The organism is Rahnella sp. ATs2 (assembly GCF_051851855.1).
GTDB classification, from domain to species: Bacteria; Pseudomonadota; Gammaproteobacteria; order Enterobacterales; family Enterobacteriaceae; genus Rahnella; species Rahnella variigena.
In genome coordinates, this window is the sequence record NZ_JBLYPL010000004.1 from 229,337 (window position 1) to 287,007 (window position 57,671).

At 54.3% G+C, this 57,671-nt stretch carries 41 protein-coding genes and 1 pseudogene (2 of these 42 running past the window's edge); 33 read left to right on the top strand and 9 right to left on the bottom strand.

Going from position 1 to position 57,671, the window contains the following annotated elements:
- Window positions 1–1,111, bottom strand: the 5' portion of a protein-coding gene (gene garD / locus ACJY2G_RS05605; protein ID WP_132965795.1) for a galactarate dehydratase. The gene continues 461 nt to the left of window position 1, outside the view; only the first 1,111 of its 1,572 coding nucleotides appear in the window; the start codon lies at window positions 1,109–1,111; its stop codon lies off the left edge, out of view.
- Between the two features lie 563 nt (window positions 1,112–1,674).
- Here garD and ACJY2G_RS05610 point away from each other — a divergent pair.
- The 5 genes and pseudogenes from ACJY2G_RS05610 to ACJY2G_RS05630 all read left to right on the top strand — a co-directional run bounded on the left by ACJY2G_RS05610 (window position 1,675) and on the right by ACJY2G_RS05630 (window position 7,459).
- A complete protein-coding gene (locus ACJY2G_RS05610; protein ID WP_426785483.1) occupies window positions 1,675–3,021 on the top strand; it encodes an MFS transporter in 1,347 nt (448 codons plus the stop codon).
- Window positions 3,022–3,082: 61 nt separating this feature from the next.
- Entirely contained in the window at window positions 3,083–3,853 is a 771-nt protein-coding gene (garL, locus tag ACJY2G_RS05615) for a 2-dehydro-3-deoxyglucarate aldolase (protein ID WP_439291472.1), read from the top strand.
- A 24-nt stretch (window positions 3,854–3,877) separates the two neighbouring features.
- Window positions 3,878–4,774, top strand: a pseudogene (gene garR, locus ACJY2G_RS05620) (2-hydroxy-3-oxopropionate reductase); the annotation flags it as partial.
- A gap of 120 nt (window positions 4,775–4,894) precedes the next feature.
- Window positions 4,895–6,034, top strand: a complete 1,140-nt coding sequence (locus ACJY2G_RS05625; protein WP_120163256.1) for a glycerate kinase — start codon at window positions 4,895–4,897, stop codon at window positions 6,032–6,034.
- A gap of 117 nt (window positions 6,035–6,151) precedes the next feature.
- Entirely contained in the window at window positions 6,152–7,459 is a 1,308-nt protein-coding gene (locus ACJY2G_RS05630) for an amino acid deaminase (protein ID WP_120163255.1), read from the top strand.
- A 54-nt stretch (window positions 7,460–7,513) separates the two neighbouring features.
- On the opposite strand, the gene barA is transcribed toward ACJY2G_RS05630, so the two are convergent.
- A complete protein-coding gene (barA, locus tag ACJY2G_RS05635; protein WP_430319978.1) occupies window positions 7,514–10,264 on the bottom strand; it encodes a two-component sensor histidine kinase BarA in 2,751 nt (916 codons plus the stop codon).
- A gap of 64 nt (window positions 10,265–10,328) precedes the next feature.
- Between barA and rlmD the strand changes: the two genes are divergently transcribed.
- The 5 genes from rlmD (at window position 10,329) to eno (ending at window position 18,194) form a co-directional block, all read left to right on the top strand.
- Window positions 10,329–11,699 (top strand): 23S rRNA (uracil(1939)-C(5))-methyltransferase RlmD, encoded by a 1,371-nt coding sequence (rlmD, locus tag ACJY2G_RS05640; RefSeq protein WP_430319977.1) that lies wholly within the window; start codon window positions 10,329–10,331, stop codon window positions 11,697–11,699.
- Between the two features lie 9 nt (window positions 11,700–11,708).
- Window positions 11,709–13,946, top strand: a complete 2,238-nt coding sequence (gene relA / locus ACJY2G_RS05645; RefSeq protein ID WP_439291475.1) for a GTP diphosphokinase — start codon at window positions 11,709–11,711, stop codon at window positions 13,944–13,946.
- A gap of 78 nt (window positions 13,947–14,024) precedes the next feature.
- Window positions 14,025–14,828 (top strand): nucleoside triphosphate pyrophosphohydrolase, encoded by an 804-nt coding sequence (gene mazG, locus ACJY2G_RS05650; RefSeq protein WP_120163253.1) that lies wholly within the window; start codon window positions 14,025–14,027, stop codon window positions 14,826–14,828.
- Between the two features lie 348 nt (window positions 14,829–15,176).
- Window positions 15,177–16,814, top strand: coding sequence for a glutamine hydrolyzing CTP synthase (pyrG, locus tag ACJY2G_RS05655; RefSeq protein ID WP_013573994.1), 1,638 nt, complete (start codon window positions 15,177–15,179; stop codon window positions 16,812–16,814).
- Between the two features lie 75 nt (window positions 16,815–16,889).
- Entirely contained in the window at window positions 16,890–18,194 is a 1,305-nt protein-coding gene (gene eno, locus ACJY2G_RS05660; protein WP_112287728.1) for a phosphopyruvate hydratase, read from the top strand.
- Between the two features lie 88 nt (window positions 18,195–18,282).
- Here eno and ACJY2G_RS05665 read toward each other — a convergent pair whose 3' ends face one another.
- The gene (locus ACJY2G_RS05665; RefSeq protein ID WP_208644598.1) at window positions 18,283–19,083 is read right to left on the bottom strand and encodes a MurR/RpiR family transcriptional regulator; all 801 of its coding nucleotides are present in this window, start codon (window positions 19,081–19,083) and stop codon (window positions 18,283–18,285) included.
- Between the two features lie 204 nt (window positions 19,084–19,287).
- Between ACJY2G_RS05665 and ACJY2G_RS05670 the strand changes: the two genes are divergently transcribed.
- The 3 genes from ACJY2G_RS05670 to queE all read left to right on the top strand — a co-directional run bounded on the left by ACJY2G_RS05670 (window position 19,288) and on the right by queE (window position 22,315).
- On the top strand, window positions 19,288–20,847 hold the full coding sequence (locus ACJY2G_RS05670; RefSeq protein WP_439291478.1) for a PTS transporter subunit EIIC: 1,560 nt from the start codon (window positions 19,288–19,290) through the stop codon (window positions 20,845–20,847).
- Window positions 20,848–20,855: 8 nt separating this feature from the next.
- Window positions 20,856–21,542: an N-acetylmannosamine-6-phosphate 2-epimerase gene (locus tag ACJY2G_RS05675; protein ID WP_430320079.1), complete on the top strand. Its 687-nt coding sequence runs from the start codon at window positions 20,856–20,858 to the stop codon at window positions 21,540–21,542.
- A 101-nt stretch (window positions 21,543–21,643) separates the two neighbouring features.
- Window positions 21,644–22,315, top strand: a complete 672-nt coding sequence (gene queE, locus ACJY2G_RS05680) for a 7-carboxy-7-deazaguanine synthase QueE (RefSeq protein ID WP_112287755.1) — start codon at window positions 21,644–21,646, stop codon at window positions 22,313–22,315.
- A 130-nt stretch (window positions 22,316–22,445) separates the two neighbouring features.
- Here the strand turns inward: queE and queD are convergent, their stop codons facing one another.
- Complete coding sequence (gene queD / locus ACJY2G_RS05685; protein ID WP_113877448.1) at window positions 22,446–22,805, bottom strand: 6-carboxytetrahydropterin synthase QueD; 360 nt, start codon at window positions 22,803–22,805, stop codon at window positions 22,446–22,448.
- 168 nt (window positions 22,806–22,973) lie between these two features.
- Between queD and ACJY2G_RS05690 the strand changes: the two genes are divergently transcribed.
- The 4 genes from ACJY2G_RS05690 (at window position 22,974) to ACJY2G_RS05705 (ending at window position 28,766) form a co-directional block, all read left to right on the top strand.
- Complete coding sequence (locus tag ACJY2G_RS05690) at window positions 22,974–23,975, top strand: hypothetical protein (RefSeq protein ID WP_439291479.1); 1,002 nt, start codon at window positions 22,974–22,976, stop codon at window positions 23,973–23,975.
- A gap of 344 nt (window positions 23,976–24,319) precedes the next feature.
- Window positions 24,320–26,122: an NADPH-dependent assimilatory sulfite reductase flavoprotein subunit gene (gene cysJ, locus ACJY2G_RS05695; RefSeq protein WP_430320078.1), complete on the top strand. Its 1,803-nt coding sequence runs from the start codon at window positions 24,320–24,322 to the stop codon at window positions 26,120–26,122.
- 145 nt (window positions 26,123–26,267) lie between these two features.
- Window positions 26,268–28,004 (top strand): assimilatory sulfite reductase (NADPH) hemoprotein subunit, encoded by a 1,737-nt coding sequence (cysI, locus tag ACJY2G_RS05700; RefSeq protein ID WP_120163279.1) that lies wholly within the window; start codon window positions 26,268–26,270, stop codon window positions 28,002–28,004.
- Window positions 28,005–28,028: 24 nt separating this feature from the next.
- On the top strand, window positions 28,029–28,766 hold the full coding sequence (locus ACJY2G_RS05705; protein WP_013574005.1) for a phosphoadenylyl-sulfate reductase: 738 nt from the start codon (window positions 28,029–28,031) through the stop codon (window positions 28,764–28,766).
- Between the two features lie 158 nt (window positions 28,767–28,924).
- On the opposite strand, the gene ACJY2G_RS05710 is transcribed toward ACJY2G_RS05705, so the two are convergent.
- Entirely contained in the window at window positions 28,925–29,962 is a 1,038-nt protein-coding gene (locus ACJY2G_RS05710) for an aminopeptidase (protein WP_426785479.1), read from the bottom strand.
- A 251-nt stretch (window positions 29,963–30,213) separates the two neighbouring features.
- Here ACJY2G_RS05710 and cysG point away from each other — a divergent pair, with 251 nt between their 5' ends.
- The 13 genes from cysG to rpoS all read left to right on the top strand — a co-directional run bounded on the left by cysG (window position 30,214) and on the right by rpoS (window position 41,479).
- The gene (gene cysG, locus ACJY2G_RS05715; RefSeq protein WP_430319975.1) at window positions 30,214–31,638 is read left to right on the top strand and encodes a siroheme synthase CysG; all 1,425 of its coding nucleotides are present in this window, start codon (window positions 30,214–30,216) and stop codon (window positions 31,636–31,638) included.
- Between the two features lie 10 nt (window positions 31,639–31,648).
- A complete protein-coding gene (gene cysD, locus ACJY2G_RS05720; RefSeq protein ID WP_112287719.1) occupies window positions 31,649–32,557 on the top strand; it encodes a sulfate adenylyltransferase subunit CysD in 909 nt (302 codons plus the stop codon).
- Between the two features lie 13 nt (window positions 32,558–32,570).
- On the top strand, window positions 32,571–33,998 hold the full coding sequence (gene cysN, locus ACJY2G_RS05725) for a sulfate adenylyltransferase subunit CysN (RefSeq protein WP_439291482.1): 1,428 nt from the start codon (window positions 32,571–32,573) through the stop codon (window positions 33,996–33,998).
- A gap of 1 nt (window position 33,999) precedes the next feature.
- A complete protein-coding gene (gene cysC, locus ACJY2G_RS05730; protein ID WP_112287717.1) occupies window positions 34,000–34,623 on the top strand; it encodes an adenylyl-sulfate kinase in 624 nt (207 codons plus the stop codon).
- A gap of 59 nt (window positions 34,624–34,682) precedes the next feature.
- On the top strand, window positions 34,683–35,063 hold the full coding sequence (locus ACJY2G_RS05735) for a DUF3561 family protein (protein ID WP_430319974.1): 381 nt from the start codon (window positions 34,683–34,685) through the stop codon (window positions 35,061–35,063).
- A gap of 167 nt (window positions 35,064–35,230) precedes the next feature.
- The gene (ftsB, locus tag ACJY2G_RS05740) at window positions 35,231–35,551 is read left to right on the top strand and encodes a cell division protein FtsB (RefSeq protein WP_112287715.1); all 321 of its coding nucleotides are present in this window, start codon (window positions 35,231–35,233) and stop codon (window positions 35,549–35,551) included.
- Window positions 35,552–35,553: 2 nt separating this feature from the next.
- Entirely contained in the window at window positions 35,554–36,273 is a 720-nt protein-coding gene (gene ispD / locus ACJY2G_RS05745; RefSeq protein WP_120163241.1) for a 2-C-methyl-D-erythritol 4-phosphate cytidylyltransferase, read from the top strand.
- Window positions 36,273–36,746 (top strand): 2-C-methyl-D-erythritol 2,4-cyclodiphosphate synthase, encoded by a 474-nt coding sequence (gene ispF, locus ACJY2G_RS05750; protein WP_015695903.1) that lies wholly within the window; start codon window positions 36,273–36,275, stop codon window positions 36,744–36,746. The genes ispD and ispF overlap by 1 nt, the downstream gene beginning before the upstream one ends.
- A gap of 22 nt (window positions 36,747–36,768) precedes the next feature.
- Window positions 36,769–37,815 (top strand): tRNA pseudouridine(13) synthase TruD, encoded by a 1,047-nt coding sequence (truD, locus tag ACJY2G_RS05755; RefSeq protein WP_165353181.1) that lies wholly within the window; start codon window positions 36,769–36,771, stop codon window positions 37,813–37,815.
- Window positions 37,796–38,560: a 5'/3'-nucleotidase SurE gene (gene surE / locus ACJY2G_RS05760; RefSeq protein WP_430319973.1), complete on the top strand. Its 765-nt coding sequence runs from the start codon at window positions 37,796–37,798 to the stop codon at window positions 38,558–38,560. The genes truD and surE overlap by 20 nt, the downstream gene beginning before the upstream one ends.
- On the top strand, window positions 38,550–39,176 hold the full coding sequence (locus tag ACJY2G_RS05765) for a protein-L-isoaspartate(D-aspartate) O-methyltransferase (RefSeq protein ID WP_112287713.1): 627 nt from the start codon (window positions 38,550–38,552) through the stop codon (window positions 39,174–39,176). The genes surE and ACJY2G_RS05765 overlap by 11 nt, the downstream gene beginning before the upstream one ends.
- 242 nt (window positions 39,177–39,418) lie before the next feature.
- Window positions 39,419–40,441: a murein hydrolase activator NlpD gene (nlpD, locus tag ACJY2G_RS05770; RefSeq protein ID WP_314721293.1), complete on the top strand. Its 1,023-nt coding sequence runs from the start codon at window positions 39,419–39,421 to the stop codon at window positions 40,439–40,441.
- Between the two features lie 51 nt (window positions 40,442–40,492).
- Window positions 40,493–41,479 (top strand): RNA polymerase sigma factor RpoS, encoded by a 987-nt coding sequence (gene rpoS / locus ACJY2G_RS05775; protein ID WP_112287711.1) that lies wholly within the window; start codon window positions 40,493–40,495, stop codon window positions 41,477–41,479.
- A gap of 111 nt (window positions 41,480–41,590) precedes the next feature.
- Here rpoS and mutS read toward each other — a convergent pair whose 3' ends face one another.
- A complete protein-coding gene (gene mutS / locus ACJY2G_RS05780) occupies window positions 41,591–44,146 on the bottom strand; it encodes a DNA mismatch repair protein MutS (protein WP_439291486.1) in 2,556 nt (851 codons plus the stop codon).
- Between the two features lie 423 nt (window positions 44,147–44,569).
- On the opposite strand from mutS, the gene ACJY2G_RS05785 reads away from it, so the two are divergent.
- From ACJY2G_RS05785 to ACJY2G_RS05795, 3 genes are all read left to right on the top strand, one after another.
- Window positions 44,570–47,230, top strand: a complete 2,661-nt coding sequence (locus tag ACJY2G_RS05785) for a hypothetical protein (RefSeq protein ID WP_439291488.1) — start codon at window positions 44,570–44,572, stop codon at window positions 47,228–47,230.
- A gap of 486 nt (window positions 47,231–47,716) precedes the next feature.
- Window positions 47,717–48,334: a response regulator gene (locus ACJY2G_RS05790; protein WP_439291489.1), complete on the top strand. Its 618-nt coding sequence runs from the start codon at window positions 47,717–47,719 to the stop codon at window positions 48,332–48,334.
- The gene (locus tag ACJY2G_RS05795) at window positions 48,335–51,949 is read left to right on the top strand and encodes an ATP-binding protein (protein WP_439291491.1); all 3,615 of its coding nucleotides are present in this window, start codon (window positions 48,335–48,337) and stop codon (window positions 51,947–51,949) included.
- Between the two features lie 16 nt (window positions 51,950–51,965).
- On the opposite strand, the gene ACJY2G_RS05800 is transcribed toward ACJY2G_RS05795, so the two are convergent.
- The 3 genes in view from ACJY2G_RS05800 to ACJY2G_RS05810 are tightly spaced (at most 3 nt apart) and all read right to left on the bottom strand, a layout consistent with a single transcriptional unit that may run on beyond the window.
- On the bottom strand, window positions 51,966–54,101 hold the full coding sequence (locus ACJY2G_RS05800) for a virulence factor SrfC family protein (protein WP_439291492.1): 2,136 nt from the start codon (window positions 54,099–54,101) through the stop codon (window positions 51,966–51,968).
- Complete coding sequence (locus tag ACJY2G_RS05805) at window positions 54,098–57,070, bottom strand: virulence factor SrfB (protein ID WP_430319968.1); 2,973 nt, start codon at window positions 57,068–57,070, stop codon at window positions 54,098–54,100. The genes ACJY2G_RS05800 and ACJY2G_RS05805 overlap by 4 nt, the downstream gene beginning before the upstream one ends.
- Before the next feature lie 3 nt (window positions 57,071–57,073).
- A protein-coding gene (locus tag ACJY2G_RS05810) for an SrfA family protein (protein WP_430319967.1) crosses the window boundary here: on the bottom strand, window positions 57,074–57,671 show its final stretch. The gene runs 863 nt beyond the window's last position; the window shows 598 of its 1,461 coding nt (coding positions 864–1,461); its start codon lies beyond the right edge, outside the window; the stop codon is at window positions 57,074–57,076.

Consider the following 57,671-nt stretch of genomic DNA (forward strand, 5'->3'; position numbering starts at 1 on the left):
TACCCGGAGACGGGTTGGCGCTGCGGTCGGTTTGTCCCATCGACAGATAATCATCGTACCAGGCCATTTCTTCCAGCAGGCGTTTACCCACTTCGACATCCGCAGCGCGCGGCGTCAGTAAGTGGATGGCGTCGCGCACTTCAGTCACTTCCGAGAACATCACGGTTGCACCGCAGCGCACCAGCAGGTCTGAGGCATAACCGACTGCCGGGTTAGCCGTCACGCCGGAGAAAGCGTCGCTGCCGCCACATTGCGTACCCACGACCAGATCAGACGCCGGACAGGTTTCGCGCTGACGGCGGTTCAGGCGCTCAAGATGGAATTGTGCAACGGTGAGGATATCGTCCACCATCGACTGGAAGCCGACGTGCTGTTCATCCTGCAAACGGACGATATGCGTGTCGTCGAGGGAAATTGCCTGCACATCCGGCGTGCCTTCCAGCAGGCGCTCGGGTTGCAGCTTTTCACAGCCCAGACCGACCACCATCACTTCGCCGCCAAAGTTCGGGTTCAGCGCCAGATTGTGGATAGTGCGGATCGGCACCACCGCCGCGGGGGCGTTAATCGCCACGCCGCAGCCGTAGAGATGGTTCAGCGCCACGACGCCATCGACGTTAGGGAATTTCGGCAGTAAATCACGCTCGATGATTTTGACCACGTAATCCACCACGCCCGCCACACAATGCACGCTGGTGGTAATACCGAGCAGATTTTTAGTGCCTACGCTGCCGTCGTCGTTGCGATAACCTTCAAAGGTATAGCCTTCCAGCGGCGGTAAGGCTGGGGGAACGCGGGTGGCCAGCGGCAGGCTGTTAAGCTCCGGCGCGACCGGCAGTTCCACCAGGGATTCGTCAATCCAGCCGCCCTGTGCGATGTCACGCACCGCATAGCCGATGACTTCACCATAACGAATAATATCGCCACCCTGGGCAATCGGTTCTAAGGCAACTTTATGACCTTGCGGAATATGCTCAATTAATTCCAGACCATTAGAAAATCGGGTACCGGCTTTTAAACCGTTATCGTTCACAATAATAGCAACGTTATCGCTTTCATGAACCTTAATGAAAAGTGCTTCGGTTGCATGTTCTTTATCTTTATTACGTGACATAACTGTCTCCGCGTTTATTAAACATCCCGGAACAAAAGGCTCCGGTTAATTCTCTGAAGTTGACGCTTAACGACGTTTCTCAAAAACATGCTCTGTAATACAGGGTATGACGCTCATTATAAGACAGACTTCCACGAACCTCATTGTGCAACTGACCAGCTTTTTACCGGTTTAACATCATTCTGTGGGGCAGGTGACAGAATAAATGTGATGGATATCACCCTTTGATTTGAGCGGTTATCAGCGCGAGATAATCTGTGATTCTCCTCCCACACCGATGTGTGGATGCAAAAGAATAGTCACAATTATCTGCTATATTCTTGGGCGAATGCACAGTGTTATTTCGGGGCCTCTTTTTTATACTGTATTAGCCCTCTGAAGGTGACGTTTTAAGTAATACAGGTAAATTTCGTACAAAGATTAATAAAGGATTAATTCGCCAGATCGTATAAATGCTTCTTATAAAGGAACTATAGGGTAAATAACGCCGAGGAATGGCGGGCGTTATTTTAGCAGCGGTGAATTACCTGAATGAATTTTTCAATATTACAACGAAGGTCACCATGAATATTCAATCTCAGTCACGGACAATCGCGCAAACTAAGGTACGAACACATATTCGTTACTACATTTTGCTGATTATCTTTTTAATCACGGCGGTGAACTATGCCGACCGTGCAACGCTTTCCATTGCAGGCACCGAGGTCGCGCGCGAGCTGGGCTTGGATGCTGCGGATATGGGGCAAATCTTTGCGGCATTCGGCTGGGCATATCTGATTATGCAGTTGCCCGGCGGATGGTTGCTGGACAAGTTCGGTTCCAAGAAAGTTTATACCTACAGCCTGTTTTTCTGGTCGCTGTTCACCTTACTGCAAGGCTTTGTTGGCTGGTTCCCGCTGGCGTATGGCGCAATGACGCTGTTTATCCTGCGCTTTATGCTGGGTTTCTCCGAAGCGCCTTCCTTCCCGGCGAACGCCCGCATTGTCGCGGCCTGGTTCCCGACCACCGAGCGCGGCACCGCGTCGGCAATTTTTAACTCCGCACAATATTTCTCGCTGGCGCTGTTCTCTCCGTTACTCGGCTGGCTGACCTACGCCTGGGGCTGGGAACATGTCTTTATCGTGATGGGCGTGATTGGTTTTGTGCTGACGCTGGTGTGGATCAAATTTATTCATAACCCGCCGGAACATCCGCATATTTCCAAAAGCGAGCTGGAGTTTCTGAAAGACGGCGGCGCGGTGGTGGATATCGACCACAAGAAAACCGACAGTGCGAAAAATGGTCCGAAATGGAGCTACGTTCGTCAGATGTTGAGCAGCCGCATGATGCTGGGGATCTTCTTCGGGCAGTATTTCATTAACAGTATTACGTGGTTCTTCCTGACCTGGTTCCCGATTTATCTGGTTCAGGAAAAGGGCATGTCTATTCTTAAAGTGGGGATGATTGCCGCAATTCCGGCATTGTGCGGTTTTGCCGGCGGTGTGCTGGGTGGCGTGTTCTCAGATTTCCTGATTAAACGCGGTTTCTCGCTGACCGTGGCACGTAAAATTCCTATCGTGCTGGGCATGTTGTTAGCCACCAGCATCATCTTGTGTAACTACACCGACAACAACGCGCTGGTTGTCACCCTGATGGCGCTGGCGTTCTTCGGCAAAGGCTTTGGTGCGCTGGGCTGGCCGGTGATTGCCGACACCGCCCCGAAAGAAGTCATTGGCCTGTGCGGCGGCATCTTCAACGTGTTTGGAAACGTAGCCTCCATCGTGACGCCGCTGGTGATCGGCTACATGGTAAAAGGGCTGCACTCTTTCAATATGGCATTAATTTTTGTGGGCTGTTCAGCACTGATGGCGATGCTTTGCTATCTGCTGGTGGTCGGCGAGATCAAACGTCTGGAACTTAAGAAACAGTAAATTTTGATGCGGGCATGCCGGATTTTCCGGCTCTGCCCCTGGATGAGGTCAGATATCAGATATGAGTAATCAAATGATTCCAAATCGCTTTCGCCAGGACTTACTGCAAGGAAAAACGCTGATTGGTTGCTGGTCAGCGCTGTGCAGCCCAATCACCACCGAAGTGCTCGGCGTGGCGGGTTTTGACTGGCTGTTGCTCGATGGCGAACACGCGCCGAATGATGTCACCACATTTGTACCGCAACTGATGGCGCTGAAAGGCAGCCGCAGCGCGCCGGTGGTGCGTCCGCAATTTAATGATCCGGTGGTCATTAAGCGCCTGCTGGATATCGGTTTCTACAATTTCCTGATCCCGTTTGTGGAAACGCAGGAGCAGGCCGAACTGGCGGTGGCATCAACACGTTATCCACCAGCAGGCATCCGTGGCGTATCGGTTTCGCATCGCAGCAACATGTTCGGCACCGTGCCGGATTACTTCACCAGCATCAACGACAACATCGCGGTGATGGTGCAAATCGAAAGCCAGCAGGGCATCGATAATCTGGATGCGATTGCCGCCGTTGACGGCATCGACGGGATTTTCGTCGGCCCGAGCGATCTGGCCGCAGGCATGGGGCATCTCGGCAACGCCGGACACCCTGACGTGCAGGCCGCTATCCGTCACATCTTTGCGCGTGCAAAAGCACACGGCAAACCGAGCGGCATTCTGGCACCGGTTGAAGCAGATGCCCGTCGCTATCTGGAATGGGGCGCGACGTTCGTGGCGGTCGGCAGTGATTTAGGCGTTTTCCGTGCAGGGACTCAGGCGCTGTGTGATCGCTTCACCAAGTGATCCGCTCTCAAACATCAATATAAAGAGGATACCCGAATGAAAATTGGCTTTATTGGTTTAGGCATCATGGGCAAGCCTATGAGCAAAAACCTGCTGAAAGCAGGTTACGAGCTGGTGGTGATGGATCGCAATCAGGATACCGTCGGTGAAATTGTGAAACTCGGCGCAACAGCGGCAGATACCCCAAAAGCAGTGGCGGCGGTTTCTGATGTGATCATCACCATGCTGCCAAACTCGCCGCAGGTGAAAGAGGTGGCGCTGGGCGAAAATGGTCTGATTGAAGGCGCGCGTCCAGGCACTATTTTCATCGACATGAGTTCTATCGCGCCGCTGGCGAGCCGTGAAATCAGTGAAGCGCTGGCCGCTAAGCAAATCACGATGCTCGATGCGCCGGTTTCCGGTGGCGAACCGAAAGCCATCGACGGCACGATGTCTGTCATGGTCGGCGGTGACAAAGCGGTGTTCGATAAATGCTATGAAATCATGAAATCCATGGCGGGTTCTGTGGTGCATACCGGTGATATCGGTGCAGGCAACGTCACCAAACTGGCGAATCAGGTGATTGTGGCGCTGAACATTGCTGCCATGTCTGAAGCGCTGGTGCTGGCGACCAAAGCGGGCGTGGATCCTGATTTAGTTTTCCAGGCTATTCGTGGCGGACTGGCAGGCAGCACCGTGCTGGAAGCAAAAGCGCCGATGGTGATGGATCGCAACTTCAAGCCGGGATTCCGAATTGATTTGCACATCAAAGATTTAGCTAATGCACTGGACACCTCACACGGCGTTGGTGCGCAACTGCCTCTGACCTCGCTGGTCATGGAAATGATGCAGGCACTGAAAGCGGATGGTCACGGACAATCTGACCATAGCGCCATTGCACGCTATTATGAAACCTTAGCGAAGGTTGAAGTTACCCGTTAGTCTGCGGCGGCAACGTGACCCTGAGTTAATGCTCGTTTCGCGTTGCCCTTCAGGCAGGATGCAAAACTGACAGGACGCTTTTCCACATCGGCGCGTGCAGTTTATGAAGGTAATGACTTTATGAAAATAGTGATCGCACCGGATTCATACAAAGAAAGTTTGTCTGCTTTGGATGTGGCAAAAGCCATCGAAAGTGGTTTTCGTGAGATTTTCCCTGAGGCGGAGTACGTCAAACTGCCGGTTGCCGATGGCGGCGAAGGCACGGTTGAGGCGATGGTGGCCGCCACCGGAGGCCGCGTCGTTAAAGTGAATGTCACCGGGCCGCTGGGAAAACCGATCGAGGCGTTCTTCGGGTTATCAGGTGATGAGAAAATCGCTTTCATCGAAATGGCGGCGGCCAGCGGGCTGGAAAGCGTTCCGCCTGCGCAACGTAATCCGCTGAAAACCACCTCTTACGGCACCGGCGAACTGATCCATTCCGCGCTGGACCATGGCGTGAAGCACTGCATCATCGGCATTGGCGGCAGTGCGACCAATGACGGCGGCGCGGGGATGATGCAGGCGCTAGGCGCGAAGCTGCTGACCAGAGAGGGCAAGCCGATTGGTCAGGGCGGCGGTGAGCTGGAAAAACTGCATCACATTGATATCAGCGGTCTGGATCCGCGGATCAAAAAATGTCGCTTTGAGGTGGCGTGTGACGTGACCAATCCGCTGACCGGAAAAGACGGGGCGTCTGCTATTTTCGGTCCGCAAAAAGGCGCGACACCGGAAATGATCGAACAGCTCGACGGCTATCTGCATCATTATGCGCAAGTGATCAAAAAGGATCTGGGCATTGATGTTGAGCACGTTCCCGGTGCTGGTGCTGCGGGCGGTATGGGTGCGGCACTTTACGGATTCTGCCATGCGGAATTACGTCAGGGGATCGAGATAGTCACCGATGCGCTGGGGCTGGATGAACTGGTGAAAGACGCCACGCTGGTGATCACTGGCGAAGGGCGTATCGATAGCCAGAGCATCAACGGTAAAGTGCCGATTGGTGTGGCGCGGGTGGCGAAACGCTATAACAAACCGGTGATTGGGATTGCGGGCAGCCTGACAAAAGATGTGGATGTGGTTTATGACCACGGGCTGGACGCCGTTTTCAGTGTGCTTTACAGCGTTTGTACACTCGATGACGCGCTGAAAAACGCCGCGGACAACCTGCGTAAATCCGCACGAAATATTGCCGCGACCATTAAATTATCGCAAAAACTTTAACTCACAGCAGTCAGGATAAAAAACCGGTGTTCAGGCCCAGCCTGCGCCGGTTTTTGTATTTTATTTGTGGCGGTTTTACGTTAGGTTTTAAAGACATTCGCCAATGAGAAAACACGTATGTCAGAGATTGATTTTTCACAGCAGCCGGTAAACACCCTGACCAAAGGGCTGGGGCCGCTGAGCGCCGGTGCGCGTAAGAGCGATATCCGCGGGCAAGGCTGGAATATTCTGCGTGAAGACGTCAGCCTGCCGGTGGCGGTGCTGCTCGAAGAGAGAGTCGAACATAATCTTTCCTGGATGCGCGAATTCATTCAGCGTTATCAGCTGAAACTGGCACCGCACGGCAAAACTACCATGAGCCCTGAGCTGTATCAGATGCAGCTGGAGTTTGGTGCGTGGGGGATCACGCTGGCGACTGCGCCGCAGGTTAATGCAGCATTCGCGCATGGCGTGCGCAAAGTGATTATGGCCAACCAGCTGGTCGGCAAAGGCAATATGGCGATGATCGCCGGGCTGATGCGTGAAGACCCGGCTTTCGATTTCACCTGCATTGTGGATTCAGCGGACAACGCCGATGCGCTCGGGCATTACTTTGCCAGTCAGCAGCTGACACTGCGCGTGATGTTTGAATACGGCATTGCGGGCGGCCGCACGGGCATCCGTACCGATGAACAGGAAGCTGATGTGCTGGCGGCGGTGAAACGCTGGCCGCAGTCGCTGGCGCTGGTCGGTGTCGAGCTTTACGAAGGTGTCAGTAATGACGAGGCGGTGATCCGCGGTTTTCTGCGCCACGTTATGACCCGCACGCAAGTGCTGGCACAGGCCGGAGAATTTGCCGAACCGCAGGTGATTTTAACCGGTGCCGGTTCCGCCTGGTTCGATGTGGTGGCAGAAGAACTGACCCGCGAAGACACGCATCTTGATGCTGAAAAACGCTATACCCTCGATATCATCCTGCGTTCCGGTTGCTACGTGACACACGACGTCGGTGCGTATCAGGCGGCGCTTGAGCGTATGCAAACCAGCAATCCGGTGGCGCGCGAGATGAACAGCAGTTTACAGCCCGCGTTGCAGGTCTGGGCGGCGGTGCAATCGTTGCCGGAGCCGGGCAGGGCGATTATCGCTTTCGGTAAGCGTGATGCCGGTTATGACGCCGGATACCCGAAAGCCGCCGGGCATTTCCGTCCGCGCAGCGCCACGCAGGCGGGATACACCACGGTGGTGCCTGCGCCGGAAGACTGGAAGGTGTTCGCGATGATGGATCAGCACGCGTTTATGTCGATACCGGAAAACGCTGACCTGAAAGTCGGTGACATGCTGGTCTTTGATATCAGCCACCCTTGCCTGACGTTCGACAAATGGCGGCAGCTGCTGCTGGTCAATGAGCAGTGGGATGTGACCGGTGCGGTGACGACCTGGTTCTGACGAGACGAAAACGCCCGGACGATGCCGGGCGTTACTCTTTTACCGTATTATTTTCTACTTAGGTAAATAGGCCAGCGCGGCGCGCTTCACGTTGTCTATTTCATCAAGCAGTTCAAACCATTCAGGTTCCAGTGTTTCCACGCTGACGCCCTGACGCAACTGTTGTTCAATGTAGAAACACAGCTGTTTCAGACGCGGTACGCCGCTGTAACTGCAACTGCCGTGCAGTTTATGGATCAGCGCCAGAATATCGTCGTCCGGTTCGCCCCGCGTTACCGCCTCCACGCGTTCAGCCACCTGTGGCAGGAATTCCACCAGCATTTGCAGTAAATCCTGCGCCAGCGCCACTTTATTGGCCGACTGACTCAGCGCCAGTTGCCAGTCGAGCGTGCTGATCGGCGCGAGGGATTCTCCGGACTGCAACGGAGAATCCAGCTGCGCCTGATGAGTCTGATGCCGTGACAGCACGTTTTTCAGCATACTTTCATCAATCGGTTTAGACAGATAATCGTCCATGCCCAGCTTCAGCAATTGCTCGCGTTCGCCACTCAGCGAGTGCGCCGTGACCGCCACGACCGGCGTTTTGGCATGGCGCGCCATCTGATGAATGATTTCACTGGCGCGGATACCGTCGATATCCGGCATCTGAATATCCATCAGGATGATGTCGAGGTCCGTATGACGCGCGACTTCAATCGCTTCTTCACCGCTGTGACACAGCACGGTGGTTTCCACTAATTCTTCCAGCAACGCGCCAATCAGTTTGAGGTTGGCCGGATTGTCATCGACCGCCATTGCGGTCAGCGGCAGGCGCGACGTTTTGTTCTCATCACTGTTGATCACCCGCACCGACGCCTGCTGCTCTTTGAGCAATAACGGCAGTAAACGGATGCTCGACATCGGTTTAATCAGACAAGCCTCGACGCCGCGCCGTTTCAGCTCTTCGGCATCCACCTGGAACTGGCTTGGCAGTGCCAGCAACAGATGCTGTGTCATGCTGAACACTCTTTGCAGTTTGCCGTCGTAATCGGACAGCGTCATATCGGGGTTCACCGGAATGCTGCACAGCATAATGTCGTAATGGGTTTCCGGAAGCGCTGCAATTGTCGTGCGGTGCGTGACATCCAGCGGCGTGGCTTGCAGGATTTCCATCGTGGCTTTTGCTGCCGCCGGATTAGCTTCGACATACGCCAGACGTTTACCTTCAAGATGACTCATGGAAACCGGCGTGATGTGGCGGTTTTCATTCAGCTCAAGGGTGACGTGGAACCAGAACGTCGAGCCGCGGTTGATCTGGCTGTAGAAACTGATATCGCCGCCCATTTCTTTAACCAGACGCTGGGTGATGACCAGCCCTAATCCGGTGCCGCCGTGACGGCGTGAAATGCTGGCGTCTGCCTGACGGAAAGCCTGGAACAACTGCGACTGCTGACGCTCGGAAATCCCGATGCCGGTGTCGTGAATTTGCACTTCCAGTTCAACCTGCAAATTGTTCTGAGAACGCAGTTCCACGTTGATATCAATATTGCCGGTTTCGGTGAATTTAATCGCATTTCCAAGCAAGTTAGTTACCACTTGCTGCATCCGCATCGGATCGCCCAGCACGTTTTCCGGCACATTGTTGTGGACGTTGAGCGTCAGTTCCAGCCCTTTATCGTGGGCGGTATGCGCCAGCAAAATCACCACTTCATCGAGCATTTCACGCAGCGAGAAGGGAATATGCTCCAGCACCAGTTTGCCGGCTTCCAGTTTTGAGAAGTCCAGCACGTCATTAATGATGGTCAGCAGATGGTTAGCGGAACGTTCAATGGTTTGCAGATAATCCGCCTGCGTTGGCGACAGCGGGGTTTTCAGCGTCTGACGGGTAAAGCCAATTACGCCGTTGAGCGGCGTACGCAGCTCGTGGGACATATTAGCCAGGAATTCGGATTTGATACGCGCCGCTTCCTGCGCACGCTTTTTCGCCAGATCCAGCTCGACGTTCTGGATTTCCATCTGCTCGAGGGTTTCGCGCAGATCTGACGTCGCCTGATCGATGTTCTGCTGCACTTCTTCGTGATACGCCGTCAGCGACATCGCCATCGAGTTAATGCCGTTTTTCAGCATGCTCAGTTCGCCCGGCATATTGCCTTCCACACGGCTGTCGAGCTGCCCGCGGCGGATACGGTCAACGGTATTCACCATATTGCGGATAGGGCCGGTGACATCGCGCATCAGGCGATAGGCGAACAGGGTGGCGATCCCCAGACATAACAACAGCAACATGGTGGAAACAAACGCTTCCTGATATTGCGCCAGTTTGACTGAGCGTAAATCCAGCTCAATGGCGATGTAACCTAACTGATGATTCGGTGACGCGCTGAAAGAATCATCGTCGGCTTCCGTGTGGTTTTCGGCCTGAATGGGCGTGCGTAAAATCAGCACATCACCGGAGCGTTCTTTGGTGAGTTCGCGGGGAATATCCTCAACGCGTTTGACCTGCAACGGACTGCCGTCGTGCTGCGTTGTGGAACTGGCAAACAGTTTATTGTCGCCATCATACACGCTGATACTGCGCACAATATCCGAATGATTGCGGTGCAGGCGGCTGATCAGGCGCTGAACCGGTTGGCGTTCACGGAACGTCATGCCATATTCGCTCGCGACCGCCAGAGGCTCGATAATACTGGCTCCGGCTTGCGTCAGCTGATTCTGCAATTCGTTGTAGCGATGGACCACAAAGAAGGTGCTGAGCAGCAAACCGATCATTAATGTCGGTGCCAGAATCAGGATCATCATCCTTGCGCGAAGGCTATATTTGGTCATGGGGTTCCAATGTGGGAGAATTAGCTCCAGCTAAGCTTAATAAACCAGCGTGTAATCGACAATAATGGCTCAATTCTACTCTCCGAACCGCCGCGTGACGACCCGGCAAACGATAACTGTGACCGCGACCGACCTTGATGCTTTCGGGCAGGGGGTGGCGCGCCACAACGGCAAAGCCGTGTTTGTCAGTGGTTTACTGCCCGGTGAACAGGCAGAAGTCACTTTAACAGAAGATAAAAGTAAGTACGCCAAAGGGCGGCTGAAACGTTTGCTGACCACCAGCGCCGATCGTGTGAAACCGGTTTGCCCGCACTATTCGGTCTGCGGCGGTTGTCAGCAACAACATGCCAGTGAGGCGCTGCAACAGAACAGCAAATCGGCATCACTGCTGCGCCTGATTTCGCGGGAAACCGGCGTTCAGGCGGATCCTCAGCCGGTGATTGCCGGTCCGCAATACGGTTACCGCCGTCGCGCGCGTCTGGGATTACAAATCGCCGGCGTTAAACCGGGGCGTAAAGCGGGAACGGCGAACGGTCCGCTGGTGATGGGTTTCCGTCAGGAAGGTTCGAACGATCTGGTGGCCATCACTAAATGTCCTGTTCTGCGGCCTGAACTGGAGCAACTGCTGGTGCCGGTGCAGGAATGTCTGTCGTCGTTGTCGGCGGTAAAACGTCTCGGGCATCTGGAACTGGTGCTGGCCGATAACGGCCCGCTGCTGGTGCTGCGCCACCTTGATCCGCTCAGTGAAGCCGATCGTACGCGCCTGACCACCTTTGCCGCGCAACATCAGCTGACGATTTTCCTGGCGCCTGACAGCGATACGCTGGAACGTTTATGCGGTGAAACACCTTATTATCAAATTGACGGCCTGAATCTGAAATTTGGTCCGCGCGATTTTATTCAGGTGAATGACGCGGTTAACCAGCAAATGGTGGCACAGGCCTTGCAATGGCTGGAACTGACGCCCGAAGATCGCGTGCTGGATTTGTTCTGCGGGATGGGGAATTTCACTCTTCCGCTGGCAAAAAGAGCTAAGCAGGTTGTCGGCGTCGAAGGTGTTGCTACACTGGTGGCGAATGGGCAAGATAATGCCCGAAATAATGGCTTAGAAAATGCCTCTTTCTTCCACGAGAATCTGGAAGATGATGTCAGTAAACAACCCTGGGCGGCGCAAGGCTTCAATAAAATCTTGCTGGATCCGGCCCGGGGCGGCGCTGCTGGCGTGATGGCGCATATCGTTAAGCTGGCCCCGGCGCGTGTGGTGTATGTGTCATGCAACCCCACAACATTGGCGCGGGACAGTAAAATTTTGTTGGAGGCGGGCTATCGATTGGCTCAGGTACGTATGCTGGATATGTTCCCGCACACCGGGCACCTTGAATCGATGGCTCTGTTTATCAACCCGTCTGACACAGGCGTTGTGTCAGAAACGTAGGGAGAGGGTATGGTTGCGGTAAGAAGTGCACATCTGAACACAGCTGGCGAGTTCGCACTCGACGACTGGATCAACAGTTTAGGACTGTCCAGCCAGCAATCATGTGAGCGTTTAGCCGAAACCTGGCGCTACTGCGAGCAACAAACGCAGGGCCATCCTGACGCCTCGCTGCTGCTGTGGCGCGGCCTCGAGATGGTTGAAATCCTCTCGACCCTCAGCATGGATAACGACAGTATGCGCGCGGCGCTGCTGTTCCCGCTGGTTGATGACGGCATCATTGATGAAGATACCCTGACCCGACAGTTCGGCAAAGGCATCACCGATCTGGTGCACGGCGTGCGCGATATGGACGCCATCCGCCAGCTGAAAGCCACGCAAAATGACTCCATGGCCTCCGAGCAGGTGGACAACGTCCGCCGTATGCTGCTGGCGATGGTGGAAGATTTCCGCTGCGTGGTGCTGAAACTTGCCGAACGTATCGCCCACCTGCGCGAAGTGAAAGATGCGCCGGAAGAAGAACGCGTTCTGGCGGCGAAAGAATGTACCAATATCTACGCGCCGCTGGCCAACCGTCTGGGTATCGGTCAGCTGAAATGGGAGCTGGAAGATTTCTGCTTCCGTTATCTGCATCCTGACGAATACAAACGCATCGCCAAACTGCTGCACGAACGTCGTATCGACCGTGAGCAGTACATCGACGATTTTGTCTCGACGGTTAAAAATGCGATGGCGGAAGAGGGCATCAAAGTTGATGTCTATGGCCGCCCGAAACATATCTACAGCATCTGGCGCAAGATGCAGAAAAAATCCCTGTCCTTCGACGAACTCTTCGACGTGCGCGCTGTGCGTATCGTGGTGGAACGTTTGCAGGATTGCTACGCCGCCTTAGGGATTGTGCACACCCATTTCCGCCATCTGCCGGATGAGTTTGACGATTACGTCGCCAACCCGAAACCGAACGGTTATCAGTCGATTCACACCGTGGTGTTAGGGCCTCGCGGTAAAACGCTGGAAGTGCAGATCCGTACCCGCCAGATGCATGAAGATGCCGAACTGGGCGTCGCCGCGCACTGGAAATACAAAGAAGGTACTGCCGTGGCCGGTGGCCGCAGCGGTGGCTACGAAGGGCGCATTGCGTGGCTGCGCAAACTTATCGCGTGGCAGGAAGAAATGGCCGATTCGGGCGAAATGCTCGACGAAGTGCGCAGCCAGGTCTTTGACGATCGCGTGTACGTGTTTACGCCAAAAGGCGACGTTATCGATCTGCCGATGGGCTCCACGCCGCTCGACTTCGCGTATCACATTCACAGCGATGTCGGTCACCGGTGTATCGGGGCGAAAATTGGCGGGCGTATCGTGCCGTTTACCTACCAGTTGCAGATGGGCGATCAGATTGAAATCATCACCCAGAAGCACGCGAACCCAAGCCGTGACTGGCTGAACCCGAGTCTCGGTTACGTCACGACCAGCCGCGGGCGTTCGAAAATCCAAAACTGGTTCCGTAAACAGGATCGCGATAAGAACATTATTGCCGGTAAACAAATCCTCGATGACGAGCTGGACAGACTGGATATCAGCATCAAAGATGCCGAGAAACTGCTGCTGCCACGCTACAACGTCAACTCGCTGGATGAAGTGCTGGCGGCCATCGGTAACGGCGATATCCGCATCAATCAGATGGTCAACTTCCTGCAATCTCAGTTGAAAAAGCCGAGTGCGGAAGAACTGGATAAAGAAGCGCTGCGCCAGCTGACGCAGAAAACCACGCCACCGCCAACGCGTACCAAAGACAATGGTCGCGTCGTCGTCGAAGGCGTCGGTAATCTGATGCACCACATTGCGCGTTGCTGCCAGCCGATTCCGGGTGACGAAATCGTCGGTTACATCACTCAGGGTCGCGGGATTTCAATCCACCGTGCCGACTGTGATCAGCTGGAAGATTTACGCTCGAATGCGCCGGAACGCGTGGTCGATGCCGTGTGGGGCGAAAGCTACTCCAGCGGTTATTCGCTGGTAGTGCGCGTGGTGGCCAACGACCGCAGCGGCCTGCTGCGTGATATCACCACCATTCTGGCTAACGAGAAAGTGAACGTGCTTGGCGTTGCCAGCCGCAGCGACACACGTCAGCAACTGGCGACTATCGATATGGATATCGAAATCTACAACCCGCAGGTTCTGGGACGCGTGATCGCCAAACTGAACCAGTTGCCGGATGTGATTGAAGCCAAGCGACTTCACGGCAGCTGATCAAACGCTTATAAGGCCCGCCAGTCGGGCCTTTTCTTTTATGTTTTTGACTCCTCTATTTTAAAACGGACAGATCCCATGACCGATTCTTCTTTGCAACGCCTGCTCACCATTATGAAAACCCTGCGTGATCCGCAAGCCGGTTGCCCGTGGGATAAAGAGCAAACTTTTGACACCATTGCCCCGTACACGCTGGAAGAAACCTACGAAGTGATGGACGCCATCGCCCGCAAAGATTACGACGATGTGCGCGACGAACTGGGTGATCTGCTGTTTCAGGTGGTGTTCTACGCGCAAATGGGCAGCGAGCAGGGTCTGTTTGAGTTTGATGACATCTGCAATGCCATTTCAGACAAATTAGAACGCCGCCATCCGCAAATTTTTGGCACTGAAGCGGCGTGGTCAAAAGACGCCAGCAGCAAAGATGTGCTGGTGAAATGGGAAGCGCGTAAGGCGCAGGAGCGGGCGGAGAAATCCCTGCATTCGGCGCTGGATGACATTCCTTCCGCACTGCCTGCGCTGATGAAAGCGCACAAAATTCAGAAACGCTGTTCGAATGTCGGGTTCGACTGGACCACGCTCGGGCCGGTGCTCGACAAAGTATATGAAGAAATCGACGAAGTGATGTTTGAAGCGCGTCAGGCCGTCATCGACGAAGAAAAGCTCGGTGAGGAAATCGGTGATCTGCTGTTCGCGACGGTGAATCTTTCCCGTCATTTGGGCCATAAAGCCGAAGATGCGCTACAGGCCGCCAACCGCAAGTTTGAGCGTCGTTTCCGGCACGTTGAAGAGATTATCCGCGGGAAAGGCTTAAACATGGAAGAAGCTACACTTGAGCAGATGGAAGACGCCTGGCAGCAGGTGAAAAAATCGGAAGCCTGAGTTAGCTCTCCGACTTTGATCGGAAACAAGATCTGAATCTGCTGAAACGGTTAAGCTCATTGTCATTCAGTGCTTAACCGGCTGATCTGAGAGCAGTAAAGTTCAACAAATTGATATCTAAGATGTTTTAGTGGTTCATGCGAGCAACTCAGCACTTTTCTGAAGTTAACTGATTGTTTTTGAAAGAATGAGAGAAAAGGGCTGGCAGGGTTAACCCTTCTGAACTGACGCTAAGGAAAACGATGATGGACAGCAAAACGTTTATTTGTGGCGCACACAAGGTTCCGGTATACTGTTTTCCCGTCTTGGTTACTCCATCATCTTTAAACCTAACCTCTCAGGTTCAGCATGACAACTAATTATATTTTTGTGACCGGCGGGGTCGTATCCTCTCTGGGTAAAGGCATTGCCGCAGCCTCACTGGCGGCTATTCTCGAAGCCCGTGGCCTCAACGTGACCATCATGAAACTGGACCCGTATATCAACGTGGATCCGGGTACGATGAGCCCAACTCAACACGGCGAAGTCTTCGTTACCGAAGATGGCGCTGAAACCGATCTCGATCTGGGTCACTACGAGCGTTTCATCCGCACCAAGATGACCCGCCGCAACAACTTCACCACGGGCCGTATTTATTCCGACGTGCTGCGCAAAGAGCGCCGTGGCGATTATCTCGGTGCAACCATTCAGGTTATCCCGCACATCACCAACAACATCAAAGAACGCATCATTGAAGGCGGCGAAGGCCACGATGTCGTGCTGGTTGAAATTGGCGGTACTGTCGGTGATATCGAATCCCTGCCGTTCCTGGAAGCAATTCGTCAGATGGCAGTGGAAGTGGGCCGCGAGCACACGTTGTACATGCACCTGACGCTGGTGCCTTACATGGCTGCTGCCGGTGAAGTGAAAACCAAACCGACCCAGCACTCTGTAAAAGAACTGCTGTCTATCGGTATCCAGCCAGACGTGCTGATCTGCCGTTCAGACCGCGCAGTACCAGCCAACGAACGTGCGAAAATTGCACTGTTCTGTAACGTGCCGGAAAAAGCAGTTATTTCTCTTAAAGATGTTGATTCCATTTATAAAATCCCGGCCCTATTGAAATCTCAGGGTCTCGACGACTATATTTGTAAACGTTTCAGCATCAACGCGCCGGAAGCAAACTTGTCCGAATGGGAACAGGTTGTTTACGAAGAAGCCAATCCGGGCGGCGAAGTCACCATCGGTATGGTTGGTAAGTACATTGAGCTGCCAGATGCCTATAAATCTGTGATTGAAGCGCTCAAACACGGCGGCCTGAAAAATCGTCTGACCGTGAACATTAAACTTATCGACTCTCAGGATGTCGAAACCCGTGGTGTCGAAGTGCTGAAAGGCCTGGACGCAATCCTTATCCCGGGCGGCTTCGGCTACCGTGGTGTAGAAGGGAAAGTAGCGACGGCGCGCTATGCACGTGAAAACAACATCCCTTATCTGGGCATTTGTCTGGGTATGCAGGTTGCACTGATTGAGTTCGCCCGTAACGTTGCGGGTATGGAGAACGCCAACTCCACCGAATTTGTGCCAGACTGTAAGTTCCCGGTGGTCGCACTTATCACCGAATGGCGTGATGAAGAAGGTAACGTCGAAGTACGTTCCGAAGACAGTGATTTAGGCGGTACCATGCGTGTAGGCGGGCAGCAATGCCACCTGAACGACGGTAGCCTGGTTCGTGAGATGTACGGCGAGCCGACAATAGTTGAACGCCATCGTCACCGTTACGAAGTGAACAATATGCTGCTCAAACAAATCGAAGCCGCAGGTTTACGCGTAGCCGGTCGCTCTGGCGATAAGCAACTGGTGGAAATCATCGAGCTGCCTAACCATCCGTGGTTTGTGGCTTGCCAGTTCCATCCAGAATTTACGTCAACGCCGCGTGATGGTCATCCGTTGTTTGCAGGCTTTGTGAAGGCTGCCGGTGAGTATCAGAAGCGTCAGGTAAAATAAAATACCGGGGAAGAGATGCGCCATTGGCGCATCTCTTGTCTGAAGCTTTAGTTAACTTGTACTGAGGAAATCTTAATGTCTAAAATCGTTAAAGTTATCGGCCGTGAAATCATCGACTCCCGTGGTAACCCGACCGTAGAAGCTGAAGTTCATCTGGAAGGTGGTTTTGTTGGTCTGGCTGCTGCGCCATCTGGTGCTTCTACCGGTTCCCGCGAAGCGCTGGAACTGCGTGACGGTGACAAATCCCGTTTCCTGGGCAAAGGCGTACTGAAAGCCGTTGCTGCGGTTAACGGTCCTATTGCTCAGGCTGTAACCGGTAAAGACGCGAAAGACCAGGCTAACATCGATAAAATCATGATCGACCTGGACGGTACTGAAAACAAATCTAACTTCGGTGCTAACGCGATTCTGGCTGTTTCCCTGGCTGCTGCTAAAGCGGCTGCTGCTTCTAAAGGTCTGCCACTGTACGCTCACATCGCAGAACTGAACGGCACCCCAGGCAAATACTCTATGCCACTGCCTATGATGAACATCATCAACGGCGGCGAACACGCTGATAACAACGTTGATATTCAAGAGTTCATGATCCAGCCTGTTGGCGCTAAAACGCTGAAAGAAGCCATCCGTATGGGTTCTGAAGTGTTCCACACCCTGGCTAAAGTTCTGAAATCTAAAGGCATGGGTACTGCTGTTGGTGACGAAGGTGGCTACGCGCCAAACCTGGGTTCTAACGCAGAAGCTCTGGCTGTTATCGCTGAAGCGGTTAAAGCTGCTGGCTATGAACTGGGTAAAGACATCACTCTGGCGATGGACTGTGCGGCATCTGAGTTCTACAAAGATGGCAAATACGTTCTGGCTGGCGAAGGCAACAAAGCGTTCACTTCTGAAGAGTTCACTCACTTCCTGGAAGACCTGACTAAACAGTACCCAATCGTTTCTATCGAAGACGGTCTGGACGAGTCTGACTGGACTGGCTTTGCTTACCAGACTAAAGTTCTGGGCGACAAAATCCAGCTGGTAGGTGACGATCTGTTCGTTACCAACACCAAGATCCTGAAAGAAGGTATCGACAAAGGCATCGTTAACTCCATCCTGATCAAATTCAACCAGATCGGTTCTCTGACCGAAACTCTGGCTGCGATCAAAATGGCGAAAGACGCTGGCTACACTGCCGTTATCTCTCACCGTTCAGGCGAAACTGAAGATGCGACCATCGCTGACCTGGCTGTTGGTACTGCTGCTGGCCAGATCAAAACCGGTTCTATGAGCCGTTCTGATCGTGTTGCTAAATACAACCAGCTGATCCGTATCGAAGAAGCGCTGGCGGCTGCGGGTACTCCTGCTCCGTTCAACGGTCTGAAAGAAGTTAAAGGTCAGTAATTACTGCCCCGTAACGCTTTCTTAAAAAACCCGCTCCGGCGGGTTTTTTTATGTCCGCAATTCAGGGAAAGATGCGGATGTCACCGGCTTACAGCAATAAAGAAAGCGTGGCGCTCGCACTGTGCTCGCTGGCCTGCAGATAATCCGGGGAGTGCGTTAGCAGCTGATTGATCAGTAATTCCACCAGTAACATCCCGCCAACTTTTGATGTCAGCAATCCCGCCGTCAGCGGGCCCTCGGGTTTGGCGGCTACCAGTAAAATATCGGCCAGCGAGGAAAGCGGACTGCGCAGCGTATTGCTGATGCCGATAACCGTTGTGCCCTGACGCTTTGCCAGCGCGGCGGCGTGCAATACATCTTTCGTTGAACCTGAGCTGGAAATCACCACCACAATATCCCGGTCGTCCAGACTCACGGCATTCATCGCCGCGCGGTGCATATCGGCGAAACACTGCGACGTTTTGCCCAGACGCAGCAATTTATAGCCCAGATAGTCCGCGACGATCGCGCTGGCCGCGACACCATACACCTGAACGGAGCGCGCGTTATGGATGTGCGATGCCGCGTCCGCCAGCACCTGACGGTCGAGCAGTTTTCCGGTATCACGCAGCGCGGTGATGCTGTCTTCAATCAGCGTCTGAACGTCGTCATTTCCTTCTGCCGCCGGTGACGACGGATTTTGCCGCGTCTCCAGCGCCAGGCCCATCTTAAATTCGGTAAACCCTTTGCAACCCAGCTGGCGACAAAGCCGCGTGACGCTGGCTTCACTGGTATCACTCTCACGCGCCAGCTCAGTGATGGTCAGGTAAAGCACGCGCTGTGGCTGCTCCAGTACATAGCTGCCCAGTTTATGCAGAGTCGGACTGTAATTCTCCAGCCCCTGACGCATTCGCAGTAACAGCGTGCCTGTTTCCTTGGTCTGACTCACTCGGCTCTCCTCAGAATAATTGACCTGACTAGTTTGGCTGATGTGACGCAGTTAACGCCAGAAGAATTCCGTATGGATAACGCCGTGCATTTGATGGTAATTATTATTTTAATTATATAGCGTGGTGAAAATAATTATCACAACAACACAACGCGGAGTCATCTCATGTCGATATTTAATGGTTCAGGGGGCGGGGCATGGTTCGAAAGAGCCCAGAAGTTTGGCAAGTCATTCATGTTGCCCATCGCTATTTTGCCTGCAGCCGGATTGCTGCTGGGAATTGGCGGGGCGCTTTCTAACCCTAATACGCTGGCGGCGTATCCGTTTTTAAATATCCCGGTCTTGCAGGCGATATTCACCGTCATGGCCAGTGCAGGTTCGATCGTCTTTGCCAATCTGGCCGTGCTGTTTGCCGTTGGCGTCGCCGTCGCCGTCGGACTGGCGCGCAGTGATAAAGGAACTGCGGGCTTGTCCGCGTTGCTCGGCTATCTGGTGATGAACGCCACCATCAACGCCATCCTGATCCTCAAAGGGCAGCTTGCCACGACTAATCTCAGTGCCGCAGGACAGGGAATGGCGCTGGGCATCCAGACGCTGGAAACCGGCGTGTTCGGCGGCGTGGTGATTGGGCTCGTGACGTGGTGGCTGCATCAGCGCTATAACAAAATCGAATTACCGCAGTTTCTCGGCTTTTTTGGCGGTTCCCGCTTTGTGCCGATCATCAGCTCCGTCGCGGCTATTGTCGTCGGAGCGGTAATGTTCTTCATCTGGCCACACTTCCAGAAAGTGATTTTTGGCATGGGCGGGCTGGTGGATGCGACGGGATACCTCGGCACCTTCATTTACGGTTTTGTGCTGCGTATGCTTGGCCCGTTCGGCCTGCATCATATTTTTTATCTGCCTTTCTGGACCACCGCACTCGGTGGCACCGAAGTGGTCAACGGACATCTGGTGGAAGGCACGCAGCGGATCTTCTTCGCGCAGCTGGCAGACCCCAATACGCAGCAGTTTTATATCGGCACTTCACGGTTTATGTCCGGGCGCTTCATTACCATGATGTTTGGTCTGGTGGGCGCGTGTCTGGCGATGTATCACACGGCGCGGCCTGAGAATAAAAAGCGCGTCGCCGGGCTGCTGCTGTCGGCGGCACTGACTTCCTTCCTGACCGGGATCACCGAACCCATCGAGTTTTCGTTCCTGTTTGTCGCGCCGATGCTGTATGTCCTGCATGCGGTGTTCGACGGTCTGGCGTTCATGATTGCCCACATTTTGCAGATCACCATCGGACAGACTTTCTCCGGCGGCTTTATCGATTTCATCCTGTTCGGGGTTTTACAGGGCGAAAGCAAAACGCACTGGATGTACGTTCCGCTGGTCGGTGTGCCGTGGTTTGCCCTTTATTACTTCTCTTTCCGTTATCTCATCAGGCGCTTCAACTTCAAAACGCCGGGACGTGATGAGGCTGACGTTCAGCAGGATAGCGTGGTGACCGATCGCGCCGGACTCATTATCGACGCACTCGGCGGGGCGGCAAATATCGCGGAGCTGGATTGCTGTGCAACGCGGTTGCGCATCAGCGTCCATCAGGCCGCCGGAATCGATGAAAACAAGCTGAAATCGAGCGGGGCGCGAGCCGTGCTGATACGCGGAAACGGCATTCAGGTCATTTACGGACCGCACGTGACGATTATTAAAAATGAAATTGAGGAGATGTTGGGAGTATGAACCAGTCAATGTTAACGACCGTCAGGGGACAGTTGATCGTGTCCTGTCAGGCGCTGGATGACGAACCGCTGCACAGCGATTTTATTATGAGCCGCATGGCGCTCGCTGCTTTGCAGGGCGGCGCAGCGGGGATCCGCGCAAACAGTGTTGCTGATGTGAAAGCCATTCGCGCCACCGTTCCGCTGCCGGTTATCGGCATCATCAAGCGGGATTATCCGGCAAGCGATGTCTATATCACCGCGACCCTGAAGGAAGTGCGCGAGCTGATGGCTGTTGCGCCAGAAATGATCGCGATGGATGCCACGTTCCATCAGCGTCCGGGGGAATTGCAACTTGCGGCGCTGGTGCAACACATTCGTAAAGAGTTTCCGTCCCTGCTGCTGATGGCGGATATCTCGACCTTAGAAGAAGCACAAAACGCACAGGCTTTAGGCTTTGATTGTATCGGTACAACATTGCACGGCTATACTCAGGAAACGCAGGGCAGCAAACTCTGGCATGACGATTTCGCCTTCCTGCGACAGGTGCTGGCGCAGTGCACGACGCCGGTCATTGCGGAGGGAAACGTGGATACGCCAGAAATGGCGGCGCGATGTTTAGAGCTCGGGGCGCATGCTGTTGTGGTCGGCGGGGCAATTACCCGCCCGCAGCAGATCACGCAACGCTTTACTGACGCCATCCGCTCTTTGCGCTAATAAACATTTTTGCACACACTCCCGTTGCGGCCTGTATTTGGCGCAGCGGCTGTTGTCTGCGATAATGCGCGCTGATTTTTTTAGAGATGACTGAGAAACCGATGCAGTACCCGATTAATGAGATGTTCGAAACCCTGCAAGGGGAAGGCTATTTTACCGGCGTGCCGGCGATTTTCGTTCGCCTGCAAGGCTGTCCTGTGGGTTGCAGCTGGTGCGATACCAAACATACCTGGGATAAAATTGCCGATCGGGAAGTCGATATGCAGCGCATTCTGGTCAAAACCGAAGAGAGTGATGCCTGGGGCAATGCCACGTCCGAACAACTGCTCGAGGTGATCGCGCAGCAAGGCTACACCGCGCGTCACGTGGTGATCACCGGCGGCGAGCCATGCATTTACGATCTGACTGAACTGACGTCATTGCTGGAAAAGAACGGTTTCAGCTGCCAGATTGAAACCAGCGGCACGCATGAAGTCCGTTGCTCAGTAAATACCTGGGTGACCGTTTCCCCGAAAGTGAATATGCGTGGCGGGTACGACATTTTGCCGCAGGCACTGAAGCGTGCTGATGAAGTGAAGCATCCGGTGGCGCGTCAGCGTGATATCGACGCTCTGGATGCCCTGCTGGAAACCCTGACTGACAGCAAAGCGCGGATTATTGCCCTGCAGCCAATCAGTCAAAAAGAAGAAGCCACCAGACTGTGCATTGCGACCTGCATTGCAAGGAACTGGCGGCTTTCAATGCAGACACATAAGTATCTCAACATTGCATAATACCCTGCATCCTTCGCGCTGCCTCTGCGTTGGCTGCTTTCATTCACCCCAGTCACTGACTATTGTCAGCTCCGGGGGATTCATTCAATTGCCGCCTGGATAAAGCACGAATGATTTTGGGTATTTTGCGTTAACCTTTATATACGCAACCTGCTGTGCAGGTTTCTTTGACGCGCACGGCGCTGAGCAGTGGCAGCTTAGGTTTCATCTCGTTCCAGATCCACGCGGCCAGCACTTCGCTGGTCGGGTTTTCTAAGCCCGGAATGTCGTTCAGATTATAGTGATCGAGACGATCCAGAGTCGGATTAAACGCGGCTTTCAGATCGGCGAAATCCATCACCCAGCCGGTATGCGGATCCACTTCACCGGTGATTTCTAAACGAACGGTGAAAGAGTGGCCATGCAACCGTCCGCATTTATGCCCGGCAGGCACATGCGGTAAATGGTGGGCGGCTTCGAACTGAAAATCTTTAAATAATGTGGTGGTCATGAGGCAGTCTCGTTGCTCGAAAAAACGCGGCATAGTACCGGAATACCGGCTTACGTGCCATGACTTCACTGCGCTTTTCTTCACCAAATCCTGACTTTTACTCTCTTTACTCCGCCCGCATTGCTGGCATACAGTGAGCCGGTAGAAACTAACCTGTTGAGATAGTGAATGATTACTGTGCTTCGTTGCGCTGTTCTGGCGCTGTTGTTCTCTGCCAGCGTGCAGGCTGAAACTACGGCACCCGCTCAGGATGCTGCGCCGGCTCTGGCCAAACCGGCGCCCGCTGTGGCGAAAGCCTCTGTCGCCAAAGCGCCGGCAGGCAAAACCCCTCTGGTTTTCCCGCAGGGGGCGGGCGTGATGCATATTCCTCTGGCGGGCGGTAAAAAGCCGCTGGACGTTTTCACCTATCAGCCGGTCGGTGCCGATGAAACCACGCCGGTCGTTATGGTGATGACGGGCGTGGATCGTAACGCCGCCACCTACCGGAATGACTGGATGACCGTTGCCGATCAGTATCATTTGCGCGTGGTGGTGCCGCATTTCAGCGAGCAGGATTTCCCTGGTGCTGCGGGTTATAACCTCGGTAATCTGACCGACAGCAAAACCCATCATCGTTTGCCGAAATCTCAGTGGGCGTTCAGCATTGTCGACAGCCTGTTTACCACGCTGCAAAAGCAGGGCATCACTCAGCAGAAGCAATATTATCTGTTTGGCAACAGCGCGGGCTGCCAGTTTGTCCATCGTATGCTGACGTTGTTGCCGGAGCCGAATGTCAAAGCGGCGGTCTGTGCGGCGGCAGGCTGGTGGACGCTACCGGATACCGATCAGCGCTGGCCTTACGGTCTGCGTGAAGCGCCGGTCGCGGTCAGTCAGCAGCAACTGAATGATTACTTCGCCAAACCGGTGCTGATTGCCGTGGGTGCAGAAGATGATGATCCGGAAAACCGCCTGCTGCGTAAATCCAAACAGGCGATGGCGCAGGGCACCAACCGTCTGGAGCGCGCCGAAAGCTATTTCACCACGTCGCAGCAACGCGCCGAACAGAACAACACGCCGTTTAACTGGCACTTTATGGACCTGTCAGATGTCGGCCACAGCGGCAGTAAAATGTCGGTGTTTGCCGCAGGGCAGTTTGCCTGGTTTGAGCAGCACAACGCTTTCCATCTCTGAAAACGTCTGTGCGAAAGCCTGCCTGAAAAAAATTCATCACCCCGCTCCGGCGGGGTTTTTCTTTATGCGTCCGCGACTTGGCGATGAACAAATAAACTGATGAGATTTTTTTTAGCGATTTCAGTACGATAAAAATCACCGCTTACCACTTTTTCAGATAGAACTTACCTCTAAATCCTCTTAGTCATTTTGGTTATTTATTATTTCCATCACTTCTTTAATTGTTATTATCCGGCTCGTTAACCTACATCTTCTAAAAGGTCTTTCCCGCGCGTACTCACACCGAATAAGCCGCCGGAGGCCGGATTGATGACTTGCTTCTGCATAAGGGAATTCGTACCGCGATGACGACTCAGGCACCTCCAATTTCACTGCTCCCGCTGACCCCCGAGCAAATGGCCCGCCTTCAATCGGCGATAGGTGATTATTCGCCGACTCAGATGGCCTGGTTGTCCGGCTATTTCTGGGGAATGGTCAATCAGCAACCGGGCGCAGTGGCCGCTCCGGCACCGGTGCAGGTTTCCGCGTCGGTCACCCTGATTTCCGCTTCGCAAACCGGTAACGCCCGTCGTGTCGCGGAACAGTTACGCGATGATCTGACGGCTGCGAAAATTAACGTCAACCTGGTGAATGCCGGTGACTATAAATTCAAACAAATTGGTCAGGAAAAGCTGCTGCTGATCGTGGCCTCCACGCAGGGCGAAGGCGAACAGGCTGAAGAAGCGGTCGCGTTGCATAAATTCCTGCAATCCAAAAAAGCCCCGCAAATGAAAGACACTGCTTTTGCGGTGTTTGCACTGGGCGACACGTCCTACGAATTCTTCTGTCAGGCGGGTAAAGACTTTGATACCCGTCTGGGCGAGCTGGGTGCAGAACGTCTGTTAGATCGCGTTGATGCCGATGTGGAATATAAAGAAGCCGCTGAAAACTGGCGTAAGCGCATTGTCGATGTACTGAAACAGCGCGTTCCGGCTGATGCAGGCGCACAACCCGCGCCGACGCTGGCGGGCAGTGTCAATCAGGTCGACAGCAGCCCTTACACCAAAGAAGCGCCGCTGACGGCCACGCTTTCTGTTAACCAGAAAATTACCGGCCGTGATTCTGACAAAGATGTGCGTCATCTGGAAATCGAACTCGGTGATTCCGGCCTGCGTTACCAGCCGGGCGATGCGCTGGGGATCTGGTTTGAAAACGATCCGCAACTGGTGCAGGAAATCGTCGAGCTGCTGTGGCTGAAAGGCGATGAAATCGTTGAAGTGAACGATAAAAAACTGTCACTTTCAGAGGCGCTGCAACATCACATCGAGCTGACCCAGAACACCACGCCGATTATCGAGAAATACGCCGCGCTTTGCCGTGACGAACATCTGACCGGTCTGCTGGCGGATAAACCTGCGCTGCAGCAATACGCGCAGACCGTGCCGTTTGCCGACATGGTACGCCGTGCGCCGACTGAGCTGGATGCCCAGCAACTGGTGGATTTACTGCGTCCGCTGACGCCGCGTCTGTATTCGATTGCCTCTTCGCAGGCGGAAACCGAATCTGAAGTACACATTACGGTGGGCGTGGTACGTTACGACATCGACGGGCGTGCGCGTACCGGCGGTGCTTCCGGCTATCTGGCCGACCGTCTGGAAGAAGACGGCGAAGTGAAAGTCTTCATCGAACATAACGACAACTTCCGCCTGCCGGCCAGTCCGGAAACACCGGTCATTATGATCGGGCCGGGTACCGGCATTGCGCCATTCCGCGCCTTTATTCAGCAGCGTGATAACGACGGCGCCACCGGCAAAAACTGGCTGTTCTTCGGCAACCCGCACTTTACCGATGATTTCCTGTATCAGGTCGAGTGGCAGCGTTACGTGAAAGACGGCCTGCTGACCCATATCTCTCTGGCATGGTCACGCGATCAGGCAGAAAAAGTGTACGTACAGGACAAACTGCGTGAGCAGGGTGCGGAAGTCTGGCAGTGGTTGCAGGAAGGCGCGCACGTGTATGTCTGCGGCGATGCCAACCGTATGGCGAAAGACGTAGAACAAGCGTTACTGGAAATCATCGCCGAATACGGCGTGATGGATCTGGAAACTGCCGACGAATATCTCAGTGAATTACGTCTTGATCGCCGTTACCAGCGCGACGTCTACTAATGCCCTGCATCCTTCTAATTGCAGGGGCGTTGGCTTCCTTCAGTCACCCGAATCACTGACTTGAGTCAGCTCATCGGGATTCCTTCAGTTGCCGCCTGCCTGCAACTCGAATGATTTTGGGCATAAAGTTATGAGTGAAAAAATTATGAGCAACAAGTTGTGGAGTGAACTCAATCCCGGTCCGGGCCCGCTGATCGTCGATGCCCCGCTGGCTGATGCCGAACGCCTGAAGAAGGAAAGTAATTTCCTGCGCGGCACCATCACTGAGGATTTAAAAGACGGTCTGACCGGTGGCTTCAACGGAGATAACTTCCTGTTGATCCGTTTCCACGGCATGTATCAGCAGGATGACCGTGATATCCGTGCGGAACGCGCTGAGCAGAAGCTGGAGCCGCGTCATGCCATGATGTTGCGTTGCCGTTTGCCGGGCGGCGTGATGACGCCTGCGCAGTGGCTGGGCATCGACAAATTTGCTGAAGACAGCACGCTGTACGGCAGCATCCGTATTACTAACCGTCAGACTTTCCAGTTCCACGGCATTCTGAAACCGAACGTAAAACCGGTGCATCAGTTGCTGAATAAACTCGGTCTGGATGCACTGGCGACCGCCAACGACGTTAACCGTAACGTGTTGTGTACCTCGAATCCGGTGGAGTCTGAACTGCATCAGGAAGCGTATCAGTGGGCGAAGAAAATCTCCGAACACCTGCTGCCGCGCACCCGCGCTTACGCCGAAGTCTGGCTGGATCAGGAAAAAGTCGAAACCACCGACGAAGAACCGATTTTGGGCGCGACCTATCTGCCGCGTAAATTCAAAACGACGGTGGTTATTCCTCCGCAGAATGATGTGGACCTGCACGCCAACGACCTGAACTTTGTGGCGATTGCCGATAACGGCAAACTGGTCGGCTTCAACGTGCTGGTCGGCGGCGGGCTTTCTATCGCGCACGGCGATAAAGCCACTTACGCACGTACTGCCAGCGAGCTGGGCTTTATTCCGCTGGAGAACACGCTGGCCGTCGCCGAAGCCGTGGTCACCACGCAGCGCGACTGGGGTAACCGTACCAACCGTAAAAACGCTAAAACCAAATACACGCTGGAACGCGTCGGCGTGCCGGTATTCAAAGCCGAAGTTGAAAAACGCGCAGGCATTCAGTTTGGCGATGTTCGTCCTTACGAATTTACCGGTCGCGGTGATCGCATCGGCTGGGTGAAAGGTATCGACAAACAATGGCACCTGACGCTGTTTATCGAGAATGGCCGTATTCTTGATTATCCGGGCAAACCGCTGAAAACCGGACTGGCAGAAATTGCTAAGATCCATAAAGGCGATTTCAGGCTTACTGCTAACCAGAACCTGATCGTGGCCGGTGTCGCTGAAAAAGACAAAGACGCGATCGAAACCCTGGCGCGTAATCACGGCCTGATTGACGACGGCGTCACCGAGCAGCGTAAAAACTCGATGGCCTGCGTGTCATATCCGACCTGCCCGCTGGCGATGGCGGAAGCGGAACGTTTCCTGCCTGAGTTTGTGACCAAAGTAGAAGGCATCATGCACGGTCACGGCGTGGGCGATGAACACATTGTTCTGCGTGTGACCGGTTGTCCGAACGGCTGCGGCCGTGCGTTGCTGGCTGAAATTGGTCTGGTGGGTAAAGCGATGAACCGCTACAACCTGCACCTCGGCGGTAACCGCGCCGGAACACGTATTCCGCGCATGTACCGCGAAAACATTTCTGATGCTGAGATCCTGAGCATCATTGACGAACTGGTCGGTCGCTGGTCGAAAGAGCGCGAAACCGGTGAAGGCTTTGGTGACTTCGTGATCCGCGCCGGGATCATTAAGCCGGTGCTGGATCCTGCACGCGACTTTTATGACTAAGCGCGATAACCGACTGGAGGCAATATGAGTTTGCTGAATCTTACTCTGGCTGAACTGAACGAACTGCCGAAGTCCGGACAATCTATGGCGCTGGCGGAAATTAACGTCAGCCTGGAAAAACTGTCCGCGCAGGAGCGTGTGCAATGGGCGCTGGAAAATATGCCCGGCGAATTCGCGCTGTCTTCCAGCTTCGGCATCCAGGCGGCGGTCTGTCTGCACTTAGTCACTCAGCAGAAACCGGACATTCCGGTGATCCTGACCGATACCGGTTATCTGTTCCCGGAAACCTATCAGTTCATCGATACGTTAACCGAACAGCTGAACCTGAATTTGCAGGTATTCCGCGCGGAACATTCTGCGGCGTGGCAGGAAGCGCGTTACGGCAAACTGTGGGAGCAGGGCGTCGAAGGCATCGAGAAGTACAATCACATCAACAAAGTCGAGCCGATGAATCGTGCGATTCAGACGCTCGGCGTGCAGACCTGGTTCGCCGGTCTGCGGCGCGAGCAATCCGGCAGCCGTGCGCATCTGCCGGTGCTGGCGGTGCAACGCGGTGTGTTTAAAATCCTGCCGATCATTGACTGGGACAACCGTCAGATCTTCCGCTATCTGCAAGACAACGGCCTGAGCTATCACCCGCTGTGGGATCAGGGCTACCTTTCCGTCGGTGACACGCACACCACGAAGAAGTGGGAAGAAGGGATGAAAGAAGAAGACACGCGCTTCTTTGGGCTCAAACGCGAGTGCGGCCTGCACGAATAAATCCCCGTCATACTTCGGGTTGCAGATGCGTTGGCTGCCTTCAGTCGCCCGAATCACTGACTCATGTCAGCTCATCGGGACTTCTTCACTTGCCGCCTGCCTGCAAACCGAATTATTTAGGGGATTCCTGATAAGAGTCCCCTAAATTATCCTCTTAATCAGGCGTGTTTCGCCGGTTTCGCCAGATCCTTCAGCAGCGGGAATAACACTTTCACTGTATCGCGTGAGCGTTTTTCGATGCGGCCCGGCAGGGCTTTATCCAGATATTGCAGATTGTCGAACTGGCTCTGATAACGCGTGGTGCCCAGCGGGAAGTGGCTGGTGATCGCGCGTTGTTGCACGCCGTCTTTCTTACCGAGCGCAAAGTTGGTCGCGGTGACATTCAGCAGCGGCAGACGCGCGTCATCCAGTGCTTTGATGCCATCGCAGCAATGTGCGCCTTCATGACTTTCTGCCGGAATGCCCAGACTGTGCGCAATATTCAGCGCCCGCACGCGGGTCAGTTTTGCCACCGCCACGGAAGTGTTCGCACCACTGTTGAAATACAACCGGTCGCCGGTAATAAGCGAACTCAGGTTAATCACCAGCAGGGTATTTTTCTTCTCTTCAGCACTCATCCGGTTCACGAAGTCTTCCGCGCCTTTTGTGCCGGTTTCTTCCGCGCTGAGCGCCACGAAGCGCAGGCTGTAATGCGTCGGGATGGCCTGCATGCGTTCGGCCAGCTCAAGCATCACACCGACGCCTGAGGCGTTGTCATCGACACCCTGCAAGGTCAAACCGCCGAGATTGTGATTGGTATCGCTGTCGCTTTGCGGCACATAAGTATCGAAATGCGCCATCACGATGATTTGCTGTGGGACTTCACCGGCACGTGCGGCAATCACTGACGTGGCGTGAATGTTCCGCCAGTCCTTTTTGCCCGCGCTACTGGTGTAAAGATAACGGGTATCGAATCCGCGTAAATCGCTCTTATACCCTAATTTGGTGAACTGCTGATTCAGATATTCCGCGGCGATAAGTTCAGCCGGGCTGCCGGCCATGCGCCCCGGGAAATAGGTCGCGATATGGCGGATTTGCTGACTGGCGATGAAGCCCATTGCCGGAAGCGGGGCGGAAGCCGCCAGCGCATGACCCAAACCGGCACAGCTCAGGCTCAGCGCCAGCAGTGTCCGCGTCATGCGTGAAAAAGAAAACATAGCCAAAAATCCTTATTTACTGGTCAAAACGACCGGAAGGCAATCAAACAACAGGCCGCGTATGGCGGTCTTTCTGGGGCATACAGTATGCGATTCTCTGGGCGATTAGACAATTTCCCGTTATCCCAAACCGCTCTTTTTGTCGGGCTATATTCCATTTAGTAACTATTCATTCCTTTTCGTCATTTCAGATCAATTATTCCCTGCACGTATAGTTTGTTTATTAATTCTGATAATCATTTAAGGCTTTTGTGGACTATCTACCAATATTTGCCGACCTCAAACAACGCCCTGTGCTGGTTGTGGGTGGTGGCGAAGTCGCTGCTCGCAAAATCGATCTTCTCCTGCGGGCGGGTGCGCAAGTACGGATAGTCGCACAGGCACTTTCTCCCGAGCTGGAACAACGCAGACAGGCCGCTGAAGTCAGCTGGTCAGCCCAGGCGTTTTTGCCGGAACAACTCGATGACGTGTTTCTGGTGATTGCCGCCACTGACGATGCTGCGCTGAATGCTGAAGTGTTTGAGCAGGCCAACCGCCGTCATGTGCTGGCTAACGTGGTTGACGATCAGCCGAAGTGCTCGTTCATTTTCCCTTCGATTGTCGACCGTTCGCCGATTGTCGTGGCGATTTCTTCCAGCGGTAAAGCGCCGGTGCTCGCCAGAATGCTGCGTGAAAAGCTGGAAACGTTGCTGCCGAACAGCCTCGGGCAAATGGCCGATATCGCCGGACGCTGGCGTGAAAACGTGAAAGCGCAGTTCAGTTCGATGCGCGCGCGTCGCCGTTTCTGGGAACACGCGTTCGCCGGACGTTTCGCCAGCCTCGCGTCTGCGGGAAAGCTCGCAGAAGCTGAACAGGCGCTGCAACAACAGTTAGAAAACGCGGAAGACATCTCGCATAACGGCAATGTCACGCTGGTCGGTGCCGGGCCGGGTGATGCAGGATTGCTCACCTTACGCGGGTTGCAGGTGATGCAGCAGGCTGATGTGGTGCTTTACGACTATCTGGTCAGCGAAGAAGTGCTGGATCTGGTGCGTCGTGATGCGGACAAGATTTGTGTCGGTAAACGTGCGGGCAGCCATTCTGTCGCGCAGGAAGAAACTAACCGTCTGCTGGTCGAACTGGCGCAGCAGGGGAAAAAAGTCGTCCGCCTCAAAGGCGGTGACCCGTTTATTTTCGGTCGCGGCGGCGAAGAGTTACAGGCGGTGCAGGCCGCTGGCATTCCTTTCCAGGTGGTGCCGGGCGTGACCGCAGCGGCGGGTGCAACGGCTTACGCCGGGATCCCGCTGACGCACCGCGATTACGCGCAGAGCGTCATATTTGTGACAGGACATTGCCGCCCGGAAAACAACGGCGTGCAGTGGGAGACTCTGGCGAAAGGCCAGCAAACATTGGCGATTTACATGGGCACGCTCAAAGCGGCTGAAATCAGCCAGCAACTGATCGCTCATGGTCGCGCAGCGAATACGCCCGTTGCCGTTATCGGACGGGGAACGCGTTCTGACCAGCAGGTGCTGACCGGAACACTCGATAATCTTGAACATCTGGCTCAACAGGCGCCGGCGCCGGCGTTACTGGTGATTGGTGAAGTGGTTTCGCTTCATCAGCAACTGGCCTGGTTTGGGCATCATCCTGAGACTGACGGCACCCAACGCCCGTCGGTTGTGAATTTGGCTTAAAGGATCTGTTATGGACGAAAAACGACTGACTCATTTGCGGCAACTGGAGGCGGAGAGTATCCATATCATCCGTGAAGTGGCTGCTGAATTCGCCAACCCGGTGATGATGTATTCCATCGGGAAAGACTCCTCGGTGATGCTGCATCTGGCACGCAAAGCCTTCTTCCCGGGCACCTTGCCGTTCCCGCTGCTGCACGTGGATACCGGCTGGAAATTCCGTGAAATGTACGAATTCCGTGACCGCACGGCGAAGAACTACGGTTTCGAGCTGATTGTGCATAAGAACCCGGAAGGCGTGGCGATGGGCATTAACCCGTTCGTTCACGGCAGCGCCAAACACACCGATATCATGAAAACCGAAGGGCTGAAGCAGGCGCTGAGCAAACACGGTTTTGATGCGGCTTTCGGCGGTGCTCGTCGTGACGAAGAAAAATCCCGCGCCAAAGAGCGTATTTATTCCTTCCGCGACCGCTTCCACCGCTGGGATCCAAAAAACCAGCGCCCTGAGCTGTGGCACAACTACAACGGCCAGATCAACAAAGGCGAAAGCATCCGCGTGTTCCCGCTCTCCAACTGGACTGAGCTGGATATCTGGCAGTACATCTATCTGGAAAACATCGAGATCGTTCCGCTGTATCTGGCCGCGCCGCGTCCGGTGCTGGAGCGCGACGGTATGCTGCTGATGGTGGATGACGATCGTATTGATCTGCAACCGGGCGAAGTGATCGAGAAGAAAATGGTGCGTTTCCGCACATTAGGTTGCTGGCCGCTGACCGGTGCCGTTGAATCCGAAGCGCAATCGCTGCCGGAGATCATCGAAGAAATGCTGGTGTCGACCACCAGTGAACGTCAGGGACGCGCGATCGACCGTGATCAGGCCGGTTCGATGGAACTGAAAAAGCGTCAAGGGTACTTCTGAGGAGCCGCAGCTAATGAATAACGCAATTGCACAACAAATCGCGGAGCAGGGCGGCGTCGAAGCTTACCTGCACGCTCAGCAACACAAAAGCCTGCTGCGCTTTCTGACTTGTGGCAGCGTCGATGACGGTAAAAGTACCTTGATCGGACGTCTGCTGCATGACACCCGTCAGATCTACGAAGATCAGCTGTCTTCTTTGCACAACGACAGCAAGCGCCACGGCACGCAGGGCGAGAAACTGGATCTGGCTTTGCTGGTGGACGGCCTGCAGGCTGAACGCGAGCAGGGCATTACTATCGACGTGGCTTACCGTTATTTCTCCACCGAGAAACGTAAGTTTATTATCGCCGACACGCCGGGGCATGAGCAGTACACCCGTAATATGGCGACCGGTGCATCGACCTGTGATCTGGCGATCTTACTGATCGACGCCCGTAAAGGCGTGCTGGATCAAACCCGCCGCCACAGCTTCATTGCGACATTGCTCGGGATCCGCCATCTGGTAGTGGCCGTCAACAAAATGGATCTGGTGGATTACAGCGAAACAGTTTACGAGCAGTTTAAACAGGATTATCTGGATTTCGCTCAGCAACTGCCGACCGATCTGGACATCAAATTTGTGCCGCTTTCTGCGCTGGAAGGCGATAACGTCGCCACACCAGGCGAGAACATGAGCTGGTACACCGGCCCTACGCTGCTCGACGTGCTGGAAACGGTCAACATCATCAACATCCGTGAACAGCAGCCGATGCGTTTCCCGGTGCAGTATGTGAACCGTCCAAACCTCGATTTCCGCGGGTATGCCGGTACGCTGGCGTCCGGTTCCGTGCGTGTCGGTCAGAAAATCAAAGTGCTGCCTTCAGGTGTGGAATCCACCGTGGCGCGCATTGTGACTTTCGATGGCGATTTGCAGGAAGCCTGGGCAGGCGAGGCGATTACGCTGGTGCTGGCCGATGAACGCGATATCAGCCGTGGAGACACGCTGGTGGATGCACAAGAAACCGTTAAGCCGGTGCAAAACGCCAAAGTTGACGTGGTGTGGATGGCGGAACAGCCACTGAGTGTCGGCCAGAGTTACGACATCAAAGTCGGCGGCAAGAAAGCCCGTGCGCGGGTGGAAAACATCGAATACCAGGTGGAAATCAACTCGCTGACGCAGCGTGTGGTGGAAAACCTGCCGCTCAACGGCATCGGCCTGGTCGAACTGGCCTTTGACGAGCCGCTGGTGCTGGATAACTACCAGAGTAATGCGGTCATCGGTGGCATGATCTTTATTGATCGCCTGACTAACGTCACCGTCGGTGCCGGTCTGGTGCGCGAAGCGGTTGAACAGGTTTATCAGGAATCGGATAAATACAGCGCGTTTGAGCTGGAACTGAACAGTCTGGTGCGTCGTCACTTCCCGCACTGGGGCGCGCGCGACCTGCTGGGTGGCAAATAAGATGGCGTCACAAGACAGCACTTTGTTAAAAGATGAGAATGTTGTCTGGCATCCGCACGCGGTTACGCGTGCAGATCGCGAAAAACAGCATGGCCATCGCGGTGCCGTATTGTGGTTCACCGGGCTTTCGGGCTCGGGGAAATCCACCGTCGCTGGCGCGCTGGAGCAGGCGCTGCATGCGCAGGGCGTCAGCACGTATCTGCTCGATGGCGATAACGTCCGCCACGGGTTGTGCCGTGATCTGGGCTTCACTGACGATGACCGTCGTGAAAACATCCGTCGCGTGGGTGAAGTGGCAAAACTGATGGTGGATGCCGGACAGGTCGTGCTGACTGCGTTTATCTCGCCGCACCGCGCCGAGCGTGACATGGTGCGTGATTTGCTGGAAGACGGTCAGTTTATCGAAGTGTTTGTAGATACGCCGCTGGCTATCTGTGAGGCGCGGGATCCGAAAGGTTTGTACAAGAAAGCCCGGGCGGGTGAACTGAAAAACTTTACCGGAATTGACTCCGAATATCAGCCGCCACAGACCCCGGATGTGCATCTTGATGGTGAACAATTGGTAACACATTTGGTCCCTCAATTATTAGATGTGATGCGCCAGCGCGCTATTATCAATCCCTGAATGTTGCCGGCCAAACGCCACAGAGCGTGCCGGTTTACACTGAAATACAGGGATCACCTATGCAGGCTTTACTCAGCAGACTTGTCAGCCGGATCCGCGAAGATCGTACCGGGGAAATCAGCCCCCGGACACGCGTGCTGGTGCCGGTAACCGACAGCTCAGACAACGAAGATCCTTCCTACTCCATGCAGGGCGGATTCATCGGGTTTGTCTTCTACTGGCTGGCGTTTGCGATCCCTTTTCTGGTTTATGGTTCCAACACCCTATTTTTCCTGCTCTACACCTGGCCGTTCTTTCTGGCGCTGATGCCGGTTTCCGTCCTGATAGGCATTGCGTTCAGCACGTTCTTTGGCGGTGGCTGGTTTAAAACCTCTGTGGCCAGCGCGGTCTGCGTTATCGGCATGTTCTGGACAGTCTTCTCTTTCCTGTCTGGCTGGTGACTTTTCCTGGCGGTTTTCCCTGTAAATTCCCTTCACGATGTAACCCATTGTGTCATTCTCACCCGTAATTGCGTGCGTAAGTCTGATTCTCACCGGCATTTACCCTGCCACAGTGGAGTCAGAGGGAAAGTTGTGGGATGATTGTCCGGCTTTTTTAGGGGGCGGGGATGGGCAAACTAACACTGCTTTTACTGATTTTACTTGGCTGGCTACAGTATTCGCTGTGGCTGGGTAAGAATGGTATTCACGATTATGTTCGTGTAAACGATGACGTTCAGGTGCAGCAAGGTAATAACGGCAAACTGAAATCACGTAATGATCAACTTTTCGCAGAAATCGACGATTTAAACGGCGGTCAGGAAGCGATCGAAGAACGCGCACGCAACGAACTGGGCATGATTAAACCCGGCGAGACTTTCTATCGTCTGGTGCCTGACAACAAACGTGCGCCGGGCAGCACCGTTTCGCAAAACAACCTGAATCAATAGCCATGAGTCATACCGCAGTTTCCCTTCCAGAGGTCATTGCCGTGTTACCGGCTGCCGGAATTGGCAGCCGTATGCAGGCAGAATGCCCCAAGCAATACCTTTCTGTTGGCGGTAAAACGCTGATAGAACATTCCATTCGCGCTTTGCTGCAAAGTGGCAGAGTCAGCCTGGTTATCGTGGCGTTAAGCCCGCACGACACGCAGTTCGCCGAACTTCCCATTGCCCGTGATCCGCGGATCCGCGTGGTGGCCGGCGGGGCTGAACGCGCTGAATCGGTCATGGCCGGACTGGACGTCGCCGGTGACCGTGGCTGGGTGCTGGTGCATGACGCCGCACGCCCGTGTTTGCATCCCGATGACCTCAGTAATTTGCTGGCGATTTCCGCCACCAGCAAAGTCGGCGGCATCCTCGCCGCCCCGGTGCGTGACACCATGAAACGCGGCGAACCCGGTGTCGCGGCAATTGCGCATACTGTCGATCGTCAGGATCTCTGGCACGCGCTGACGCCACAATTTTTCCCGCTCGAATTACTGAAAACCTGCCTGCGCCGTGCCCTTAATGAAGGGGCAGTGGTCACAGATGAAGCTTCTGCAATGGAATATTGCGGGTTTCATCCTATGCTGATCCCGGCACGGGCCGATAATATTAAAGTCACCCGGCCCGAAGATCTGGCGCTGGCAGAATTCTATTTAACCCGCTTATCCCAGGAGGAGAACGCATAATGCGTATCGGTCACGGTTTTGATGTACATAAGTTTGGCGGCGAAGGTCCGCTGGTGATCGGTGGTGTGCGTATCCCTTATCCGCAGGGTTTACTGGCGCATTCTGACGGCGATGTCGCGCTGCACGCGGCCACTGACGCACTGCTCGGTGCTGCTGCGCTGGGTGACATCGGCAAATTGTTCCCAGATACCGATCCGGCATTTAAAGGCGCTGACAGCCGTGAACTGCTGCGTGAAGCTTATCGCCGTATCCGTGCGAAGGGCTACAAGCTGGGCAATCTGGATATCACCATCATTGCACAGGCACCGAAAATGGCGCCGCACATCCCGCAGATGCGCGTGTTTCTGGCCGAAGATTTGCAGTGCCATATGGATGACGTCAACGTAAAAGCCACCACCACTGAACAGCTGGGCTTCACCGGTCGCGGCGAAGGTATCGCCTGCGAAGCCGTTGCCCTGCTGATTAAGGAATGATGTTGTGGAAGATTACCGCATGATAGATATGTCACGTCTCACCTGGTTACTGGGCGAACCTGTTGCCACCGGCCAGCTGAAAGCCAATCCGGAAGACTTTATCGTCGAAGAGGATCTGGGCTTTGAGCCGGACGGAGAAGGTGAACATCTGTTGGTGCGGATCCGCAAAAATGGCTGCAACACCCAATTTGTTGCCGAGCAGCTGGCGCGGTTTGCCAAAGTGCATCCGCGCGACGTCAGTTATGCCGGTCTCAAGGACCGTCATGCAGTCACCGAACAATGGTTTTGCCTGCATCTGCCGGGCAAGGCTGATCCAGATTTAAGCCAGTTTGACCTTGAAGGCTGCGAAGTGGTCCGCGCCTCACGTCATCGCAAAAAAATGCGTATCGGCACGCTGAAAGGTAATGCGTTTACGCTGGTGCTGCGCCAGATAAGCGATATCGCGGATGTTGAAGCACGTCTGGAAAAAATCACCCAACAGGGCGTACCGAACTATTTCGGCACCCAGCGGTTTGGTCGTGGCGGCAATAATCTGGTGCAGGCGAAACGCTGGGCAACCAACGAAGCCCGTCCGAAAGAACGCGCTAAACGCAGCTTCTATCTTTCCGCCAGCCGCAGCGCGATGTTCAATATCGTCGCCAGCCAGCGTCTGGCCGATGGCACCGTGCGTCAGCCGATGCTGGGCGATGCCCTGCAACTGAGCGGACGCGGCAGCTGGTTTGTGGCGAAAGCCGAAGAGTTTGAATCGCTGCAACCTCGTGTTGAAAGCGGTGAACTGCTGGTGACGGCACCTTTACCCGGCGACGGCCCGCTGGGCACGCTGGAAGACGCCGAAGCGTTCGAGCAAACCTGTCTCAGCGATCAGACAGATTTGCTGTCACTCCTTAAACGTGAACGGGTGGAACCTGCGCGTCGTGCCATTATGCTGCAACCTTTGCAGATGCAATGGCAGCGCTGGGATGACGTCACTCTGGAACTCAAATTCTGGTTACCGGCCGGCAGTTATGCCACCAGCGTGGTGCGTGAACTGATGAATCTGGATGAAACTGATGCGGATATTACTGAGTAACGACGACGGCGTACTGGCTCCGGGCATTCAGGCGCTGGCGTCCGCGCTGCGTGAGTTTGCCGACGTGAAGCTGGTGGCCCCTGACCGTAACCGCAGCGGCGCATCGAACGCGCTGACGCTGGACGGCCCGTTGCGTATTCAGTCTTACCCCAACGGCGATACTGCCGTGATTAATGGCACGCCGACCGACTGCGTATATCTTGGCGTCAATACGCTGATGCGTCCGAAGCCGGATATCGTGGTCTCCGGCATTAACGCCGGACCGAATCTGGGCGACGACGTAATTTACTCCGGCACCGTTGCTGCCGCCATGGAAGGCCGTCATCTGGGCTTTCCTGCGCTGGCGGTCTCGCTGGACGGTCATCAGCATTACGACACAGCGGCGACCATCACTTGTCGTATTCTCAGGGCGCTGGCGCGTGAGCCTTTGCGTACTGGCAAAATTCTGAATATTAACGTCCCGGATCTGCCGCTTTCGCAGATTAAAGGGATCAAAGTGACGCGTTGCGGTAGCCGTCATCCGGCTGAGCAGGTATTTTGTCAGCAGGATCCGCGTGGTCAGGACTTGTACTGGATTGGTCCGCCGGGCGATAAATTTGATGTCGCACCTGACACTGATTTTGCCGCTGTCGCGCAAGGTTATGTTTCAGTGACGCCACTTCAGGTGGATTTAACTGCCTATGCGGCTCAGGATGTCGTGGTCTCATGGTTGGAAAAGGCCGGGGTGAGCGCGAATGGTGAATAAGCCGATGTATAACCTGTTGGAACAGCTGCGCCAGCAGGGCATTCATGATGAAAAACTGCTGCATGCCATTGAATCCGTGCCGCGAGAGCGGTTCGTCGATGAGGCATTTCAGCATAAAGCCTACGAAAACACTGCGTTGCCGATTGGCTCCGGCCAGACCATTTCTCAGCCCTATACGGTGGCGAGAATGACTGAGCTGCTGCGCCTTGAGCCGTCTTCACGCGTGCTGGAAATTGGCACCGGTTCGGGCTATCAGACCGCGATTCTGGCGCATCTGGTGGAGCATGTTTTCTCGGTCGAGCGCATCAAGGGATTGCAGTGGCAGGCGAAAAGACGCCTCAAGCAACTCGATTTGCATAACGTCTCCACCCGTCATGGTGACGGCTGGCAGGGCTGGCCTTCGCGCGGTCCGTTTGACGCCATTATTGTCACCGCCGCACCCCCTGAAATACCTCAAGATTTACTGCAACAACTCGATGATGGCGGCGTTTTAATTCTGCCCGTGGGCGAAGAAAATCAGACACTGCAACGGGTCACCCGTCGTGGTGATGAGTTTGTCGCCGAAAACATCGAAGCCGTTCGTTTTGTTCCGCTGGTGAAAGGCGAACTTGCCTGAAACCGGCGCTGTGCAGGTGCCTTCAGGACTAACCCCTTAAAATTTAAATACAACTGTTATATGGTGCTGTACTGGCGATGTTGATAGCATCCACTACAGTTTTTTATGGCACAGCGGCATTCGGGCAACGTCCTGAATGCGCATGTTGCCTGCCCGCACCGTGTCAGGTGACACGAAAAGCGCCAGCTGGCGCGGTGTGCGCGGTTAAAGAGATATTCTGAGATTGCCGTAACGGGGGAAATATGAGCACGGGAAGCCCAATAAAAACACTAAGCCGCATTGCAGTGTGTACTTTTATCAGTGCCTGGATGGCGGGATGTTCGAACAATTCAACGACATCTGCACCTATCAGCAGCGTTAATGGCGGCGGAAACAGTGGCAACAGTAGTCAGAATACTCTGAATTCCAATCCGCAAATGGCACCCGCCGTGGGGCCTGGCGGACACATTGTGTACAACCGCAGCTATAACTCCATCCCTAAGGGAAGTTACAGCGGCAGTACCTATCAGGTGAAGCGTGGCGACACCCTGTTCTACATTGCGTGGATCACCGGCAATGACTTCCGTGACCTGGCCGCGCGCAACAATATCCCTGCGCCATACAGCCTCGAAGTCGGGCAGACAGTCCAGATAAATAACGTCTCTTCTGCGGCCAGCACCAGCAGCGCGCCAGTGGTTACCGATGCCACAAATGGCGGTGTTCCGAAAGTACCAACCGGAGGAATGCTTGCAGGTTCTGTGGTTGCATCTCAACCAACTACCACGTATTCTGATTCTTCTGGTAAACAGAATGTAGGTAAGATGTTGCCTTCATCAGGTGCAGTTACTACCACCACAACACCTGTTGCTGTAGCCAGCACTCCCGTCGCCACGACAACAAATAATGGCGGTCCGGTTTCCTCCTGGAAATGGCCGACTGACGGGAAAATTATCGATAATTTCTCAGCTTCTGAAGGGGGAAATAAGGGGATCGATATTGCTGGTTCGCGTGGACAATCTGTCGTAGCAACCGCCTCGGGGCGTGTGGTTTACGCGGGTAATGCTCTTCGCGGTTACGGTAATCTGATCATCATTAAACACAATGATGATTACCTGAGCGCCTATGCACATAACGATACAATGCTGGTCCGGGAACAACAAGAAGTGCAGGCGGGACAAAAAATAGCGACTATGGGTAGCACCGGAACCAGTTCAGTAAGATTGCATTTTGAAATTCGTTACAAGGGGAAATCCGTAAACCCGCTGCGTTATCTTCCGCAGCGATAAATCGGGGCAGAGCATTGATTCTGCCCTCGGGACCACGGGTAGGAGCAGCTTATGAGTCAGAATACGCTGAAAGTTAACGAGTTACATGATGATGTAGATTTCGATGAGAACAGCGCTGAAGCCTTTGACGAGAAAGCATTAGTCGAAGAGACTGCCGACAACGATGCTGAAGAAGAATTGTTGTCGCAGGCTGTAAGCCAGAGAGTGCTGGACGCCACTCAACTGTACCTCGGTGAAATCGGTTATTCCCCTCTGCTTACCGCAGAAGAGGAAGTTTATTTCGCACGACGCGCGCTGCGGGGAGATGTTCCTTCCCGCCGCCGTATGATTGAAAGTAACCTGCGTTTGGTGGTTAAGATTGCCCGCCGCTACAGTAATCGCGGTCTGGCACTGCTGGATTTGATCGAGGAAGGCAACCTGGGTCTGATCCGTGCGGTTGAAAAATTCGACCCTGAGCGCGGTTTCCGTTTCTCTACCTATGCAACATGGTGGATCCGTCAGACAATCGAACGGGCGATCATGAATCAAACCCGTACTATTCGTCTGCCGATTCACATCGTTAAAGAACTGAACGTTTACCTGCGTACTGCACGTGAACTTGCACATAAACTGGACCATGAACCGAGCGCTGAAGAGATTGCTGAGCAACTCGACAAGCCGGTACATGACGTCAGCCGTATGTTACGCCTGAATGAACGCATCACTTCTGTAGACACTCCGTTGGGTGGTGACTCAGAGAAAGCGTTGTTAGATATTCTGGCGGATGAAAAAGACAACGGCCCGGAAGACACCACACAAGACGACGATATGAAACAGAGTATCGTTAAGTGGTTATTCGAGTTGAATGCAAAACAGCGTGAAGTACTGGCGCGTCGTTTCGGCCTGTTGGGCTATGAAGCGGCAACGCTGGAAGATGTGGGCCGCGAAATTGGCCTGACACGTGAACGTGTTCGTCAGATTCAGGTAGAAGGTTTGCGTCGCCTGCGTGAAATCCTGCAGGGGCAAGGCCTGAGCATTGAAGCATTGTTCCGCGAATAAACAACGCGTCAGACAGTGACTGCATCATGCAGTATCTGCAAGAACGAAAAATAAAAACGGTGGGTTAATCCCCACCGTTTTTTTATGCACGCTGATCGGGCCAGCAGACGCTTACACCATATCTTTCAGACGATAGATCCACTCCAGCGCCTGACGTGGCGACAATGAATCCGCATCGAGAGCCTCCAGGGCTTCCACCGCCGGAGACACTTCTTCGGTCAGTAATGCCAGCTGCGGACCATCAACTTTGCTGGCAGCGGCGTTGTTCGACAACGTTTCCAGCTCTTTCAGTTTCTGGCGCGCACGCTTAATCACATCACGCGGAACACCGGCCAGTGCAGCCACAGCCAGACCGTAGCTTTTGCTGGCCGCGCCGTCCTGCACGCTGTGCATAAAGACAATGGTGTCGCCGTGTTCGATAGCATCCAGATGCACGTTGACCGTGCCTTCCATTTTTTCCGGCAGGGTGGTCAGCTCGAAATAATGGGTGGCGAACAACGTCATGGCTTTAATACGACTGGCGAGGTTTTCCGCGCACGCCCAGGCCAGTGACAGACCATCGTAGGTTGACGTCCCGCGTCCGATTTCATCCATCAGCACCAGACTGTTTTCGGTCGCGTTGTGCAGGATATTCGCCGTCTCGGTCATTTCCACCATGAAGGTCGAACGCCCGGAAGCCAGATCGTCCGCTGCACCGACGCGGGTGAAGATGCGATCCACCGGCCCGATGACGGCAGTCTCAGCGGGAACATAGCTGCCGATATGCGCCATCAGAACAATCAGCGCCGCCTGACGCATATAGGTACTTTTACCGCCCATGTTAGGACCGGTGATGATCAGCATCCGTCGCGCCGGAGACATGTTCAGCGGGTTGGAGATAAAGGGTTCGCTCAGCACCTGCTCAACCACCGGATGGCGACCGCCGGTAATATTAATACCCGGCTTTTCACTCATGGTCGGGCAAGCGTAATTGAGCGTGTAAGCACGTTCCGCCAGATTGCTCAGCACATCCAGCTCGGCCAGCGCGCTGGCGCTTTGCTGCAACGCAGACAGATGCGGCATCAGCAGGTCGAACAGCTCTTCATACAGCGCTTTTTCCAGAGACAGCGCCTTGCCTTTGGAGGTCAGTACTTTGTCTTCGTATTCTTTCAGCTCAGGAATGATGTAGCGCTCGGCATTTTTCAGCGTCTGGCGACGGACGTAATGAATCGGCACCAGATGGCTCTGACCGCGGCTGACCTGAATGTAATAACCGTGAACGCCGTTGAAACCGACTTTCAGCGTATCCAGCCCCAGCTTTTCACGTTCGCGGATCTCCAGACGATCGAGATAATCCGTCGCGCCGTCTGCCAGCGCACGCCATTCATCCAGCTCAGCGTTGTAGCCCGGTGCGATTACGCCACCGTCACGCACCAGAACCGGCGGGCTTTCGATCACAGCGCGTTCCAGCAATTCCACCAGTTCGGTAAAGTCACCGGTTTGCTCCACCAGCGTTTTCACATGAGCGGCTTCGGTTCCCTGCAAGATCTCGCGAATTTCCGGCAGTTGCTGCATGGCATGACGCATTCGGGCCAGATCACGCGGACGTGCGCTGCGCAGTGCCAGACGTGCCAGAATACGCTCGAGGTCGCCGACCTGACGCAGCACCGGCTGTAAATCGGCGGTGATATCCTGCAACGCAACAATCGCCTGCTGACGATGCGTCAGCAGTTTGATATCGCGGCTCGGCATGTGGATCCAGCGTTTGAGCATACGGCTGCCCATCGGCGTCACCGCCTGATCAAGCACCGCGGCCAGCGTGTTTTCGACGCCACCGGCCAGATTTTGCGTCAGCTCCAGATTACGGCGGGTGGCCGCATCCATAATAATGCCATCCTGCTGGCGTTCCATGGTGACACCACGGATATGCGGCAGGGCAGTGCGCTGGGTATCTTTCACGTATTGCAGCAGACAACCGGCAGCACGCAGCGCCTGAGCCGCCTGCTCAACGCCAAAGCCGCTTAAATCGCGGGTACCAAATTGCAGATTGAGCTGCTGCTTCGCGGTTTCCAGCTCAAATTCCCACATCGGACGGCGACGCAATCCGCGACGGGAAGAGATAAGCTGCATGGCTTCAAAGCTTTCCGGATACAGCAATTCCGCCGGATTGGTACGCTGCAATTCCGCTGCCATGGTTTCCAGATCGTCGGGCTGAGCCACACGGAAACGGCCGGAGCTGATATCCAGCGTCGCATACCCAAATCCACGGCCGTCCTGCCAGATAGCCGCCAGCAGGTTGTCATGGCGCTCGCTCAGCAACGCTTCATCGCTGACGGTGCCGGGCGTGACAATACGCACGACTTTACGCTCAACCGGCCCTTTACTCAGCGCCGGGTCGCCAATCTGTTCGGCGATCGCGACGGATTCACCGAGCTGCACCAGTTTCGCCAGATAGCCTTCCACCGCATGATAAGGCACGCCCGCCATCGGGATCGGCTCACCGGCAGAAGCACCGCGTTTGGTCAGGGAGATGTCCATCAGCTGCGATGCGCGTTTCGCATCGTCATAAAACAGTTCGTAGAAGTCGCCCATGCGATAGAACAGCAGAACCTCCGGGTTCTCTGCTTTGAGACGCAGATACTGCTGCATCATCGGCGTGTGGGCATCCAGGTTTACATTATTTGTCATAGACTTAATCTTTTTAATCCATTTTTCGACGCGATGGGTTTAAGGATTTTTTCTGTTGCGTATCTTAGCCCAGCGGGCAAGAAGCTGTCACAACTAAAACTGGAAAGCATCGCGCAAAGCTGACATGTAACATGCCCCTCATTTGCAGAGCGTAGCGTTTTGTGAATTTGAGCATGTCGATATGGCGTATTAATACCTTTTTTATTTTTTATGAGAATAATAATAACAGGCATGATAATCATAAAATTGTGCCGTTATATTAATGCGATTGTTGTCAGGTGATATTAATAATAACAACTGCATAAAATGAATTAAGTGTTTCGATGAATGTTTTACTCCTCTGCTAGGGTGATGGCTGTTCCCGGATGACCTTATTAATACGGGATTTTTCACACTGTTTACCTATCTTTGCGGAGAAGTATTATGCAATTGCAATTCAAATTAAATATGACCAACGATGCGTGGTATCCCACTCTCGATTTGAATGAAATTAAATCAACGTCTGGCAGCGCGGTTGATATTAAAGAAAAGTTAGTGATCGTATTTTCAGCACCGGGAAAAATCACTGCCGGTGATATTAACGTCGAAACTAATCCGTGGAAACCACTCGGTATTAAGGTGGAATCAACAGACGTCGGCGGCGGAATTTTCGATGTCAAAGTGATCGTCGAACCGACTGACGGTCAGCCTGTCGGCGACGCTATTCAGAAAATCCATATGGGGCTGAACGTCTCTTCTGCCGATTCGCCTGCCTGGTCTGATTTCCGTGAAACCTTTGCGCTGGCCGCAGACGAAGAGCCGGGTGTGACCGGTGAGCTGTCAGTCAGTTGCCCGCCGTTGCCCGCCGGATTAAAAAATACCGCAGTCGAACTGCGTCTGGTACGCGGCGACAAGACCCTGCGTGTTTTGCCGGGGTTTGGTCACGTGTCTACCTTCTCCGTCAATGCAGGGAATTACACTGTCATTGCGACAGATTTAAGCACGGATGACGGCACGATCCGCGTTCCCGTGAATATCGGTCAGGCAGAAATCACTATTGATAAAGGCCGCACCACGTCGCTGGCCATCACTTTCGGCGCAGTGGATCGCAGCACGACCATTGATGTTGCCCTGAATTTCTCAGGTCTTGCCGGTTTGCGCGATGAAGAACTGACACTGATTTGCAGCGAGAATGGCACGGATAAACTGAGCCTGCCGGTGCGTTCCGGTCAGCAATATCGTCTGGAACATTTGCCTGTTTCTGGCCGTTTTGAAATCCGCCTCGCCGATTTACGCCTGAACAATGTTCATTATCTGTTTGATGATTACGACGGTCAGTTCGACGGTCAGTATCACAGCATTAATTACACGCAGGCACAGGTCAGCCAGCGTGGTGATTCACAGTCCAATGCGGCGAAGCTGACGGTCAGTGTGAAGGCAGATGCTGCGGTCAGTAAATCCCTGACCCTGCGACTGACGGACAATTCCGTTCCGCCACGTCAGTACCGCTTTGATGCGATTGCTGCGCAAAATGGCAACATTGAGCAGGCGGTTCTGGTTGCGCCGGGTTCTTATACCGTGGTTTCCGACACCTTTATTCTCGATGGCGTCGTGCATTACGTGGATGTCAGCCCTCAGCCTTTACTGGTCAGCGCGAATGCACCGGTACAGCTGACTGTGGCGGTAGTGAAAGGGGCGAATCTGCGCGTGAAAGGTTTCCCTGAGTTCCTCACCTTTGGTGCCTGCGCCAATATGGTGCCGACTAACGTGGATGATTTTGCCGCGGCACGTGTCTCTTCAATTTTCAAATATTCCGGTGATGACGGCATGGGCGATGCGGGCGATTATCTGTCACCGTCTAAAGAACCGACGCTGCAAATTATTAAAATGGCGCGGGACGTTTCCGCCAAACTGAATGAACCCGTGCTGCCGCTGATGGTGTCTTATACCTGTAACTTATCCCTGGGCGATGTCACGAATATTATTGCCGATCCGGTACGCCATAAATTCAGCTTCGCCAACTTTATTCAGTCGCTGCAAATGTCGCAGTCCCAGAAGGATGCCGAACATCCGGTGCCAGCCGGGTATATTGTCAATCCGGATTATCTCGGCGAATGCCAGAAATACGGTTTCCTGCCGACGTATGAAATTCCGGTGCGTCAGCCTCTGAGCGAAGCACTGGCCCATCACAACGTGAATGTGCAGGTTCCTGCGGGCATTACCAATACCCTGAAAGGTTATATTCGTGCGGTGAACTGGCTGACGCGCGTGGTTGCGCCAGACGTTGTACTCGGCTGGCAGGTCAATCTGTGGGGCGTGGCGGGTTCGCAGTGGGTTTACAAAGATTTCGTCTATGACGATGTGTTTGATGCCGCTGACCTGCAACATAAAAAAATGACAGTTGATCCGTTCACTGCGGGCAGACTGACGGCGCAATATGCGTTGCTGGTCGGCGTGTTTGATGACATCGAGTATATCCGTGCAGACGGTTCGCCTGATGTGGCGAAGGGCGCTGATTTTATGGCGGCAGACCGTTACGAAGCCGATGACTTCACTATCCGTTCGTATGCCAATGGTTATTGTTATTCTCCATACGAATGGGAACGCACTTTTGATTTCTGCGCTTCATTAAGCCGTCACCTGCGTCAACCGGTTCTGCCATGGCAGGTTCCGGCCAGCCATCTGCCGACGTCTGCTGATGATGTTAATGCCGATTTCAACACCCAGAACTGGGGCAGCGGCGGCAGCTACCTGATGGGGCATTCTGAAATCGGGACCTCGGTGGATGCGATCCATGAACGCCTGCTGGCGCTGAAATTCGATGCGGCTTATGCATCAATGATGGGTAACGACACCCGTGAACTGTTCTCACGTCATTCATGGGATCTGTCCACGCCGAAGTATCTGGATTTCCCGTCACGCGGTATTTTCCATGTCCACTTAGGTGGCGGTGCGACGACCGGTGTGATCAGCGGTGTGGGCGATGCCAGCAGCTGGATGCGCAACAAACTGAAAGCCTATCGTGATAATCCGGTGAAATTTGAGGAAAGCAGTGCGCTGAAGTCAGGCAGCCAGTGGCGTTCCAAAACGCCGACGGTGAAGTAACCACGCAGTACTTTTAACGCGGGCGGGTCCGGTACAGCGGGCCCGCCACTTCCGGTACCGGTGACAGTTTTTAGCTGTTGAACCGGTTTTTTTTTACCACAAGGCGAAGCCTGCGGGCCATCCGCTGTCACCGTTAATCTTTCGGGATATTGCACCGGGTGAAAATGTAACTAAGCCGTTAAGCTACATGAACAGAAATGTACACAGAATCCTCCCGGAAGCGTAAAATGACGCGGCTGCACGGGTTTTTTATCGGATTAAAGGTGTGCATTGGCAGCAGCAACTCTTCAGTGGTTCCCGTTTTCCGTTACGGAATGAAGGGTTGAGATTTGATGAGTTTACAGATATTCCCGCTGTTTTCTTTATCCCCGGATCCGCCTCCTTCCTGACATTAAAAGCCCTGCTAAAATTCAATAAGTAATCTCTCTGATCCTTTGGGATTTTGCCGTGTTGAACATTTTCCAAACCCGTTGGCGAGGCTACCTAGTGCGTAAAGCAATTATTGTTGATGACCATCCTTTCATTCTGGCAACGGTCAGGATGCTGGTCATCAATGCTGGATTTCAGGTTGTCGCTGAGTGTGACAACGGTATTGAGGCCTTACAGCAATGCGAGTCACTGCAACCTGATTTGCTGGTGCTGGATTTAGGCATTCCCGGACTGGGCGGACTGGAGGTGATCCGCCACTTACGCGAGCGTAAAAACGCCTGCAAAATCGTCGTGCTGACCTCCCAAAACAGCGAGCAGTTCACCTTGCCCTGCATCCAGGCGGGAGCGTCCGGTTATGTGTCGAAGAACGATAACCTTTCGATGCTAACGGGCGTCATCAATGCCGTGATGTCGGGTTATTCATTATTTCCGCAAGTCTCTGCCGCCACCGGCGAAACGACGGCAGCGGGGACGGAGAAACTGGCCCGTCTGTCGCACCGTGAAATGCTGGTGATGAAATACCTCATCAATGGCCTGAGTAACAAAGAAATCGCTGAAACATTGTCACTGAGCGAGAAGACCATCAGCACCTATAAAACCCGGTTATACACCAAGTTAAATGTCAGCAATTTACTCGAACTGGCTGACGTCGCCAGCCATTATGAGAATACGTAAATGCGCCTTTTGGGCTGGTTAATCTTAAGCGTATTGCTCTGCACACAGGCAATGGCTGCCGCAGTTTATACCGCCACGCTCCACGGGCAATATAAAGGCCCTGCCCCGGTTGTTTCACTCAGCAGCGCACAGCAGAAGTGGTTGCAGCAGAAAGGGCAGCTCACGATGGGGATTACCGAACCGGGCTACCCGCCTTTCGATATCATCAATTTTGAAAATGATTATATTGGTATCACCGCCGACTATGCTTCACTGATCTCCACCGCGCTGCACATCCCGGTGACGGTGAAAGTTTTTGGCTCACGTCAGGAGGCGATGGCGGCGCTGGCGCGCAATGAACTCGACTTTCTCGGTACATCGAATGGCTTCGATCAGATAGACAAAAACCTCGTGTTATCTGAGGCTTATGCTGAAGACAATCCGGTCTTCGCCAGACGTTCTGACATTCCTGTGCGGCACAGTGAAAATCTGAACGGCGTCTCAGTGGCGATGGTGTACAACTATTTGCCTTCTCAGTGGATACTTGAAGCCTATCCCGACATTAAGCTGAAAATGTATCCCTCCAACTTCAGTGCGATGGGGTCAGTCTCCTTCGGGCAAAACGATCTCTTTCTTGGCGATAACATCAGTGCTGAATTTCTTTCGGGGCGACGAGTGTTCAATAACATCACCATTGAACGCAGGGCCACCCTGCCAAAGACCCAGTTCGCTTTTGCGCTAAACCACGAGAATAAAACTCTTTTATCGCTATTGAATGCGGTCATTCAGGCCGTCACTCCCGAACAGCGGCAGAAGATCCTCAATCACTGGGGGGTTAAGCCGCAGATGATTGATAAAGACAATACGGTTCTTTTCGATGAAAAAGAGCTGGCGTGGCGCGATAACCATCGGGTTTTACGGGTTGCCCTTGAAGATACCAATGAGCCTTACTCATTTTTTGCCGCAGGTGGCGAACCTTACGGGATCAATGCGGATGTACTGAAAGAAGTGGCGAAAATCAGCGGGTTCCGGCTGGTCTGGCATAAGGTCGGGAACGGTGCTCAGGCAAGAGAATTGCTGGAGCACGGTGATGTCGATCTTGCGGTGTCGGTCACCGATAACCTGCAACCGCCGCCGCCGGGCATCCGTTATTCCCCCACTTTTTATCGTGACAGCTACGTGGTTTCCAGCCGCTTAGACAGCAATATCAATATTGACGACATCGGGGATAAACCCTTACGGGTCGCGGTAGTGGACAAAGATCCCATCCTGAAAGTGATTAAAAATGAGTATCCGCAAATGGTGCCGGTGATCAGTGAAGACGCCATAGCCGCTTTTCGTATGCTCAGGGCGAAAAAGGTCGACATCGTGGTAGTTTCACTGGCGGAGTCGGTGTTCATGATTGATAACTTCTACAAAAACCGGTTCAAAATCGACTCCGTGTTTACCAATCAGTCACTGCGCCTGAGCATTGCCATGGCTGATAACAGGCCAGAATTGCTGGCAATTATCACTAAGGCACTGTCCTCTATCCCGCCGGCAAGAATGAGCGAACTGGGCAATCACTGGCGCGGTCAGACGGTCATCGAGCGAAACTTCTGGAATAAAGAACGCCAGCAACTTCTGTACGGACTCCTGTTGCTGGTTGTTTTCCTCATCATCCTGCTGGGTTGGGTTTACTGGCTGCGTAACCTGATAAAGCAGCGGGATAAGGCCGAATCAAAGCTTAACGATCAGCTGACTTTCATGCGGGACCTGATTGATGGAACGCCGCTGCCTATCTATGTGCGTGACTGCAACGGTAAATTGCTCTTGTGCAATACCAGCTACTATCAGCAACTGAATATTCCAGAGAATACCGTGCTGGGTAAAACGGTCTTTGATATGCAGAATGTGCAGGATATGAACGGAGGATGGGCCGAGGAACTCGAAGAAACCTATCTGCAGGTGATAGAAACGGGAGAAAGCATTATCAGTGACCGGATCCTGCGGCTAGCCCAAAATGATTACCGCATTATTCACCACTGGATCATGCCTTACCGGACCGGAAAGGGTGAGATTATCGGCGTCATCGGCGGCTGGTATGACATCAGCGAACGTCACAAAAGTATGGAGCGTTTGCAGACCGATAAAGATCAGGCCGTGCAGGCCAGCGAAGCAAAATCAACCTTCCTGACCACCATGAGCCACGAAATCCGCACGCCGATGAACGTCATTATCGGGATGCTGGAACTGGCGGTGAAAAAAGCCGATGCAGGCATTGTTGATAAATACTCCCTGAATATTGCGTCGGGTGAAGCGCAGGGTTTACTGGCGCTGATTGGGGATATTCTCGATATTGAACGTGCCGAAAGCGGCTACCTTTCGCTGAACCTGCAACCGGAAAATATCGGTCAGCTCATCTCCTCCCTGTGCCGGTTATTCGAAGCGCTGGCGCGACGTAAGGGACTGGAATTCAGTTTAGACATCGCCGGAACGCTGGATTATGGCGTACTGATAGATCCTCTGAGATTTAAACAGATCATCTCCAACCTGCTCAGCAATGCGCTGAAATTCACCGAACAGGGCAAAATCACTGTCAGTGCGGCTGCCCATGTGGAAAGCGCAGAGCGCCTGCGACTGACAATAACGATTACCGATACCGGTATCGGAATTTCAAACGAAGACTGTCAGAAACTTTTCTCCCGCTTCTCACGTGCGTCCAATAATAAACTGTCTTCTCAGCAAAGCTCGGGGCTGGGTCTGCTCATCTGCAAAACGTTAAGCGAAATGATGGGCGGGACGCTGACGCTTAAAAGCCAGCCCGGGCAGGGCACTTCTGCGGTTGTGATATTGCCATTGCAGCGCAGTGCGCTGCCACAATCAGAAAGCCTGCCAGCGACGGTCACAGAGATTCAGGCATCGCGGAGGGTGCTGATTGTCGATGATTACGCGGCTAACCGGGAAGTGCTGACGTTCCAGCTGAACTCACTGGGTCATCATGTGACGGCAGCCGCTGACGGCAGTGAAGGGCTGGCGTCGTGGCGGCGTGGAGATGTCGACTTCGTGATCACTGACTGCAGTATGCCGGTGATGGATGGCTATGAACTGACCCGCCGGATACGTCAGGAAGAAAGGACACAGAATAGATTGCCGGTAAAAATAATCGGCTTAACGGCAAACGCCGTCAATGAAGAACGGCAGAAATGCCTCGATGCCGGTATGGATAAGTGTCTGTTTAAGCCCGTAACCCTGGCAATGCTGGCCGCTCTTTTTGAGACTACACCCGAACCCGAACCCGAACCCGAAGACGCACCGTCTGGTGATGAAAATGAGGTGGATTTAAGCGGGCTGGTCGCGCTGACCAATAACGATCCCGGTAAACTTCATCCTCTTTTACAGACGTTTATTTCGGGTATTCAGCAGGACACACAACAACTTCAGACCGCGTCGGCCTCCGGCGATAGTCAGACGCTGGCGGCCATTGCTCACCGCATCCGCGGTGGCGCTGAGATGATCAACGCGCAGGCCGTCATTGATGCCTGCGATACATTGGAAATTGTGAGTGAGAATGAGGAAAACTGCGACGATGCCGTCAGTGAGTTGCTCGCCGCCCTTGAAACCTTGTCTGCCAGACTGAAAAGGCACATGAGTTAAAACGGCGGCTGCGGATTTATGCCGTCAGCAACCGGCGCAGTGAACTTCTGTGTTTTTCATCCAGCCCGTCAGCCATTTCCCACTGCGTGTTTTCTGCTGCGCGGGTCAGCAGGGCGACCAGCCAGTCGAAAATGTATCGGGCATTACCCTGTATCACGTCATCGCCGAGGCTATCCGGACGCATTCCGGCACTGGCCTGCGCAGCAGGCGCAAAAATCGGTGCGCCCTTATTAATGCGGCTCTGCGGGCGCAGCCCTGCATCCGCCAGGTCGTAACCCAGCCAGCTGACAAAATCATTGACGACATTCCCCGCCTGAGTGACAGCCAGTGCGGCATCGCCATGTTGCTGTGCCAGCGTCGTTTCCAGCGTATCAGCCAGTCCGAGGCGATAAGCCGTGGTGATCAGCGTGTCGCACAGCGTCTGAAGCTGAGTGGCGTCCAGCCCGGCGGCACCGGCAGTGGCCTGATTATGGCCAAGCTGAGTCACATGATTCACCCACAGGGCGAAAACGTCTGCCGCAAAGCTGTCCTGCTGATGTGCTGTATCGGGAGCGGTGTCAGCGTCGTCAAACAAATCGACACTCATCATCAGCGCAGAAGGCTGCCCGGTATTTTTCTGCTGCTGTTGCTGCCAGCACTGATAAAGCGCGTCGCGTGGCAACATCAGCCGGTCAATCAGATCACCTTGTTTTGCCGCCTGAGATTGCAGGGCGCGGATCATCATTTCAGTACGCTGACCCGGTTGTTCATTTTCCGGCGAGATAAAGCGGCGGAACTGCGCGGCAATCCGCTGATGCAGACTCTCCTGCAAGGCGCGAAGCCGGTCCTCTCTCGATACGCCGTTGACTGCCGCCGACAGCCATTCGATCAGACATGCGATATCGCGCTGATCGAGGGCCTGTAATGTACCCCAGCGTTTTCCCGATTGCGTGATGTAACGCTGCACGGCGGCGTCGGTGTGATTGCCACGGGTAAAGCGCAGGTCGAAAGGCGTGATCGCCCAGACCAGACGCGGAAGCGCGCTCTGTGTCTGAGGCTGAGTTTCCTCCACCCAACTTTCCAGCATACGTGCCACCGGGCTCAGACTCTGGCTTTCGGCGACGGCGTTGCAGATAAGCACCGTATCGGGTTGCAGGCATTCCTGATAGCGTGGGAGCTGCCCGGCGGGGATGTCCAGAATATCGACGCCGGTCAGTGAAGAAGGCTGGCTCAGCGTGAAAGTGATTTCGACACACAGGCTGACCAGATCCTGCTGCGGAATGCTCATACGTGTCAGCGTATTTCCATCACGCAGCGGACAGATAATCACGTCGTTATTCAGCTCTGCGGTATTTTCCAATGCGGGAACCAGGAAACCGGGGTTTGGCAGCAGCATATTGTCGACGACCAGACTGAGCGGGGCCAGAACCTGAGTCACTCCGCCTAAATTCTGCAACCTGCGTGCCTGCTGCTGCCACTGCGAACTCAGTGCCGGGTGTTCTCCCCACAGGGTGGAAAGCAATATTGCCCGGTCGGCCAGATCCAGCCAGGGAGCCAGTTCAGCCATCTGCCAGACCAGCGCATCATCCAGATGATACGTGCTTCGAACCGACTGATGATAACAGCGGACGACGGATGAAAATTGTCCGCAGGTCATGCCCGGAATTTCACGCGGCTGGCGGCGCAGTTTCAGTTCAGCCAGTCTGGCAGTGATGGCGCTGCGGGACAGAATGCGCGGCTGGCGGGAAGCCTGATACTGGCGAATCAGCCGCTGTGCCAGTTCACTTTCGCAAAACAGCGTCAGCAGCAGCGGAAAGTTTTCCACTCCGGGTGTCACGACATCGGTGAAACGAATGGCCATCGAAGGCGGGAGATTATCGGGATTAATATGGCGCAGATAATCGAGCGTGTTTTCACCCAGCTGCACATAAACCTCGTCACTCCCTGCGGCGGCAATCATTTTTAGCATGTGGTGTTTACCGGCAACGGAGCTGCCGTAAAACCCCAGCGTCAGCGGTGCATCGTTCAGAGAAACGATCTGTTGCTGGCGCTGCTGTAATTGCATTAACCGCGCCAGCAGGCCGTCCGCTTCCCGATCCAGACGCGGGGAATGCGCGCGGGCATCGTTTACCCATTCAGTGAGTTGATTAAGCATGGCGTCTGACTGGCTCATTTTAGGTATACGTTCCCGCTGTCGATCCAATAGTGATTTTCGCCGTTATAACTGCTGGCGAGCGTGTTCAGTTTCAGGCTTACCGCCCCTTCCGGCAGCGGACTGCCGTCCTGCATTGTGGCGTGCGCCAGAGAGAAGCCGCCGTTTTGCTGATCGTATTGCAGCTGCACCTGCAAAATGCCGTCTCCCGCAATACGTTTCGCCAGCGCCGGCGTGTTGATTTTCAGCTGATACAGCGGCGTCGCCGGCCAGCGTGCATCAGCCAGCTGGCGGAACCCCAGACAAATATCGCCACGCACCGGGAAACTCAGGTTTTCATCCAGCCGGGCTGTCGGGCAGTCAAGATCCACCTGCGCATACCAGACGTTTTCTGCATTCAGGGTCTGATTACCCTCTAACACGCCCAGATAGCGGATGGTGGAATAAGCCTGTATATCGGCGGTTTTAAAGTTGAAACCCGGCAGGCGTAAATCCATCGCCAGACTGCAAAGCATCGCACCCAGCGCCGCGGTGGATTTTGGATTCACCACCCGACCCTGCTGGCCGAAAGGGAAGCGTTCATGGATCTGATAACTGTCCAGCCAGACAATACGGTTGACCGGCACCGGCTGCTGATAACGCAGTAACGCCTGAACACCCGGAAAACAGGAAGGGCGACCGGTAACCAGCAGCACATCACAGCAGTAATGGTTGATCACTTCGCACAACGCCTGAAGCGGCGCCGTCAGGCTGAAGCGTCCGGTGAGCAGGGCTTCTTTGAGCGATGCCAGTTCCACCAGCAGCGGAACGTCCAGCACATCGAAAGGCTGCGCGTCCGCGGGCAGCAGCGGCTGGATGGTCTGATGGATATAATTGATCACATTCTGCGTCGGCTGCCGGGGGATCAGCTCACCGAAACGGCCTTCAAACAGCGCGCCGTTATCATGCGGATCGCTGTTTTCCCAGCTGGCGAGAATGGCGTGACCGAGAGGAATAAACAGCTGCAATGTCACCTGCTGGCGCAGCGTGGCGCGACTTCCGTCGAGGGCGGCATCGCCGAACAGCTTATTCATGACGCGCGCGGCATCAGTCACTCCGGCTTTTTGCAGGGTATTTTCCAGTGCCGGAAGAATGCAGTGGCGGATCACGTCCAGCAGAATGTCGTCCCCGGCAATTTTGAACCCTTCACGGAACAGCAGATTTGGCGTGATTTTGACATTGCTTCCCGCGCCGTCATCCAGCTGATACTGAGTGATCGCCATATCGGTGGTGCCGCCGCCGATATCCACAGACGCCACGCGCAGGGTGCGTCCCTGCGGTTCATCACTGGCAAGCTGCCGGTCAGGGCGCGCAAGGCTTTGGAAAAACACCTCCGCATGACCGGCATAATTATTGATGACTTCGTTATACAACCAGACCAGCTGGCCACAGGTGGCTTCGTCCCATTCCATTTGTACTTTTGGTAAAGGAACCACGGTGGCGCGGCTGCCGGAACCGGGCAGCATATCGTCATCTTTGGGCTGCCAGCCGAGGGATTTCCAGACCAGTTTTACCGCTTCCTGCACCCGCTGGCGGAAAATCTCCCGCTCCTGTTTGGGCATGGCAGAAGGCAGCGTCAGGACGATATCGCGCAACTGGCGCGGTGCGTGAGTCAGCCCCATGCTCTGACGGTGGCCGACGCTGTTGATTTGCGCCAGTGCCTGAGCCAGCAGCTCACACAGCATGATCGTCATCAGCGAACTGCGGCTGTAGTTGGGCGAAAACACCGGCAGACGTTCATCCGGTGGCAGGCTGTACAAGGGCTGCCCGTCATCATTCATCAGATTCATCAGCGGTAACGCGATGGCACGAGGCTCACGCGGTGTTTTACCCGTCAGCTGACTGAAGCGCCACGCCTGGTCCGAGGGGGCATCATCCCACAGATAGCGGCGCGGGCTGGAAATCCCGCTGGCACCTTCGGTTCCCAGACGGCGCGTTGCCAGCAGGCGCGCTTCATCGCCCACGCGGGCAAAAGACGGCCAGACGAACGCCTCATCGCGGCCACTTTCCATTGAAAAATGGTGTTTGCCAAATTTGGCTTCGTTGAATTCCAGACGGCTGGTAAACAGCGGTTCGCTGATGAGTTGCGGCTCCGTCAGTGAGCGGATTTGCAGCTCGGCGCTTTGCTGTAATCCGGCATTTTTCGGGCCATGATCTTCAAGGATCACGCCGCAGGTATGCGTGTTGCCCACATCAAGGATCAAGTCCACCGGAACCGGCGCATTGCTCAGGGTTTCCGTGACGATCTGAACTTCCGGGATCTCGAGCTGGGTACCGAGCATTTCGAGAATATTGAGGAAGTGTGCCTGATACTCGAAGGCTTTCATGGCGCTACTGATATCGCCCGCGCTGCGCTTTTCCTGATGCGTGGCATAGTGAACAAACACTTCACGCAACCAGCCATCGACCCAGGTTTCATCCAGAAACTCACTGATTTCATGATTGTGCCACGCCAGTGCAAAGCGGCTGCCGTCGCGTACATCACGGGTGGTGAGAGCCAGCTGTGCGGTGGCGCTGTCATCGGCGTGAACTTTGGTGTCGAACGCAATACACAAACGCAGGGTGTTACCGGCTTCATCCGGCGCAGGCAGGCGTTTAATCTGCACGCGCGCCCAGTTCGCAGGGCTGTTGGTGAATACGCGCGGCGGACTAAAACGCATAAAAGGCAGCGGCAGCCAGACGTTGTCCATCACCTGCAAAGAATGTTCCAGAGAAACCGTCATCTCCGGGCGGACAAGTTCCGGCTCGCCGCCGTTTTCAGCGGGCAGGGTGAAGCGCTCAGACAGCGTATCGTAGCTGAGACGCAGCAGCGGGCCATTGACGCTGTGACGCACAAAGCGACCCGCGTGCGGGCTTGCGCCCACCGGATTCAGGCCGAAATCCAGAAACTGCACGCTGCTGTTCTGGATGAGCGTAACGGCCGGTTTGAAGTCGATAAGAGTTGCCAGCATGAATTATTTACCCACTCTCAAAAGCGTCATCGGAACGACGGTGTTGTCTTCATAACGGCCGGTACATTGGGCCGCGCCGCTGAGCGGTTGTCTGCAGGTGATTTCCGGCACCTGATAACGGGTGTCATCGCTGCATTTCGCTTTGGTACGGCTCTTAATCAGCAAATTGCCTGACTGCATCAGTCCGAGATAAACGTCGGCTTTACAGACGATATTGTTGTTGCGGGTAATGCTGATGGTGCCTTCACTATTTTTGATCTGATAACGCAGACCCGGCGGGGTGCTGGTCAGCGGATTATTGACGTTGATGCTCGCCTTCCAGCGACCATTCATAAAGGCTGTGGATCCCGCTTTAACCTCATCAGCGGGCAGCACCAGTGCATTTTTATCGATGACCGGTTCCTCTACTTTTTCCACGACAGGCTCTTTCACTGACTCTTCTTTCACCGCTGGCGCAGGCGGCGCAACCACGACTGCAGGCTGAACCGGAAGGTGAGCGGACAGCAGGATTTTTGGCGTTTCGGCCACCGGTTCTGGCGCCGTTTCGGCGATAGTTGCAGGCACGCTGTTTACCGTGGATCCGGCGCGGTAAGGCGTCACC

Coding starts and splice junctions, on each gene's coding strand:
- ftsB (WP_112287715.1), top strand. CDS start 35,231: ATGGGCAAACTAACACTGCTTTTACTGATTTTACTTGGCTGGCTACAG.
- queD (WP_113877448.1), bottom strand. CDS start 22,805: ATGACCACCACATTATTTAAAGATTTTCAGTTCGAAGCCGCCCACCAT.
- ACJY2G_RS05675 (WP_430320079.1), top strand. CDS start 20,856: ATGTTAACGACCGTCAGGGGACAGTTGATCGTGTCCTGTCAGGCGCTG.
- ACJY2G_RS05805 (WP_430319968.1), bottom strand. CDS start 57,070: ATGCTGGCAACTCTTATCGACTTCAAACCGGCCGTTACGCTCATCCAG.
- ACJY2G_RS05795 (WP_439291491.1), top strand. CDS start 48,335: ATGCGCCTTTTGGGCTGGTTAATCTTAAGCGTATTGCTCTGCACACAG.
- rpoS (WP_112287711.1), top strand. CDS start 40,493: ATGAGTCAGAATACGCTGAAAGTTAACGAGTTACATGATGATGTAGAT.
- barA (WP_430319978.1), bottom strand. CDS start 10,264: ATGACCAAATATAGCCTTCGCGCAAGGATGATGATCCTGATTCTGGCA.
- ACJY2G_RS05735 (WP_430319974.1), top strand. CDS start 34,683: ATGCAGGCTTTACTCAGCAGACTTGTCAGCCGGATCCGCGAAGATCGT.
- ACJY2G_RS05800 (WP_439291492.1), bottom strand. CDS start 54,101: ATGAGCCAGTCAGACGCCATGCTTAATCAACTCACTGAATGGGTAAAC.
- ACJY2G_RS05705 (WP_013574005.1), top strand. CDS start 28,029: ATGAGTTTGCTGAATCTTACTCTGGCTGAACTGAACGAACTGCCGAAG.
- ACJY2G_RS05785 (WP_439291488.1), top strand. CDS start 44,570: ATGCAATTGCAATTCAAATTAAATATGACCAACGATGCGTGGTATCCC.
- cysC (WP_112287717.1), top strand. CDS start 34,000: ATGGCGTCACAAGACAGCACTTTGTTAAAAGATGAGAATGTTGTCTGG.
- ACJY2G_RS05665 (WP_208644598.1), bottom strand. CDS start 19,083: ATGCGTCAGGGGCTGGAGAATTACAGTCCGACTCTGCATAAACTGGGC.
- queE (WP_112287755.1), top strand. CDS start 21,644: ATGCAGTACCCGATTAATGAGATGTTCGAAACCCTGCAAGGGGAAGGC.
- ispD (WP_120163241.1), top strand. CDS start 35,554: ATGAGTCATACCGCAGTTTCCCTTCCAGAGGTCATTGCCGTGTTACCG.
- cysN (WP_439291482.1), top strand. CDS start 32,571: ATGAATAACGCAATTGCACAACAAATCGCGGAGCAGGGCGGCGTCGAA.
- ACJY2G_RS05630 (WP_120163255.1), top strand. CDS start 6,152: ATGTCAGAGATTGATTTTTCACAGCAGCCGGTAAACACCCTGACCAAA.
- ACJY2G_RS05690 (WP_439291479.1), top strand. CDS start 22,974: ATGATTACTGTGCTTCGTTGCGCTGTTCTGGCGCTGTTGTTCTCTGCC.
- cysI (WP_120163279.1), top strand. CDS start 26,268: ATGAGCAACAAGTTGTGGAGTGAACTCAATCCCGGTCCGGGCCCGCTG.
- nlpD (WP_314721293.1), top strand. CDS start 39,419: ATGAGCACGGGAAGCCCAATAAAAACACTAAGCCGCATTGCAGTGTGT.
- cysD (WP_112287719.1), top strand. CDS start 31,649: ATGGACGAAAAACGACTGACTCATTTGCGGCAACTGGAGGCGGAGAGT.
- ACJY2G_RS05625 (WP_120163256.1), top strand. CDS start 4,895: ATGAAAATAGTGATCGCACCGGATTCATACAAAGAAAGTTTGTCTGCT.
- ACJY2G_RS05765 (WP_112287713.1), top strand. CDS start 38,550: ATGGTGAATAAGCCGATGTATAACCTGTTGGAACAGCTGCGCCAGCAG.
- ACJY2G_RS05610 (WP_426785483.1), top strand. CDS start 1,675: ATGAATATTCAATCTCAGTCACGGACAATCGCGCAAACTAAGGTACGA.
- cysJ (WP_430320078.1), top strand. CDS start 24,320: ATGACGACTCAGGCACCTCCAATTTCACTGCTCCCGCTGACCCCCGAG.
- ACJY2G_RS05670 (WP_439291478.1), top strand. CDS start 19,288: ATGTCGATATTTAATGGTTCAGGGGGCGGGGCATGGTTCGAAAGAGCC.
- eno (WP_112287728.1), top strand. CDS start 16,890: ATGTCTAAAATCGTTAAAGTTATCGGCCGTGAAATCATCGACTCCCGT.
- mutS (WP_439291486.1), bottom strand. CDS start 44,146: ATGACAAATAATGTAAACCTGGATGCCCACACGCCGATGATGCAGCAG.
- pyrG (WP_013573994.1), top strand. CDS start 15,177: ATGACAACTAATTATATTTTTGTGACCGGCGGGGTCGTATCCTCTCTG.
- rlmD (WP_430319977.1), top strand. CDS start 10,329: ATGGCTCAATTCTACTCTCCGAACCGCCGCGTGACGACCCGGCAAACG.
- ispF (WP_015695903.1), top strand. CDS start 36,273: ATGCGTATCGGTCACGGTTTTGATGTACATAAGTTTGGCGGCGAAGGT.
- mazG (WP_120163253.1), top strand. CDS start 14,025: ATGACCGATTCTTCTTTGCAACGCCTGCTCACCATTATGAAAACCCTG.
- surE (WP_430319973.1), top strand. CDS start 37,796: ATGCGGATATTACTGAGTAACGACGACGGCGTACTGGCTCCGGGCATT.
- garL (WP_439291472.1), top strand. CDS start 3,083: ATGAGTAATCAAATGATTCCAAATCGCTTTCGCCAGGACTTACTGCAA.
- relA (WP_439291475.1), top strand. CDS start 11,709: ATGGTTGCGGTAAGAAGTGCACATCTGAACACAGCTGGCGAGTTCGCA.
- ACJY2G_RS05710 (WP_426785479.1), bottom strand. CDS start 29,962: ATGTTTTCTTTTTCACGCATGACGCGGACACTGCTGGCGCTGAGCCTG.